Source organism: Microbacterium mangrovi (genome assembly GCF_000802305.1).
GTDB lineage: Bacteria > Actinomycetota > Actinomycetes > Actinomycetales > Microbacteriaceae > Microbacterium > Microbacterium mangrovi.
The window spans coordinates 113,331-171,001 of the sequence record NZ_JTDK01000006.1 but is presented as its reverse complement, the minus strand read 5'-3'; the positions used below and the strand labels follow the sequence as shown (position 1 = coordinate 171,001).

Sequence of the window (57,671 nt, the reverse complement as noted above, 5' to 3'; positions counted from 1 at the left end):
AGCCCTGCGGGGCGTAGCCGACGCCGAAGTGCGCCGCGGCGCCGGCATCGAACCCGCGCTCCCCCAGAAAACGCCTCGCGGCATCCGCCCCCGGCGTCATCAGCTGGGTGCGGAACCACTCCGCCGCCGCCGAGTTGGCGGCGTACAGGCGCGCCCGGCCGCTCGACTCGGGCGCCGGGCCGCCGCCGTCCTCGTAGTGCAGCGCATAGCCGATGCGCGCGGCGAGGCGCTCCACCGCCTCGGTGAACGACAGGTGATCGATCTTGCGCAGGAACGTGTAGACGTCGCCCGACTCGCCGCACCCGAAGCAGTGGTAGAAGCCGACCTGCGGACGGACGTTGAAGCTCGGGCTGCGCTCGTCGTGGAAGGGGCACAGCCCCTTCATCGAGCCGACGCCGGCGGACTTCAGCGCCACGTGCTCGCCGATGATGTCGGCGATGTTCGTGCGCGACTTCACCTCGTCGACGTCGGCCTGGACGATGCGCCCGGCCATCAGCGCAGCTCCGGGTCGGGAAGCTGCACGGCGACCGACGCCGGGAACCACAGCCCGATCGAGGACGCGTCGACGTCGCCGACCAGCCGGTCGTGCCAGGCGATCGCCTGCTGATCGGTGAGGCTGGCGACCTGGTCGACCACGACCCGTCTGCGGGCGGCATCCGTCGTGGCGGCGGCGAAGTCGGCCGCGCTCATGCGGTCGAGCCGCTCCGGACGCTCCCACAGCGCCGTCGCGAGGCGCTTGAGCAGGCGCCGCTGCTCGCGGTACAGCGGTTTGCGGCCGTCGATGGTCATCACCGTCGCCCCGACGATCCCCTTGAGCACGGCCATCTCGACCTCGACGCTGCGCGGCACCACGACGTGCGCACCGTAGCGGGTGAGCACCGGCACGTCGAACGCCTCGCGCGTCGCTGCGGTCGCCGTGCGCGCGAACCGGCCGATGAGGTCGCTCGTGAGGTTCTTCAGGGCCGCGAGGGCTGCCCGGGACCGATCGAAGCCGTCCCGCCAGTCGGCCAGCGCGGTCAGACGGGCCAGGCCCTCGGCGAGCTCGTCGCGGGTGAAGTCGTAGCCGACCCACTCCTGGATCGCACCGACCAGGGCTTCGTGCTCGCCGGCATCGATCAGACGCGCAGGATCGAGGTATCCGTTGACGACGGCGTCCTCGAAATCGTGCACCGAATAGGCGATGTCGTCGGAGAGGTCCATCACCTCGGCCTCGATGCAGCGCACGCGAGGCGGGGCGTCGGCCCGCATCCACGTGAACAGGGGCTCGTCGTCGGGATACACGCCGAACTTCATCCGGCCGCCCGGATCCGGCAGCGCATGCGCGATCGTCCACGGGTACTTGCAGGTGGCGTCGAGGCTCGCGCGGGTCAGGTTGAGTCCGAAGCTGGTGCCCGCGGCATCGAGCACCTTCGGCTCGAGCCGCGACACGATGCGCAGGGTCTGCGCATTGCCCTCGAACCCGCCGATGTCGGCGGCCCACTCGTTGAGGGCCCGCTCGCCGTTGTGCCCGAAGGGCGGATGCCCGAGGTCGTGGTTCAGGCACGCCGTGTCGACCACGTCGGGCGAGAGCTGCAGCGCGGTCGCGAGCTCGCGGCCGACCTGCGCGACCTCGAGGGAGTGCGTGAGCCGGTTGCGTGCGAAGTCGACGGGGTTGGCCGGGCTCAGCACCTGCGTCTTGGCCGCCAGCCGGCGAAGCGCCGCCGAGTGCAGCACGCGCGCCCGGTCGCGGGCGAAGTCGTCGCGCTCGGACCGGTGCCGCTCGACGTGGAAGCGCTCCGCGTCGGCCTCGCCGTAGCCTGCGGCCGGGACGGCCTCAACCACCGCTGGTGTCCAGCTCGGCCTCGGCCAGGGTCGCCGACGCCTCGGCGCCGAGATCGCGGGAGTTCAGCCAGCCGTCGGGAAGCGCCGGACGCTTGGGCGTGCCGGCGCGACCGCGCTGTCCCTCGGCCGCAGCGCCGGGATACGGCGCATCCCAGTCCAGCGTCGCAAGCAGGTCGTCGATCTCGGCGAGCGACGACGCCGTCGCCAGCTGCGCACGCAGCTCGCCGCCGACGGGATACCCCTTGAAGTACCAGGCGACGTGCTTGCGGATGTCGCGGCACCCGCGGTCCTCGTCTTCGAAGAACTCGACGAGCAGTTCGGCGTGCCGTCGGAAGGCGCGCGCCACGAAGCCCAGGGTCGCATCGACCGGTTCGCCGGCCGACGACTCGGGACCGCCGAGGGCCCGGGCGAGGTCGCCGAACAGCCACGGGCGGCCGAGGCATCCGCGCCCCACGACGACGCCGTCGCAGCCGGTCTCGGCCATCATCCGCACGGCGTCGTCGGCCGACCAGATGTCGCCGTTGCCGAGCACCGGGACCGTCGTCACGGCCTCTTTGAGGCGCGCGATCGCCGACCAGTCGGCCTCGCCCGAGTAGAACTGGGCGGCCGTCCGGCCGTGCAGCGCGATCGCGGACACCCCGGCGTCTTCGGCGACGCGCGCGGCGTCGAGGTAGGTGAGGTGCTCGTCGTCGATTCCCTTGCGCATCTTCACGGTGAGCGGGATGTCGCCGGCTGCCCGGACGGCCCCGCTGACGATGTCGCGGAACAGGCCGAGCTTCCACGGCAGAGCCGAGCCGCCGCCCTTGCGCGTCACCTTCGGCACCGGGCACCCGAAGTTCAGGTCGATGTGGTCGGCGCGGTCTTCGGCCACGAGGATGCGCACGGCTTCGGCGGTGGTCTTCGGGTCGACGCCGTAGAGCTGGATGGAGCGCGGGGTCTCGGATTCGTGGTGGGTGATCAGACGCATCGTGGTCGCGTTGCGCTCGACGAGCGCACGCGTGGTGATCATCTCGCTCACATACAGACCGGCGCCGTACTCACGGCACAGGCGCCGGAACGCCGTGTTCGTGATGCCCGCCATCGGGGCGAGGACGACCGGTGCGTCGAGGCTGATCGGACCGATGCGCAACGGGGCTGCGGGTGCGGTCATCAGGGTCACCTGTCCATTCTCCCAGACGCGACGCCGTGGTGCTCGGGCCTGGCTTAGCCTGTGGATATGACGAATGCGACCCTGACGGATGTGCGGCGGATCCCCTTCGAGACGGCGGACGGCGGCAGCGCCACGCTCGCGGACTTCGGGGACCGCGCCGTGCTGGTCGTGAACGTCGCCTCCAAGTGCGGTCTCACCCCGCAGTACGAGCAGCTCGAGGAGCTGCAGAAGGCCTACGGCGACCGCGGCCTGACCGTCGTCGGCTTCCCGTGCAACCAGTTCATGGGCCAGGAGCCCGGCTCCATGGAGGAGATCCTCGACTACTGCGCCGTCACGTGGGGCGTCACCTTCCCGATCATGGCCAAGATCAAGGTCAACGGAAGCCATGCCGCGCCCCTCTACAAGGCGCTGAAGAGGACCGGCAACGCCGAGGGCGCCCAGGGACCGATCCAGTGGAACTTCGAGAAGTTCCTCGTGACGGCATCCGGAACGGTGCACCGCTTCCGCCCGCGCACCGTCCCGAACGACCCCGAGATCATCTCGGCGATCGAGGACGCCCTGCCCGGCTGAGCCCGGTCAGACCGCCGCGGCGGCGGCCGACTCCTCGCGGTGCTCCGCCCACACCTGACGGGCGACCTGCGTGAAGGCCTCCGGCGGCTGCGCGCCGCTGACGCCGTACTTGCCGTCGATCACGAAGAACGGCACGCCGTTGATCCCGTACGCCGACGCCTGCGCCTGATCGGCGCGCACGGCGGGCAGGTACCGGGCCGACTCCAACGCGTCACGCGTGGACGCCGGGTCGAGGCCCGCCTCGGCGGCCAGGTCGACGAGGTCGTCGACGCGACCGACGTGCCGCCCCTCCAGGAAATAGGCGGACATCAGGCGCTCGGCCACCTCGAGCTGCCGGCCCTGCTCCTTCGCGTAGTGGAGCAGCTCGTGCGCCTTGACCGTGTTGGTGTGCTGCAGGATGTCGAACCGGTACTCGAGGCCCGCATCGGCGGCCACACCCGTGACCCGCTCGAGCATCTGGTGCGCCTGCGCGGCGGAGATGCCCTTGTGCTGGGAGAGGTAATCGGCCTCGCCGCCCACGAAGTCCACGGGAGTGTCGGGGGACAGTTCGAACGAGTGGTAGACGATCTCGACCTGCGGGGCGTCCGCATCGTCGGATGCCGCGGCCAGACCCGTCTCGAGATTGCGCTTGCCGATGTAGCACCAGGGGCAGGCGATGTCCGACCAGACGTCGATCGTGATGGGGGCGGGGGTCGTCGCAGTACTCATATCAAGAAGCAACCTCGGCGGAGGGGTCGGGCATTCCATCCTCGTCGCGCACCACCCAGAACCGCTCCCGCAGCCGGTACCGCATCGCGTCCGTCAGGTCGTACTCCCCGCGCGCATCGGAGAGGTCCACCAGCAGGGTGCGATCGATGTCGCGCGGAATCTGGGGCCGGCCGGCATCCAGCGCCTCGCGGGCTTCGGGAGTCGCGCTGCGCAGCCAGGCGCTGAGCACGCGGCGGCACACCTCGTCGACCTGCTCGGTGAGCTTGGCCTCGTCGAGGTAGACGGCCTGACCGGTCGGCGGCAGGCCCGTCGCCGACGAGTACACCACCTCGTGGGACGGCGTCCGCGGCGCCGGCTCGGACACGCGGCGGTTCGGCGTGAACGTCGGCACCGGCGCCGTCGCGGGGGCCGGCCGGTGGGTGCCACCGAACATCGCCGGGCTCGGCGCCCCGGCGACCGCGGTGTCGGCCACGGCGCGCCGCTCCACGAGCGCGTCGATGATGGCGCCGTCGAAGACCTCGACGGAGTCGGCCGCCATGCGCAGGTGCCGGCTCACCCCGTGCGGATTGCCCGCGGCATCCGGAATCGCCAGCACCGTCACCTGGACGCCGTGCGCCTGCGCCTCTTCGACGGCCTCGGTGAGATCGTCGTCGCCGGACACCAGGAAGAAGACGTCGGCGGCGCCGTTGCGGGCGTGCGTGAGCATGTCCAGGCCGATGCGCAGATCGACCCCCTTCTGCTCGCCGTCGTAGCCGGTGCGACCCAGGCGCAGCTTCAGTCGCGGCAGCAGCGCGATCTGCTCCTGCTCGAGGCTGGGAGTGCCGTGGCGCCCGGCGTCGTACCAGTTGATGCGCAGCACCTTGAGGCCCTCCGAGGCCTCGGCGTGCGTGATGAGGGCGGCGGCCAGCTCGGCGTAGTCGACGGTCACGGCGCCGCGCAGCGACGTGCCCGCGACCCGCGTCGCCGACGCCGACAGCAGGTAGCCGGCATCCACGTACAGGGCGGCGCGTTCTCTCATCGCTGGGTCTCCTGGGGCTTGTCCACGGCGCCGCCGAACCGGCGGTCGCGATCCAGATAGATGTCGATCGCGCGCCACAGCTCGGCCCGGTCGAAGTCCGGCCACAGCGTGTCGAGGAACACGTACTCGGCGTACGCCGACTCCCACAGCAGGAAGTTGGAGCTGCGCTGCTCGCCGCTGGAGCGGATGAACAGGTCGACATCGGGCATGTCCGGGATGTAGAGGTGTCGGCGGATCATCTTCTCGTTGATCGCCTGCGGCTTGATGCGTCCGGCCGCCACGTCTTCGGCGACCCGGCGCACCGCGTCGACGATCTCGATGCGGCCGCCGTAGTTGACGCACATCGTGAGGGTGAGGGTGTCGTTGTCCTTCGTGAGCTGCTCGGCGATCTGCAGGTCTTTGATCACCGACCCCCACAGCTTCGGGCGGCGACCCGCCCAGCGGATGCGCACCCCCCACTCGTTCATCTGGTCGCGATGACGGTGCAGCACCTCGCGGTTGAACCCCATGAGAAAGCGCACCTCGTCGGGTGAGCGGCGCCAGTTCTCGGTGGAGAAGGCATAGAGCGACAGATGCTTGACGCCCGCCTGCACGGCGCCCGCGATGACGTCCATCATCGAGGTCTCCCCCGCGCGGTGGCCCTCGATGCGCGGCAGGCCGCGGCGATTCGCCCAGCGTCCGTTGCCGTCCATCACGATCGCCACGTGCTGCGGCACGCTCCCGCGCGGCCACGCCGGCGGCTGCTGCCCCGTCCAGTCCAGCGGACGGTACGGGACCGCGTCGGGGTGCGTGAACGGCTTGGGGCTCACAGGCCTGCCTCTCCGGTGTTCGTCACGAGTGCGAGCGAGCGGATGCCGCGCTCCAGATGCCACTGCGCGTACGCGGCGATGAGTCCGGATGCCGCCGCCGACGCCTGCGCGGAGCCGGCATCCACCGCCTCCCACTCCCCCGCGATGAGCGAACGCAGCAGCGCCCCCGTCTCGGGTGCGATCCGCGCCGCCCCGGCCGGCGCGCAGTCCGCGCAGACGACGCCGCCGAGCTGGGCCACGAACGCGTCGTGGGGCCCTGTGGCCCCGCACCGCGTGCAGTCCTCGAGGCCGGGCGCCCAGCCGGACAGCGACATCGCACGCAGCAGATAGGAGTCGAGGATGCTGCGCGCGGCGTGGTCGCCCCGGCTCAGAGCTCGCAGGCCGCCGACCAGCAGCAGATACTGCTGCGGCGTCGCCTCGGCCTCGTTCAGCCGGTCGGCCGCCTCCACCATGGCGCTCGCAGCGGTGTACCGGTCGTAGTGCACCGCGATCTCGCTGCCGTAGGACCCGAGCGACTCGGCCTGCTGGACGATGTCGAGACTGCGGCCCTGGTAGAGCTGCACATCGGCGACCATGAACGGCTCCAGCCGCGCGCCGAACCGCGACGACGTGCGCCGCACGCCCTTGGCGACCGCGCGCACCTTGCCGTGCTGCCGGCTCAGGAGCGTCAGGATGCGGTCGGCCTCACCCAGCTTGTGGGTTCGGAGGACGACGACCTCATCGCGATAGGTGGGCACACATCGATTATCGCGGGCGGGTACGACAATGGGTGCGTGGACCAGCAGACATTCGTGATCCCGCTGTGGGCGGACCTCACCGCAGTCGGGCTCGGCGGCATCCAGGGGGCCCTTTTCGCCTCCGGATTCCGCGGGCAGCGCCGGCTCGACTTCCTCGGCGTGGTCATCATCGGCGTCATGATCGGCCTCGGCGGCGGGCTCATCCGCGACCTGCTGCTCAACGTCACGCCGCGCTCCCTGCAGAGCAACTGGTATCTGCTCACGGCCGTCGGCGCGGCGCTCATCGGAATGCTGCTGGCCGGGATCTTCCAGCGCCTGAACGCCGCCATCGTCGCGCTGGACGCCGTCGTGATCGGCATGTTCGGAGCCTTCGGCACGACCAAGTCGCTCTCGTTCGGGCTGCCCGTCATCCCGGCGATCTTCGTGGGCGTCTGCGCGGCGGTCGGGGGCAGCGTGCTGCGCGACGTGCTGGTGGGGCTCCCGGTGGCCATCATGCACGTCGGCTCTCTCTACGCGGTCGCTGCCGGCGCCGGCAGCGTGGTGCTCGTCGTCCTGCATGCGTTCGGCGTGCCGATCGCGGCGGCCGCGATCATCGGGATCGTCGTGACCACCGTGATCCGCCTTCTCGCGGTCATCTTCGACCTGTCCCTCCCCGAGCAGCGGATGCTGTATCGCCGCAAGGTCGCGGTGGAGACCACCGCCGTGCCGATCGTGCGGCCGCCCGACGCCGAATAGGGACCGGCTCCCCGACCCACCACGACTCTTGGCCTCGACTACTCATTTCTGGCGTTTCACTACTCAATTCTGAGATTTCGCTACTCAAAACTGCGGCCTCAGGTACTCAATTCGCACGCATGCGGGTGCGCGCGGACTCCCGCTGCTTAGCGTCGAGGGATGCAACGAAGCACGACGGAACCGACTCCCGAACACGGCGCGCCGCAGCGCGCGACCGGCAACCTCTCCACCGGCTTGAAAACCCGACATGTGACGATGCTGAGCATCGCCGGAGTCATCGGCGCGGGCCTGTTCATCGGATCCGGAACGGCCATCCACCTGGCCGGACCGGCCGTACTGATCTCATATCTCACCGCCGGCGCGCTCGTCGTGCTCGTCATGAGAATGCTGGGCGAAATGGCGGCAGCGAACCCGGCGTCAGGCTCGTTCTCGGTCTACGCGACGCGTGCGATCGGCCGATGGGCGGGCTTCAGCATCGGCTGGCTCTACTGGTGGTTCTGGGTGCTTGTGATCCCCGTCGAGGCGACGGCCGCCGCCGCCATCCTGCACTCGTGGATTCCGCAGGTCGATCTCTGGGTCTTCGCACTGGTCATCACCCTCGCGTTGACGATCACCAACCTGTTCAGTGTGAAGAACTACGGCGAGTTCGAGTTCTGGTTCGCGCTTCTGAAGGTGCTCGCGATCATCGCGTTCATCATCGTCGGTGCCCTGGCATTCGTCGGCGTCTTCGGGCCGGAGCACGCGGGCGCGAGGAACCTGGTCGAAAACGGCGGCTTCTTCCCCAACGGCGTCGGGGCGGTCGCCGCCGCGCTGCTGACCACCATGTTCACCTTCATGGGTACCGAGATCGTCACGATCGCCGCTGCCGAATCAGAGAACCCGGCGTCGCAGATCCGGCGTGCGACCCGATCAGTGATCTGGCGGATCAGCATCTTCTACCTCGTCTCGATCTTCTTCGTCATCTGTCTCGTTCCCTGGAACGATCCTTCTCTGATCCAGGACGGCTCATTCCTGGCGGCACTGACCGTTCTGAATGTGCCGGGAGCGAGGCTGATCGTCGACGCGGTCGTGCTCGTATCGGTCGCGTCGTGCCTCAACTCGGCGCTGTACACGGCATCCCGCATGGCGTACTCATTGGCCGAACGCGGCGATGCCCCGAAGCTCCTGTCCCGGACGTCGCGAAGCGGTGTGCCGCGGGCGGCGGTCCTGCTGTCGACGGTCGTCGGCTTCGTCGCGGTGGTGGCGAACTACTTCGCACCCGGGCGGGTCTTTTCGACGCTGCTCGCCAGCTCGGGCGCCGTCGCGCTGCTGGTCTATCTCGTGATCGCCATCTCGCAACTGGTCATGCGCCGGCGGGCGGAGACGCTGGACGAGCACCTGGTCATCCGAATGTGGGCGTATCCGTTCCTCACCTGGGCGGTCATCGTGTTCATCTGCGTCGTGCTCGTCTTGATGGCGATCTGGTCGGACCTGCGCGGGGAACTCGCGGCGACTGCCGTCCTCGCCGCCGTCGTCGTCGCGATCGGGCTCGTCGTTCAGAAGCGGTCTCGCACCGCGGTCCGATCCCGGCGGGAAGCCGGTCGTTGAGCGAGGAGCGCAGCGACGAGACGAAACGCACTGAGCGTGCGGGAACGATGAGACCGCGTACGCGTCGCCGGTCATATCGCTCTGCGTGCGGGGGGGCAATGAGGCGCAGCGGGCGCCGACGACGCTAGGCTCCGGACTGTGAGACCGGTGGGAGGAGCTGGGATGCACGGACGGATGCGGCGCGACGTGCCCGCTGCCCTGCTGGTCGGCACGGCAATGCTGCTGGCCGGCTGCACCGGCGGGCCCGCCACCCACAGCCGGTCTCCGACGCCGCGCACGAGCGCGACCTGCGCGGACGCCGTCGCCCGCGTCGTGGACGCCGCCCGCACGGTGGTGTCCGGGTATGCAGAGGCGACCACGGGCGCGTCGCCGAGTCCCCTGCCCAGCCCGACGGGCGCGGCGGTCGCACCCACGGATGCGCTGAGCAGCGCCGTCAGCACGGCGCGTTCGATCCGCCGGCAGGCCGGGTGCGCGCACTTCGACGACGACCTCGCGACGGGCCTGGCGGGCATCCCGCACGAGGGCACGGTGCGCGATGCGGTCTGGCGGCGGCTGTCGGCGACGCTGTTGGGCACCGTCGGCGACAAGGCGGCCACGACGACGCTCGCCGCAGGCCAGGATCTGCGGGATGCCGTCGCGCGAGCGGCATCCGGATCCACGATCGTCCTCCCGAAGGGCATCACGAATCTCGATGACACCCTCGTGCTCCTCGACGGCATCGCGGTGCGCGGTGCCGGGCGCGACGCGTCCGTGCTCCGCTCGGATGCCGCCGATGCCGCCGTCCTCATCGCCGCGGCCGGCACGGTGCGGTTCAGCGACCTCTCGGTGCGGCTCGTCGGCGCCCGGCCGGCGTCCGGAATCGTCGCCGGCCCGCAGGCGTCGCTCGCCCTCAACCGGGTGCGGGTCAGCGGCGCCAAGGCGGGATCCGGCGGAGCCGGCGGTGCCGGCGTATACGTGTCGGGGAGCGACACCGGACGGGTCCGGACCGACACGACCCTGGAGGTCACGGAGTCCGTCCTGTCCGGCAACGGCTGGGCGGGACTCGCCGTCACCGGCGATGGACGGGTGAGCATCGAGTCCGCGACCGTCGCCGACAACACGCGGGCCGGGATCGTCTTCCTGGATCACGCGAGCGGTTCCGTGGCACACAGCACGATGCGCGGCAACGGACTCGGGGTCGCGATCACCGGGCACGCCTCCCCTGCCCTGGAATCGAACATCGTTTCCGGCGGATCGGTCGGCGTGCAGGCCGATTCATCCGCGGCGCCGACGATCAAGGGCCTGCGTGTCACCGGCACCCGCAAGGCCGCGCTGATCATGAGCGGCTCCGCCCGCGGCTGGGTCGGGGGCGTCTCGTGCCCCGGCACGCCGTTCGGCATCGTCGTCGCAGGGTCGGCGGCACCGACTCTGGAATCGAACACCTGTCCGCTGCAGGCGGGCGCTCGGTGAGCCAAACCCGAGCGCGACTCTTCTTTCAGACGCACGAGAGCATCTGAAGAATTCGCTCTGTACAGCCTGTGATCGGCGTGTCATACTCGGGACCGTCGGGCGATCGGCTAGGCAATTTCGGCCCCGCTCCGGCATCCGGGGAATGTGACGAACGCGCTGGGGCATGCGATGGTACGGGACGCGTCGAGCGATCGGGATCGGTCTGATCCCGGCGCTCCGCCTGCGCCCTCGCACCGCTCGGGCCGGCTGGCCGGCAAGGCCCTGATCGCGGGCCTGGTCAGCGTCGCCCTCATCGTCACGGGGGTCGGTCCGGCGACCGCGGCCGTGCAGCCGGCGGCGCCCGCCGCCCCCGCGCCGGCCGCACCGTCGTTCGCGACGCTCCCGCAGCGCGCCACGGCCACGACGCCCTCGTCGCACCTCCGCGGAGCGCGCGTCGTCACGGTGCACGTGCTCTCTCCCGACCGTGCACGCGCCCTCATCGACCAGGCCGTCACGGCCCGGGATGCCGCGATCCGCGCCGCACAGCAGCAGCAGCTGCGGCAGGCCCGGATCACACAGGTGCAGCACGCGCGCCAGTCCGCCGTCCGCGCGACCGTCACCGCGAAGGAGCGCGCCGCCGCCGCGCAGGCGCAGGCGAACGCGAAGCTGCAGGAAGCCCTCGCCGCGCTCGCCAAGGCCCTGTCCACGTCGCAGTGCACGACCGTCGGGGGAACGCCGGGGCACCCGGCATCGATCTCGTGCCCGATGGACCACGGCGGCGCGTCGGTGTCGGGCAACGGGACCGGAGTCACGACGAATCCCACCCCCGCTCCGAGCGCGAGCCCGACGACCACGCCGGCCCCCGACCCGACACCCACGCACCTGGAGGCAGCCGCCCTCCCGTCCGACCCGGTCGGACCGGATGCCCGGCTGAGCGACGCCGACCTCGCTGCCGCGGTGGCGCAGGCAACCGCCGAGTGGAAGGCCGCGGGCGCGGACGTCCCGGCGATCAGCGCGTCGGTCGGCTCGCTGTCCGGCACCACCCTGGGGCAGACCTCCGGCACGACGATCACGATCGACGACGACGCGGCCGGCTGGGGCTGGTCGCGCATGAGCCTCATCACGACGGTGCGGCACGAGATCGGACACGCGCTCGGCGCCGAGCACAGCAGCGGCCTGATGGCCGAGACGCTCGCGCCGGGCGAGACCCACGCGGTGGATGCCGCGCTGCTGCCCGCACCGGCCGCTCCGGCACCGCCTGCCGCACCGCAGCCGAGCACCGCACCGGCCGCACCGGCGCCGCCGACGGCGCCCGCAACCGGGCCCGGCACGACCGACCACGCGCCGGCCTCGCCGGGCACCGACGACGCCACCGGCTCCCCCGCGAACGGCGCGTCCGCCGGAGCACCCGTCCCGGTGCCGACCGTCGACCCGTCCGTGACTTCCGGAAGCGCCGCGCAGGGGTGGTCGGTCACCGGCTCCACGGCGACGCTCGCCCTGACCACCGCGCAGGCCGCGGCCGGGCGTCTCGCGCTCCGTGGCGGTCGCCTTGTGTTCAGCACGACCGGCGGGCCGTCGATCTCGCTCGACGCGGGCGGCATCACCGCCGTCGTCGTCCGGGGAACCGGACCGGGAAGCTCGTTCACCGTGGACCTGTCCGGCCTCGCCGGACTCGCGGTGGGACTGGAAGACGCCGCCGACGCCCTCGCCATCACCGGCATCGGCGACGCCGTGCTCTCCGGTGTCGACGGGCACCTCGGGCTGGACACCGCGCTGGCGCACCTGACGTTCCTCGCGCCGCGGCTGTCGGCCCTCATCACCGGCACGGGCACCGTCTCGGTGACCGGCGACGCGCGCCTCCCCGGTGCCGATCTGACCATCTCGGCGCGGTCGGTGCGGGTCGGCCCCGGCACGACGGTCGACACCCGCTCGGACGACGGTGACGGCGCGATCACCTTCCTCGCCGGCGACGCGGCCGCGACCGACCGGGATGCCGCGGCATCCGTCGTCGTCGACGGCGCCGCCCTCGCCGGCGGGACGATCACGCTGAGCGCCGAGGCGGCGCGCCGCACGGGGGCGCACGCGTCCTCCGCCGCCGCCGTGACCGTGCACGACGGCGTGCTGAACGCGAGCGGCGACATCGTGCTGCGCAGCACATCGACGTCGCAGGCCTCCGCCTCCGGGCGGTCCGCGAGCGCGCGGAACTCGTCGTCCGCCCTCACGACGGTGACCGGGGCGTCCAGCTTCACGACTCCCGGTGCCGTCCGGCTGGAAGCGCGCAACGACGCGTCCGCCACGGCGATCGCCGTCGGCGACGAGACGGTCGGGATCGCCGATGCCGACCTCCTCCGGCTGACGCACGCGGTGGTCGAGGGCGACCAGCACATCACCGCCGCGCAGCTGGTGCTGCTGGCCACCTCTAGCGGCTCGCTGCGCGTCACGGCCTCCGGCTCCGGCGGGGCCGCGCCCGCAGTCTCCGCCCTCGCGGCGCCCGCCCTGGCCGCCGCCCCCGATGCAGACGCCGTCGCGGTCGGACGCGCATTCCTCGAGACGATCGCCGCCGTCGCATCCGGCGCGCACCTGACCCTCGGCGACACCGCCGCCACGCTCCACGCCGAATCCGAGTTCACCGGCTCCGCGTCGGGCACCGGCGGTGTGTCCGCGCTCGTGGTGAACGACGTGACGCAGAGCGCCGTCGCCGACCGGAGCACCCTCGCCGGTGCGACAGACCTCGCGGTGACCGCCGGCACCCGGCACACCGCCGAGGCGTCCGGCGGCAACGGGTGGGCGCTCGTCTCCTCGACCGTCGGCACGCGCGCCACCGTCGGCAGCGGTGCGCCCCTCGCCCTCTCCGGAAGCCTCGTGCTGCGCGCGGCGCAGGATGCCACGGCCCGCGCGACGGGGGCCGGAGCCGCGCTCGTCGTCGGCTCGCACGACGTGGCCGCGACGCTCGGACGGGGCGCCGTCGTCGCCGGCCGGACCACGATCGACGCGACCGAACGCTCGGTCTCCGCCGCCACCGTCACCGCGGCCGAGACGCTGCGGGTCGCCGCGCCGGTGGGAATCCTCGGGGCGCTCGGCGGGGTCCAGGCGAACGCGATCGCGGCCGCCTTCCCGGCATCAACCCCGGTGCACGGCATCGCCGCCGCCGTGGTCGGCGCGTGGGCCGCCGCATCCGTCCGCGGCGGGTCCGGCGGCGCGAGCCCGCTGCAGTCCGGCGACGTCGTCCGCGTCACTGCGACCGTCAGCGGCGGGAGCTCGGCGTCGGGCTCCGACTCCGCGACCGCCGGCGCCGGCGTCCTTCCCGCCGCGCCGCGGGGAGCGATCGTCACCGTCGCCAACCCGGTGATCGCCGGCTCCGACGTCACGCTGCACGCCGGACGCGGTCCCCCGGCCGACGGCACCGTCGATGACCCGTCCACCGCCCGCGTCGTGCGCGACGCACCCATCACCCTCCTCGACCCCGCCGCGGTCCTCACCGTCTCGCGCCCCCTGCAGACGCCGGCATTCCAGCCGCCTGCGGGTGCGGTGCTCGTCTCCGCGGCACGCGGCGGCACGATCTCCCGCGACGGAGCGACCCTCGTCTTCGCCCCCGGCTCGCTGCCGGCGGACGCCTGGGTCACCATCACCGCCCGCCACGACGTCGTCGACGGCATCCTCTCGGCCTCGGCCGTCTACGACCTGCGCGCCTACGACGCCCGCACCGGAGCGGCGATCACGACGTTCGCGATCGCACCGGTCCTCACCATCGCCGTCGCCCAGCCGGGCACGCGCATCTGGTACGTCGCCCCCGACGGCACTGTCCAGGCGATCACGAGCTCCGCTGCGGACGGGACCGTGTCGGCCGCGCTCCCCCACTTCTCCGACTACGTCGCCGGCTCGCCGCTCGCCGGAATCGTCGGTGCGATTGTCGCCCAGCTGCAGGCGTTCCTCGCCGGCGGTTACACCCACGATCTCGGCGACCTGTCGCTCGGCTCCGCCGTCACGTTCCAGGGCGTCACGCTCACCATCGGATCGCTGACGGCGACGGCGCCGTACAGCGGCAGCGCGACCCTGTCCGGCACCTTCCGACTCGCGTTCGCCGCCGGCGGCACGACCGTGACGGCATCCGCACCGCTGGCCGTCACCTACACGCTCACGAACGCCGCCGCGCTGGATGCCGGGGTGCTCTCGATCACGATCGGCGACGCCACCACCGGATTCGACGTCGCGGTCGCGGGCGGCTCCACGACCATCGCCGGCCTGCACATCGCGACGGCGCGTGTCACCCAGACCGGCCCCGATCTCACGATCACGGCCACGGGGGTCACCGCGGCCTTCGGCACCCTCGCCGGGATCGGCGGCGGCGCCCTGAAGATCGTCTCGTACTCCGACACCGGGGATCTGCTGGTCTCGCTCACCGGAGGGAGCCTCACCCTGGCGGGCGGCGCCGCAACGCTCGGGGACGTGTCGGTGACCTACACCACCGCCGGCGGGCTCTCCCTCGCGGGCAGCGTGCAGCTGGCGCTGGCCGGGACCACGCTCACCGGCACGGCCACCGGCGCCGCCACGGCCTCCGGGACCACCGTCACGGTGAGCGGGCTGGCCGTCACCCTCGCGGCCGGAACGACCGAGACCGTCGCCCTGACCGGAGGCACCGGCATCCTGACGTTCGCCGCCGGAGGCGTGAGCGGCTCGGTCGCCGCGACCGTGGTCGCCACCGGGCTGGTGACCGCCACCCTCGCCGGGCGCCTGGACATCGACACCGCCGCGGGGACGATCGGCATCGCCCTCGCCGGCCGCGGCCTCTCGCTCGACCTCGGCGGCGGCCTCACCGTGTCGGACGCCGTCGTCGGCGTCTACGTGCGCTCGACGTCGTCCGCGACCCGGGTCGCGGTGGATGCCGCCGGCACGGTCGCGCTCGGCGGGTGGACCGGCGTCGCCCTCACCGGCGCGTTCCACGCCCGCGTCAACCAGTTCACCGGCGCCGTCAGCACCACGATCGCCCTCGCCGACGGATCCGGCGACGTCACGGTCGCCTTCGGCGCCGGCGAGGCGGGGTCGCTCACCGGCACGGGACTGACCCTCGCCGTGCTCGGTCAGCGGATGACCGCCGACCTCGCGCTGGTGCGCACCGCCGCGGGCTACACGGTGACAGTCAGCCACCTCGTCCTCGCCTTCGGAGACGGGCAGGGCGCCACGGCCACCTTCACGGACGGCTCCGGGACCCTCACGCTCGACGGCTCCGCCGCGACCGCGAGCCTCAGCGGAACACTGCACGTCGCCGTCCCCGGCCTGGCGTACGACGGCGCACTCACGCTGGACCTGAGCACCGGCACCACGCCTCACGTCTCCATCAGCGGCACCGACGTGAGCCTGACGCTGGCGGGGCAGGCGATCGTCTTCGCCTCCCTGACGGTGTCGCGGACGACCGCCGCCGGAGCGGTCCAGACCACCATCGCCGTGACCGGTGGCACGTTCGCGGTCACCGCCGGCGCGACCGACCTGCTGGCGCTGGACCACGTCGCCGGTGCGCTGACCGTCGCGGCGACCGGCGTCGCCGGCACGCTCACCGCCGGCATCTCCTCGGACCTGACCGCGCTGCAGTTCGCCACCACCGTCGCCGTCGCGATCAACACCGGCAGCGCCGCGGCCGGCACGCTGCCGGGCGGGCCGTTCCTGCGGATCTCGGCCGCCGGGACCACCATCACCGTCGCGGGGCAGGCGCTGCAGGCCGACCTGACGTTCGAACGCGGAGTGGATGCCGCAGGACACACCGTCGTGCGGGCGGCCATCGCGAACGCGCAGCTCGCGCTCGGTCCGGTCGGTGCGCCCGTCGTGTCCCTGACCGGCGGAACCGGCGGGCTCGTGGCCTCCGCCGCGGGCATCGCCGCCGTGTTCGCCGGGGTGATCACCCTCGCCGTTCCGGGCGTCGCGCTGACCGGAGTCCTCGGCGTGCGGATCAACACCACGACCGCGGCCGTCGACGAGACGGTGACGGCGGGGTCCACCCCGGTGGCGATCGTTCTTCCCGCCGCGGCCGGCGCCTCCCTCCAGCTGACCGGCGGCGACGTCACGCTCACCGTGGCCGGGCAGCGGCTGACCGGGACGCTGTCGTTCACGCAGGCATCCGGCATCACCAGCGTGTCGGTCGCCGACGGCACGCTGGTGTTCGGCGACGGGATCGCCACCCTCACGGGCGTGTCGGCCACGCTGACCGCTGCGGCCTCCGGCGTGTGGGGCAGCTTCACCGGGACGCCCGCCCTGCACCTTCCCGGCGTCTCCACCACCGCGACCTCGCTGACCGTCCAGCTCAACACCGACGGCGCCGACCACGGCGGCATCCTCGCCGGAACGGTGCGCGTCGGAGCCACCGGGCTCGACGTCTCGGTGGCGGGCATCCTTCTGCACGGGGACGTCTGGGTCGAGCGCACCGTGGCCGGCGGAGTCGCCTCCTACCGGGTTTCGGTCGCCTCGGGCACGGTCACCTTCGGTCCCGTCCTCACCGTCAGCGCCGTCAGCGGAACCCTGGTGATCCTGCCGACCGGAATCGCCGGACGCCTCAGCGCGACCGTCGCCGTCAGCAGCATCCCGGGCGTGACGATTCCGCCGGTCACCGCGACCGTCGCCGCGAACACGACGCCGAGCCCGGCCCTCGTCGGAGCGGAGACGCTCCCCGCCGGCCCGTACCTGCGCATCGACCTCGCGAGCGCGTCCGCCACGATCGCCGGCGGCGGCACGATCAGCGGCTCGTTCTCGTTCCTGCGCGCGGCCGGCTCCGGCGGCGCCATCGAGACGGTGGTGGCCCTGAGCGGCGTCACCGTCACCGCCGAGGGCGCCGCGCAGCCCGAGCTCTTCGACGGCACGGGCGCATTGATCGTCCGAACCGGTGCCGGCGGCGGCGTCGCCGGGTTCCTCTCCGGATCGGCCTCCCTCGGCGGCGGCGCCGTCTCGGTGGGCGGCTCGGTGCTGCTGCAGGTGAACACGATCTCGGCGGACGTCGACACCACCGTCACGGTGGCGGGCGTGGCGATCCCGTTCGCCATCGCGAAGCCGGGACCGAGCGGCGTGACGTTCGCGCTGTCGGCATCCGACCTGAGCATCACCGTCGGGGACTTCGTCACGATCGAGGGCAACGTCACCTACTCGGACGCCGTCGTCAGCGGGCAGGCGGCGAAGGTGTTCGCCGGGACCGGGCTGACCGTGTTCCTCGGACGCGGACCGGCCTTCCTCGACAGCGGTTCCCTCAACCCCCTCGCGATGGGCGTGCTGCTCACGGACGCCACCATCGGCCTCATCAAGATCGGGACGACGTGGGCTCTCGTCGCGACCGGCACGGTGCGCATCATCGGCGTGCCCGGCGTCACGCTCACCGGCACCACGAGCGTGCGGGTGAACACGACGGGGCGCGTCATCTCGCAGACCATCGACATCCCCGGCAGCACGGATCCCGGCGTCGCGGTGAGCTTCGCCGACACCGCACAGGTCACGTCGTTCACCGTGGCCGGAGCTCAGCTCTCCTTCGGCGGGCAGTCCTTCGGCGGCACGTTCGCCTTCGACCGCAACGCCACCGACGTGACCCTGCACGTGACGAATGGCACCGTCGCCCTGGGCGGCGCCGTGCAACTGTCGGCGATCACCGGAGACCTCGTGGTGCGCGCGAGCGGCATCGCGGGCGTGCTCACCGCCACCGTCACGATCGCGGCCCTGGGGCTGCAGAACGCGACCGCGGGCATCGCCGTGAACACCGCCGCCGCCGCGGTCACCGTCGGCGCGACGGAACTGCCGGCCGGCCCGTTCCTCCGTGTGACGCTCGCCACGGGCCCCGTCACCGTGCTCGGACAGTCCCTGCAGGCGCAGGTCGCCGTCGAGCGGACCACGACCGGCGGCGTCACCACCACGATCGTCGGACTCTCGCACGTGTCGCTGTTCCTGGGGGACGACGGCGGCACGACGGGCGACCTCACCGACGACATCGGCGTCCGGCTCAGCGACGGATCGGGCATCCTCGTGCTGACCGCCGCGGGTCTGGCCGGACGGCTCACCGGCACGGTCGCGGTGCGCCTGGGCGGAACCGCCCAGCTCGACGGCGCCCTGACCGTCGCCGTCAACACGACGGGGGCCGCCGTCAGCGCGCTGGTGCTCGTCGGCACCGACACCGTGTCGGTCGACGTCGCCGCCGGCCCGTTCCTGCGTTTCGAGGGCACCGGCCTGGTGCTCACCGTGCTCGGCCAGACGATCAGCGCCGACGTCGCGATCGAGAAGGTCACCCCGCTGACCGCCGCCGGCACGCCGGACACCTCCCGGACGGTGCTGCGCATCGCCGCGGCGAACGCGTCGCTGAGCCTCGGCGGCGGCCTGTTCGCACTGACCGGGGGCAGTGCGCTGATCCTGCTGTCCTCCGCGAACGGCACGTCGGCGCTCGCCGGCCGGGTGTCCGGCGACGTCACCCTCTCCGTGCCGGGCGTCGCGGCCTCCGCGGGCATCGCGGTCGAGTTCAACACCGGTGTCGGCGCCGTCGACCAGGCGTTCACGGTCGGTGGGCAGACGCTCGCGCTGACGCTTCCTCCGGGCGGAGCCACCGGCTACCTTCGGGCCACCGGCACCGCGGTCACCGTGTCGATCGCCGGTCAGACGCTCACCGCCGACCTCGATCTCGTGTCCGCGGGCAGTACGCTCACCGTCACCGTGCGGGGCCTGCACCTCGTGCTCGGCGGGGGCCTGTTCACGGCCGACCAGCCGACATCCGGCGGCGGCTCCACCGCGACCCTCGCCTTCACCTCCGCCGGCACGTTCGGAGCGGTCACCGCGACGGTCGCGCTCGGGGTCGCCGGACTCGCCTTCGGCGGAACCGTCCAGGTCGCCTTCAACACCACGACGAGCGCGCAGAACGTCGCCGGAATCACCGATCCCCTGCCCGCGGGCCTGCTGCGCGTCATCGCGACCGGACTTCAGCTGACCGTCGCCGGTCAGACGCTCACCGCAGACCTCACCGTCGAACGTCTCTCGACCACGGGCGGCGGCACGGTCGTCCGCATCGGACTCGCGAACGCGACGACGACGCTCGGTCCGCTCACCGCCGACGGCGGCTCCGGGATGCTGGTCGTCACCGGCACCGGCGTCGCCGGCTCGCTCAGCCTGCACGTGTCGGTGGCCGACGCGGCCGCCCCGTTCGCGCTCGACGCCACGCTCGCGCTGCTGGTGAACACGACGGGCTCCGACATCGACCAGACCCTCACGGTCGGCACGGGAACGGTGCGCCTCGTGGCTCCGGCGGGGCCGTACGTGCGGCTCTCCGCCGCCGCGATCACCCTGACCGTGCTCGGGCAGGCGATCCGGGGCGACCTCGTCGTCGAGCGTGCGACCTCGTACGGTCCGGACGGGCTCCCCGGCACGGCCGACGACTCCACCGTCACGCGCATCGCGCTCGCGAACGTCCAGGTTTCGCTGGCAGCCGGCGCGGCACGCGTGGGCATCGCCGACGGGCAGGCGCTCTTCGTCGTCACCGCGGGCGGCGGCCTGGCCGGACGCGTCACCGGCACGGCCTCCGTGACCGGGGTGCCCGGCCTGACGCTCGCCGGCACTCTCGAGCTCGACGTCAACACGACCGCCGGCGAAATCTCCGAAGCGGTGGTCGTCGGAGATCAGACGATCACGGTCGACCTTCCGGCGGGCGGTACCGGCGGATACGTGCGCATCGCCGGGACCGGCGTGCAGCTCACGGTCGCGGGCCAGACCGTCGCCGGCGACGTGCAGATCGTCCAGGATGCCGGGGTGGTGACGGTGACCGTCGCACACGGCATCCTGAGCTTCGGCACGCCGGCCCTCGTCAGCGCGAAGAACATCGCCGGCGTCCTCCGGCTGGGGCCCGCCGGGATCGCCGGGTCGCTGTCCGCCGACCTCGCCGTCTCGATCTCGTCGCTGAGCGTCACCGGGACGGTGGCCGTCGCCGTGAACTCCGGGCCGGCATCCGTCGTCGTCGGCGGCACGGCGATCGATCCCGGGCTGGTCGTCACGGTCACGGGCGCCACCCTGATCGTCGGGGGCCAGTCGCTCGGCGCGGGCGTCGTCGTCGTCTCGCGGACTCCGACCGGCGACGTGACGCTCGTCGTCACCGACCTCACGCTCACGCTCGGCGCCTTCGTGAACGTGACCGCGGCGAACCACTGGCACGGCGCCCTGCTGGTGACCGGCACCGGCGTCGCCGCGACGTTCGCCGGCAGCACCACGGGGGTCTTCACGCTCCCGGGCCTCACCCTCGGCGGTGCCGTCGCCCTCACGGTCAACACGATGCCCACGGCCGTGCGCCGCACCGACCTCGGCATCGACGTCCCCGCCGGGCCCTTCGTCGATGTCGCCGTGACCGGCGGCACGCTCGCCGTCGTCGGCGGACCGGCGTTCTCGGGCAGCTTCCTCGTCTCGCGCAGCGCCGCGGGCGACACGAGCATCGCCTTCAGCGACGTGTCGGTGGCGCTGACCGCGACCGACGGGCAGGGACTCAGCATCCAGCACGGCACCGGTGCGTTCCTCCTCACCGCGGGCGGCATCGCGGGCCTGTTCTCGGGCACGCTGGCCGCGGCCGCGGGCGGGCTGGATGCCTCCGGCACGGTCGCGGTGCGCTACAACGGCACCACCCAGACCTTCGACCGGACCTTCACGGTGGGCGGCGTCGGCGTGCCCCTGAAGTTCGGCGCCGGCGAGGTCCGCGACCCGTCGGGCAAAGCCTGGATCGCGGTGGCCGTGTCGGGCACGCTCAAGCTCGGCGACTTCGTGGAGATCGCCGGCTCCATCGCCTTCGGCGGCGGGGCACTGTCGGTGTCGAACCTGACGATCTTCGTCGGCCAGGGCCCCGGCTTCGCGGGCACCGACGCCGCCGGCAACGCCGTGCGCAACCCGTTCGCCGTCGGACTGTACCTCTCCGGCGTTTCCGGGCAGATCGCCGGATCGTCCGCCACGAACGACCGCGCCGCGGCGCTGTCGGGAACCGCCGAGCTGGTCGGCATCCCCGGCGTCACGCTGAGCGGCACCGTCACGGTGCTCTACAACGAGGCCACGGTCGAGCAGACCCTCGGCACCGGCGACGACGCCGTGACGATCGCGGAGGGGACCGCGACCACGCCGATGATCTCCGTCACCGGGGATCTCACGCTCGCGGTCGCCGGGCAGCAGCTGACCGGGACGTTCGGATTCACCACGCTCGCCGGCGGCGGACTGCGGGTGACCTTCGGATCCGCCGCGCGCGACGGCGGCACGCCCCTCACCCTGAGCCTCGGAGGCGGCGCCGTGGTCGCATCCGTGGCCTCCGGCACCCTCGACCTCACCCCGGCGGGCGTCGCCACCGTGCTCACGGCGACTCTGACGCTCAATGCCGGCACGGGATTCACGCTGACCGGCGCCGGCGGCCAGCCGGCGTCGATCCGACTGCAGCTGAACACCGGCACCGCCGCGAAGACCGTGCAGGGGGTCGTGCTGGCACCGCAGTCCGTGCGGGTGCAGCTCGGCACGCTCGCGGCGCCCGCCGAACTCAGCATCGCAGGGCAGACTCTCGCCGGGGTGTTCGTGTTCTCGCAGGTGCTCGGGGACGTCGCACCGGGCGCCCCCGCCGGAACGCCCCGCCCGAGCACGGCGGTCATCATCGCGAGCGCTCTCACGCTCACCCTCGGGTCGGCGACCGCCGGGGTCGCCCTGACCGACGGCTCCGCGGTGTTCCTGGTGCAGGACACGGGTCTCGCCGGGCGCGTCACCGGCACGATCGCCGTCCACGTCCCCGGCGACGCGGTGCAGTTCAGCGGAACCTTCACCGTGACCGTCAACACCGGAGCTGCGGTCTCGCAGACCTTCGTGGTCGACGGCACCACGATCGACCTCGCGCTCGGCGTCGGCCCCTTCGTGCAGGTCGAAGGGCGGGATGTCGTCCTCGCCGTCGCCGGACAGCGCCTGACCGCGGACGTGCTCCTCAGCCAGGATGCGGCGGGCACGACCGTCGCCCTGACCGATGCCACCCTCGTCCTCGGTGATGGAACCACCACCTTCGCCACCCTGACCGTCGCGACCGGCAGCTTCACGATCGACGGCGCCGGTGTCCACGGGAGCCTGAGCGGCTCGCTGGTCCTGGCGGTTCCGGGCGTGGTGCTCACCGGCGACTTCGCACTGACGCTGGGCGCGGCCTCGTTCTCGCTCACCGGAGCGCACATCGCGGTTGCCATCGGCGGGTTCACCCTCACCGACGGGACGATCACGGTCACCCAGACCGGCGCCGGCGCCGCCCGCATCGTGGACATCGCCGTCGCCGCGGGACTCGACCTCGGCTCCCCCATCGGCGCTCTGACCCTCAGTGGCGCCCTGCAGCTGAACGGCGCGGGGCTGGCCGGCATCCTGAGTGTCGGCACCGCCGACCCCGCCGGCATCCCGCTGGGCGGCGCGGTGCACATCGGCGCCGCCGCCCTGCGGCTGGAGATCAACCGCAGCACGCAGGCCGTGGTGCTCGCGGACCTCACCCGGCTCGAGGCCGGCCCGTACGTGCGGCTCACCGGCACCGGAGTGACGATCGCGATCGGCGACGTGAACCTGACCGCCGACCTGGTCTTCCAGCAGACGACCTCCAGCACCGGCGCGACCCGGACGGTGATCGCCGTCGCCGGCGGGCGCGTCTCCCTCGGCACCGATGCGCCGATCCTCAGCGGAGTGGAAGGCCTCGTCATCCTCACCGCCGGGGGCATGGCGATGCGGCTGGCCGGCACGCTCGACCTCGGTTCGCTCCTGCCGGCCGGAGTGACCGTCACCGGATCGTTCGCGGTGTCCGTCAACCAGTCGGCGACCCGCGTCGCCGAGTCGGTCACGGTGGGCGGCACGACCGTGGCGCTGGATCTGCCCGGCAACCTCGGGGTCAGCGTCAGCGCGACGGGCGCCGTCCTCACCGTCGCCGGGCAGACACTCACCGGCGACTTCTCCTTCCGCCGCGCCGGGACGGTGACGACCATCGTGCTCGCGCACGTCGGCCTGCGCGTCGGCGACGGTGGCAGCGACATCCTCACCCTCTCCGGCGGCACCGGCGTGCTCACCCTCGAGTCCACCGGGATGCACGGCACCGTCTCCGGCACGGTCGCCGTCACCGTGCCGGGTGTGGCGGCATCCGCCGGAATGGACCTCACGATCGACACGCGCCCCGCGACGAAGGCGCTCTCGTTCGCGGTCACCGGGCTCGTGCTGAACGTGGCCGGGCAGCAGCTGCACGGCGACTTCACGTTCGAGCAGTCCGGCACCGGAACCGCACGGGTCGTCAAGGTCGGCGCCCAGCACGTCGGGCTCTTCCTGGGCGATGCGGATGCCGGCGTCGGCGTCACGCTCACGAACGGATCGGGCGTGTTCGTGCTGACGTCCGCGGGCCTGGCCGTCGACATCACCGCGACGCTCAACATGACCGGCATGGGCTCGCTGCCCGTCGATCTCGGCTCCGGGCTCACGGTGCGGCTGCAGGTCAACACCGGAACGGCCGCGGTGAACGCCACCGTCGGAACGACGACGATCACGCTGCCCGCGGGCCGGTTCGTCCGCGTGCAGTTCACGGGCTCCGTCACCGTGCTCGGCCAGTCCCTGTCGGGCACCTTCTCGTTCGAACAGGCGCGCGCGGCGGGCGCCGACGGCATCCCCGGCACCACCGACGACGTGTCCGTCCTGCGGATCGCCGCGACGAACGTCGGACTCTTCGTCGGGGCGGACGGCGGCACGCCCAGCCAGTCCGACGACATCGGACTGCGGCTGTCCGGCGGCACGGCGCTGCTGCTCATCGGGCCCTCCGGCGTCGCCGGCCGCATCGCCGCGACCGCCACGGTCGGCCTCGGGATCGGCAGCCCGGTGACGGCGGCCGTCGCCGTGGAGATCAGCGACCTGCGCCGCACCGTCGGCGGAAAGGTCGTTCCGGTCGCGGTGTCGGAGACGTTCACCCTGGGCGACACCACCTCCACCCTCACGCTGGCAGCGGGGCCGTACTTCACCGTCGCGGTGACCGGACTCGCGCTCACGATCGGCGGCCAGACCCTCACCGCCGACGTCTCGTTCACCCACGCCACCTCGCTCGGCGCCGACGGCGCGTTCGGCGGCGGGGACGACGTCACCACCGACCGGATCCGGTTCGCGAACGTGACGCTTCGCCTGGGCTCCCCCGACCGCGACGTCGTCGTGGTCACCGGCGGCAGCGGGGCGTTCGACATCGTCGGCGCGACGTCGACCGCGCACGGCGGCGTGGCCGGCTCGCTGCAGGGCACCATCCAGGTGCTCATCCCGGGCGTGACCTTCCAGGGCACGCTGACCGTGCAGATCAACACACTCGCCGGCGCCTACACGCCGGCCGGCACCACCACCGCCCTGGCTCCCGGGGTCACGATCGGCGGCACCGACATCGTCCTGGGCATCGCCGGCCAGAAGCTCACCGGCGGATTCTCGTTCACGAAGAAGGCCGACGGCACGGTCGCGATCTCGCTGACGAACGTCTCCCTCGCCCTCGGGGACGGCACCGCGACCTACGTCACCGTCACGGTCGCGAGCGGCGACATCCTCATCGCACGCACCGGTGTGACCGCGGCTCTGACGGCCGGGATCAGCACCGCGGCGGGCTCGCCGCTCGCGGGGGTGTTCGCCCTCTCGGCGACGGCGACGCTGCAGATCAACACGACGAACGCCGCCGTCGTGCTCGGCTCGCCGGGAGTGACGGTGCCGGCGAACAGCCTGCGCGTGCAGGTGGGCACGAGCGCGACCCCTGCGACCGTCACCCTCTTCGGCCAGTCGATCGCCGGGGTGGTGCTGTTCGAGCAGATCAAGACCGCGGCAGGCACCAGGGTCATCCGGCTCGCCTTCAGCAACGTGGACGTCTTCGTCGGCGATGCCGCGGCCGGCACCGGGGTGCGCCTGCAGCACGGTCAGGGCGCGTTCATCGTCACCCCGACCGGCATCGCCGGGCAGGTCTCCGGAGACATCACGCTGACCGGCCTGCCCATCACCCTCGGCGCCGCGGTGTCGCTGCAGGTGAACACGCTGACGGATGCCGCCGGCAACGGCGTCGCCGTGAACGAGACGTTCTCGTTCGGCGACGGTACCCCCGCGCAGACACTCACCCTGCCGAAGGGGCCGTACCTGCGGATCGCGGCGACCGGCATCCAGGTGACGATCGGCGGCTCCACCGGGGTGACCCTGCTCGCGGACTTCGCGCTGGAGAGGCTGGGCACCGGGGCGCAGGCGGTCACCCGCATCGCGCTCGCGAACGTCAGCCTGACGGCGGCGCCGGGCCTGACCGGCTCGAACCCGGGACTGGTGAGCGCGTCCGGCTTCTTCGTCGTCTTCCCGCCGGGAGCCACGACCGCGACCGGGGTGACCACCGCGACCGGGGGCATCGCCGGCCTCATCGTCGGCACGGCCGACACCGGCGCCGGACCGTTCAGCGCGCACGCCTCGGTGGGTCTGGCGATCAACACGACCGGGCAGATCGTGAAGCAGACGATCACCGTCGCCGGCAAGACGATGTCGATCGATCTCACCGCGACCGCGTACACGTTCATCGCCCAGGACTTCAGCTTCGACTTCGGTGACGTGCTCGAGATCCGCGGCGGACAGTTCTCCATCGGGTCCGACGGATCGTTCTCGGGCACCGGGCTGGAGATCTTCATCGGCTCCGGGCCCTCCAAGCTCGACGACGGCAGTCTCAACCCGAAGGCGATCGGCGTGCTCATCACGGGCGCGACCCTGCAGTTCCAGAAGGCCGCGACCGGCACGGGCTGGGCGCTCACCGCGACCGGAACTCTGGCGCTGCTCGGTCTCGACGGGCTCGGGATCACCGGCACCGTCGCCTTCTCCGTCAACACCGCCGACACCGCCATCCTCGGACTGGCCCCGGGCGTCTTCAGCTTCGCCGCCACGGGCGTCACCATCACGGCGGGCGACGCGGTGCGGATCACCGGGTCGCTGCGGCTCAGCCGCCAGCCGAACGGCGCCCTCGACGTCTCGCTGCCGACGGCCGGCATCCTCGTGAAGGTCGGCGGACGAAGCGTCGCCTACCTCACCGGCTCGGCGACGTTCGGCATCGCTCCGGGCACCGGGTTCCAGCTCGGCTCGTTCACCGTGACCGACTTCGCCCTGTTCCCGTCCACCGACCCGGTGCCTCCGGCGTCGCCCGCCCTGCCCGCGCAGCTCACGGGCGTCCTCGCCGGCCCGGTTCCCGGAGCCGTCGTCACCGGTCCTTCGCTCACCTTCATCGACGTGACCTTCACCCCGACCGACGGCACGGTGGATGCCACGAGCGTCACCGACCCCGGTGACGAGATCGTCGTGACCGTGTCGGGCATGGCGAGCCCGCTGCAGATCACCGGTGTGGCCGCCGTCTCCGGCAAGGTCAACACGTGGCGGTACACGCTCGCCGGCGGGGCGAGCCTGCCGGCCGCGGCGGTCGTCACCGTGCGCTTCGTCGACGGCAGCGTGCGGGCGACGACCTCGGGCGGGACGCCCACGGTGTACACGCTCACCGGATCCGCCCGCCAGTTCTACCTGTTCACCCCGCCCGCCGGGGCGACCGGCACCGCGGCCCTGCCCGGTCCGCTCGCCTCCCTCGCCACGACGACCGTCAGCATGGGGCAGCTGAACGCACAGGGCTACATCGACATCACCTACACGTCCGTCCCGGCGGCCACCGGCGGCGTCGCCGCGCCGATCGACAAGTCCTCCATCGAGAACCGCACCACGGCGCCGTTCACCCTCACCGGACCCATCGGTGACCTTGCGATGAACGGCAACTCGCCGATCATCGTCGGGGCGCCGCTGCTCATCGCCGGCGAGGCCGCGGACGCCACCACGGTGACGTACCGGTACTTCCTCAAGGACAAGAACACCGCGAACACCCTGGGCCTGTTCGCCGGGCAGGCATCCGGTGCGCTCACCATCACGCTCCTGGCGGGCCAGGTGCGAAGCGGCACGGGCGGGACGCAGGCGGCCAACTCGGCCCAGACGCTCACCATGACCGTCACTCCGAGCGCGGTCGGCGAAGCCACCAGCGGCGGCCCCGTCTCGCTCGGCCCGCTCACCCTGCAGGGACCGACCGTGGGACTCGGCGGATTCGACTTCGTCGACGGCAAGGTCGTCGTCTCGGTGACCGTCGGAGTGCAGCGGGCGTCGCTCGCCTTCGGCGGCGGCGGGACCCCCACCAACGCCCAGTCGACCTCCGGCGTCACCGTCGACCTCATCGGGCTGTCCGGATCGTTCGAGCTCGCCGTCGACGTGTTCGGACTGCTGAGCGGCAACGTCGATGTGCGCCTGACCGGCAAGTGGGGCATCCAGGTCGCGGCTCTGGACGCACAGGTGCCGGGCGTCGCGCGCTTGCAGGCCACCGGCATCCGGGTCACGTGCGACCCGAAGGCGCCCGCGAACCAGCAGCTGGTGCGCATCAACACGGCGACGATCACCTTCCCGTCGGTGGGCGTCACCGGGTCCCTGCGTCCGTACGACCCGGCGCACGCCTCCAACATCGACGCCAACAACGATCAGACGCTCACCGACCCCGCGATCATCCCGGGCCTCACGATCTACGGCGACGGGTTCAAGCTCGGCACCGCCGAGCTCGCCTACGGCCTCCCGCCGACCGCGGGGCAGGCGGATGCCGGCAACGGGCTCACCACCACAGCACCGGACAAGCAGATCTCGCTGGGCGGCATCCTCGTGCTCGACGACATCCGCATCGGCGTCTCCGGCCTGGAGGTGCGGTTCCCGTCCGGTGCCGCAGCGACCGCGAACTTCACCGGCGCGATCTACTTCGCCACCGGCGGGGCCAAGCTGTTCCCGGGCAAGCCGTTCAGCGCGACGCTCAGCGATCGCAACAGCGCCGACGACAAACGCGCCGACGGCTCGCCCGACGACGAGGCGTTCCGGGCGACCCTCACCTTCACCGACGGACACGTGGATGCCTTCCAGCTCACCGTCGACACCCTCGAGATCACGCTCGGCTCGTACGTGACGCTCACCGCGCGCGACTTCCGCCTCGACACGGGCGCGACCGGCAGCCAGCGCCTCGCCCAGTTCGGCTCGGTCGGAGCGAAGGTCACCATCGGCTCGCTGGCGATCAGCGGCGAGGGGCGCAACTTCGCCATCGACGCCGACGGGTCGTTCGAGACGATGCCCGGCTTCGGCGTGTTCCTCACCGTCGGCTCCGCCACCGGCGACTCGTTCAAGTGGCCCTCGTTCCTGCCCGTGCACATCGACGCGATCGGCATCCAGTGGGCGGACATCCAGCACAAGCCCGGCGACTTCGTGCTCATCCTGTCCGCCAGCGTCACCGGCATCCAGGGTCTGCAGGGCCTGCAGATCACCGGCGCGATCCAGGGCATCCGCATCCAGCCGTCGCTGCTGCTGGAAGGCAAGTTCCCGATCATCGGCATCGACTCGATCGGCGTCACGGTCAAGGGCAAGATGTTCGGCGGCGACGTCAGCGCCGGCCTCGTCGGCGGCATCGAGAAGCTGGACGCGAACTACAACATCATCGGCACGTTCGACACCACCACCCCGGTGGCGCAACGCGTCTTCTACCTGGGTCTGGACGGCACCATCTCGATCGCGGGCCTGGCCGGATTCGGGATCCGGCTGGGGCTCTCCGAACTCGGTCCGCTGCAGGTGTACCTGTCGGTGAACGTGCCCGGCGGCATCCTGCTCGAGCCCACGACCGGACTCAGCATCAACGACTTCGCCGGCGGCGTCGAGTTCTTCAAGACGCTGCCCTCGATCGACGACCCGTTCGCGCTGCGGTCGAACGCGTTCCAGCTGCCCACGGTGCTCACCGCCGACCAATGGATGGCCTCGCTCCAGCAGCAGGTGGCGGCGCAGGCGCTGGCGATCCACAACAACCCCGGCCAGAGCGGATTCGCCGCCGCGTTCACGTCGCCCATGGTGATCACCGGTTCGGCGAAGATCTACTCGATCTACACGTCCCAGGCGGTGTTCAACGGACAGGTGATCGTGAAGATCTCCACCGACGGCAAGATCCTCATCGTCGGCAAGCTGAACTTCGCCGCCGACAGCATCTCCATCTCGGGCCGGCTCTACGCCGACCTGTCGAAGGTGGCGACCGGGAACGTCACCGTGCTCTTCCTCGCGGACTTCCCCGACCAGGTCCGGCTGCTGACGATCTACGGCAAGCTCAAGATGGGCTTCCGCAATTCGTCCGGCCAGGAAGTCACCTTCGCCGTCGCCCCGGGTGCCGACCCCGTCGCGACCGGCACCGCACCGGGCATCGGCCTCGGCTCGCCGTCGGCGAGCGGCGGCACGGTCGACGCGGGCGTCGTCAACGGCACGGCGGGGTCGACGAAGACCATCGACGTCGTCTACACGCCGCCGGCCGGGGCGAGCCTGGACGTCGCCCGCATCCTGAACGGGACCACGCGCTTCACGATGTGGCAGGGCGGCACCCAGCGCACCTTCACCTTCACGAACCCGGTGCCGATCGTCGCGGTCACGACGCCGAGCGGCATGGTCTTCGTGCCGCTGCAGACGGATGCCACCGGCGCGTTCTACCTGCTGAACGGGACGCGCGTCGACGTGCTCCTGCGCAAGGACGCCACCGGCGACCTCCTGGAGGCGGCGGTGCGGCTGACCGGAACCACCCGTTTCCGCTATTCGATCGGCACGGCCGCGCTCACCATGGGCACGTGGCAGGTGCGGTTCGCGGCCGGCGCGGTGAAGAACGCCGACCTCACGACGAACGCCGGCACCACCCCCGGCGCCGGCAGCGCGGCCACGACGCTCACCTTCACCGTGACCGGCGTCGTCCCGACGATCGTCGGACCGACGCCGGGCGCCTCGGTGGACGTCAACGTGATCAACGGTCGCGCGTGGCTGACCGTCACGTACACGAACCCGTCGATGTTCACCATCGACCCGGCCTCGCTCACCGATCTCGGCGCCGAGTTCCAGCTGAGCGGCGCGGGCCTCGGCACCGTCAAGGTGGACGGCTCGCAGGCGCCGATCTGCACCGCCATCGCGACCGGCTTCCAGTGCCGCTACTGGCTGACCGGACGCTTCGCGACCACCGGCGCTGTCCAGCTCGCCTTCCTCCCCGGCAGCTGGTCGTACCTCGTCTCGATCACGGCGCCCCTGACCGTCACCGACGAGCCCACCGCCACCGGCAGCGGCAGCGTCGGCCTGCTGTTCTCGTTCGGCACCGCACAGGGCATCCCGTCCGGCTGGAGCGTGGACCCCGACTCCGTGATCGCGCGCCTGAACGGTCTGACCTTCGGCGGCACGGGCTGGGCGCTGACCCGCGACACCACCCAGCCGATCACGGCGACCGAGGTGGCGGGCGAGTTCCGCGTCCCGGTGAAGGTCACGTCACTCGGCACCGGTGACCTCACCGCGCAGCTGACCGGCAGCAGCCTCGCGTTCCGCGGCACGGTCGCCGCGGGCACCGCACCGACGCAGATCCTGAGGATCACGCCCACCGCCTTCATCGACATCGACTTCGCCTCGTCGGCCGGCGGCGGCTCGACGCTCGACCTCGCTTCCATCCTCGATCTCGCCCCCGAGTTCACCCTCAGCGGGGACGGCCTCGGCAGCATCCTGATCGACGCGACGCGCACACCGGTCCAGGTGACCACGGGCGTCCCGGCCGGGACGACGCGGGTGCGGTACTGGCTGACCGGCACGTACGAGACCGGGTTCCCGGTGACGCTGCACCTCCTGCCGGGCAGCTGGTCGTACCTGCTCCCGGTCACGCCGACGGTCACGACGACGCTTTCCGCCTCCGGCCTGACGTGGCGCGCCGACCTCACCGTCACCCTGCCGGCAGCCACCGGCGGTCTCGCCGGAGCCGCGATCGACCCGGACTCGGCGCTGCGCCTGCTGTCTGGGATCACCTTCGCCGCCGCAGCGACCGGGTGGACGATCGACGTCGACACGACCCGGGCGATCCGTCCGGGGGCGGATGCCTCGACCTTCATCGTGCCGGTGATCGTGCAGCGTCCCGACCTGACCGTCAGCACCTCGACGGTGACCGCCGCCGCGCTGCCGATCGGCTACGCCCCCGCGACGGCGCCCGCGGATTCCACGGTGACCCCGCCCGCGGGCGGGCGCACCTGGATCGACGTGCCGTTCACGGCGCCCGCGGGGCTCCTCATCCTCCCCTCGTCGCTGGGCACGTCGGCGATCACCCTCACCGTCACTCGCGGCGGGGTGACGCAGTCCATCACCGTGACCGGGGTCCAGGTCATCGCCGTCGTCGGCGACACCGTCTGGGTGCGCTTCACCCTCAGCGCGGCCCTGCTGCCGGACGATGACGTGTCCGTGCAGTACACCGGCTCGTGGACGTACACCGACCTGCACGGCACACCGGATGCCGTGCACACCCCGGCCACCGTCACCGCCGGAACCCTCCCGACCGCCGTCGTCACGGTGGATCCCGCCCAGGTGGTCGCCACGAAGACCTACATCGACGTGACCTTCACTCCCCCGGCCGGCAGCCCGGCGCTGCCGTTCGACCCGGTCGCCCTCGGCACCGGCGCGTTCACGCTCACCGGGCCGGGCGCCGGCGGCGTCTCGGTCATCGGGGTCGTCGCGCTCGGCGGCGGCGTGTGGCGCTACCTGCTCTCCGGCACGTTCGGCCCCGGCCGCGTCGACATCGTCTTCGCCCTCGACCAGTACGCCTCGGACCCGGCCAATGCGCCCCCGGCGGGCACGACCCTGACCCAGTCCTTCCAGGTCGTCGGCGCGACCGGCGACGTCATCCAGACCATCCCGGACGACCCGTCCACTCCCGGCACCGACGAGTCGACGGTCCGACCCGTCGCGGGAGCGACCCTCGGCCGCGACCTCATCAACGCCCTCAAGTACCTCGAGATCCGCTTCAACGGCACGGCCGGCTTCGCGATCGATCCGTCCACGATCACCGGCGACGAGATCGAGTTCCGGGATGCTGCCGGCCACCTCATCGCCGTGGCCGCCCCGGTCCGGGTCGGCACGAGCAACGTGTGGCGCTACGCGTTCACGAGCACCCTCACCGCCGGCACCTACACGATCACGTTCCGCGCCGGCAGCTTCGCCGACCTCGGCGGCGTCGTCAACTCCGCCGAGACCGAGACGTTCACGGTCTCCGCGCCCACCGCCGCCCTCATCGACCCGACGCCGGGATCCGTGCTGGACGTCACGAGCCTCCGTGGGCGCGGCTGGGTGGATGTCACCTTCTCCGCGTTCGGCACCGCGCAGAAGCCGGGCGGCACCGCGATCGACACCAAAACCATCCTCGACGGCGACGCCGAGATCACGGTCACCGCGAACGGCACGCAGCTGGCGGTCGCCGGCACCCCGATGCTCGTCTCCGGGTCGACGTACCGCTACTTCTTCTCGGGCTGGACGACCGGCGCCCTCACCGTCGCCTTCGTCGACTCGAGCTGGGCCAACCTCGACGGCACGCTGTTCAGCGGTGCGTCGTACGCCGGCGCGGCCGCCACCGCGTTCGTGCCCACCCCGGCGCAGATTCCGGGCAGCACCTGGTTCGCGGTGCAGCTGACCACTCCCGGCGCCGCCGTGGACCAGAGCACGCTCGGAGCCGACGACCTCGCCCTCACCGGCGCAGGCTCCCAGGGCCTCGCCTTCAGCCGGGTGATGTACGACCCGGCATCCGGAATCGCGCGCTACCTGTACACCGGCGCCCAGTCGCTGACGGCGGGCACCGTGACGGTCTCCTTCGCCGAAGGCGGCTGGCAGGACGTCGCCGGCAACCGCGCGGCCGGCAGCACGCAGTCGTTCACCCTCATCACCCAGGGCACGTCGTTCTTCATCGAGCTGTCCGGCGGCATCATGCTGCAGGCGGGCGACTTCCTCGACAAGCCGCTGCTGCACCTGCACGCCGACGTCACGCTCGAGATCGACACCGCGCGCAAGCTCTTCATCCTGCGCTTCACCGGGCAGATGGACGTGTACGGCCTCGGCACGATCGGCGCGGCATCGGGCGTCTTCGCGCTGATGGTCGGCGACCAGTCCACGAACCCGATGTACCCGGTCCCCCAGTTCTGGGGCGTCGCGGCCATCCAGACGAACTTCCAGGCGCTGGAGAAGTACGGCCTGCACCTGTCCGGGTCCGCGGAGCTGCGCATCAACCTGACCAACCAGCCCAAGACCGAGACGATCGTGCTCCCCGGTGTCGGCCCCGGGGGCACCGACCTGTCCGAGACCGTCACGCTGCAGCCGTTCAGCTTCGGGTTCCAGATCGTCGGCCAGCTGGTGCTCTCCCCCGGCGGCACCGAGCTGCTCCGGGTGCAGGGCGGCCTGCTGCTGAACATCTCGATGGACCCGCCGGCACCCGAGCTCAGCCTGTTCGTCACCGGCTCGCTCTCGTTCGGCTCCGGGGCCGCGCGCCTCGAGTACGGGTCGGTGACCGGCGTCCTGATGATCCGCACGAGCACCGCGAACGGAGCGATCCCGGGGGTCGCCGGCAGCATCCGCATCTCCAAGAGCGTGGGCATCGGCCTGCCGTCGGTGGGGTCGCTGTTCTCCGCGACCGGTTCCGTGACCATCATGTTCAACACGACGCTGGCCGACCAGTCCCTGACGGTGCCGGCCGCGTTCCTGCCGCTGCTGCTGCCGGGCCAGTCGCCCACCTTCGTCGTGCCGAAGTCGCCGCCGGCGATCGACGGGTCGACGGATCCGGGTGCGGCTCCCGCCGTGTACGTCGTCGCGACGATCCAGGCCGATCTGCTCATCGGCGGCGTGTTCACGCTGAGCGGCTTCATCAGCATCACCGCGGCCGTCGACACGACCGGCACCGCGTACCTGCAGCTGACCGGCATGGTCGGCACCACGATCCCGTACCTCGGATCCCTCACCGGCTCCGTCTACCTCGCGGTCTACGTCGGGACGAAGACGGGGGTCGTCGGCAGGGTCCAGCTGACGCTCGGGGTGAACGCGATCCCCGGCCTCAAGCTCGACGGGCAGTTCCTGCTGGAGATCAACACGTTCTCCTCGCAGCAGACGATCCGCACGTACCTGGTCGACACGGCCGTGGTGAACGGGCACACCGAGTTCCGCGGATTCCGGCGGGATGCCGGCGGCGTCCTCGTCATCGGCGACCAGCAGCTCGGAGTGACCGGCGGCTTCCGGCTCGAGATGTACGGCTCCCTGCAGGTGATGAACGTGCTGGACATCACCGCCGACGTCGTCCTGACGGTGAGCACGAGCGAGCTGTCCCTGCTGGTCAACGGCACGGCATCCCTGGAGCCCTTCGGCGGTCTCGACATCGTCGATTCCGGGTTCTCCATCACCGGCGCGGGCGTCGTCGCACGCCTCGCGATCTCGCTGGATGCCGACTTCGGCAGCGCCGTCGGCATCGGGTTCGAGGCCGCCGCGGTCATCCAGCTCAACACCACCGGGGCGGCGCGGATGTTCGGGGGGACCAGCGTCGCTCCGGGCTTCCTGCTGCACATCCAGGGCTCGCTGCAGTTCGCCTCGTTCGCCCGCGGCTCGGGCTATGCCGACATCCGCATCGCGAACAACGCGTTCGAGATGGCGTTCGGTGTGGCCTTCGACCTGGCCGGGCTGAAGTTCACCGCGAGCGGGGTCGCCGGCGTGTACGACGACGGGTTCGTGATGAGCGTGGCCGTATCCGCCTCGGCGGACGCCTTCGTGTTCAGCCTGTCCGCGAGCGGCACGCTGGCCATCAACACGACGCCCGAGGTGCGACTCGGGGTCGACCGCGGCTTCAAGCTGCAGCTGACCGGGTCCGTCACGCTGCTGAAGCTGTTCACCTTCGACGCCGGATTCACGATCGAGGTCGGCCGGACGAGCGCCGACGACACCACCTTCTCGTCCGGCGACTGGTACCTGCACGCCTACGCGGACCTCAGCTTCTTCGGCTTCGACCTGTCCGGCGACGTCTTCCTCAACTCGGCCGGCAACTTCAGCCTCTCCCTCAAGGGCCACCTGCAGCTCGGCGGCGACTTCATGGGCATCCGCGGCGACTTCCACCTCGAGGTGGCCTTCCTCACCCACGAGCAGGACGGCATCCTCTGGTACACGCTGCACATCGGCGGCGGCGCGAGCGTGGAGGTCTACTTCGACTTCAAGCTGTTCGAGATCAGCCTGGGCGTGGGCCTCGACCTCGACGTCACCGCCGACTCGCGCACCGCAGACGCCTCCGGGGCGACGCCGCTGATCTTCTCCATCCGGGTGCGGTTCAAGATCCTGGGCTCGTGGCACTCGGCGAGCGACTCCTTCCGCATCGGCACCGTGTACTTCCCCGTGGTCCCGTACCTCGCCGGCAACGGGCAGTCCGCGGGCGACCCGGCGACCGACTACCGGTACTGGCGCAGCACCGACCACGACCTCGTCCTCAACGTCGGCGATCTCGCGCACCGCACGGCGCGCACGGTCGGCTCGAACCAGGTGAACGAGACGGTGCTGATCCGGCAGATCGGCCCCGCGACCCCCGACGGCGTCACGATCCGCGTCACCGGGTTCGGATACACCCGCGACTACACCCACGTGAAGACCATCAGCGGCTGGTTCGACGACGGGGCGGACAACGTCACGATCGATCCGAGCGTCACCATCCCGGTGTACCTGCACGGCGGCAGCGGCGACGACACGATGCTGCTGCAGGGGTCGGGTCAGGGCAGCACGCTCGACGGGGATGCCGGCGCCGACACGATCACCGTCGCCGGGACGGCGAGCGCCACCGTGAACGGCGGGTCCGGCAACGACGTCCTGCGGCACACCGGGACCGGCGCGGTGACCCTCGACGGCGGGGACGACGACGACACGCTCGTGGGCAACGGCCTCTCCGACGTGTTGTCCGGCGGCAACGGCAGGGACACGCTGTCGGGCGTGGCCCGCAGCTACAGCGGCGGCGCCGACGACGACACGTTCCTGGTGCCGGCGGCCGTGTTCGGCTCGGGCGCGTCGGTGGTGGTGGACGGCGGCGGCGGATCCGACACGCTGATCCTCACCCTGACCGGCGGCTCGGACATCCTCACGATCACCAACCCGTCCACCGACACCCTGGCCTTCCAGCTCGGCGGTGTCACCAAGACCGTCACCGACATCGAGGCGCTCACCGTCGACGCCGGAGCGGGCGGCGACCAGCTGACCCTCGACGACATCACCGGCCACGGATCGGGACTCACCGCCGTCACCCTGCTGCTCGGCACGGGCAGCACGGACCTCGTCCGGATCCTCGGCTCCGACACCGCCGCCGACACCTTCGCCGTCACCACCGCCGGCGGCAGCACGGTCGTCACCCGTTCGTCGGGCAACGCCTACGCGGTCACCATCACCGGCGGCGTGCGCGGTCAGGGCGACGCGCTCGCGATCGACGCCCGCGGCGGCGACGACAACCTCTCCGCGGCGGCCGAGACCGCCGATCAGCTGGCGTTGACTCTCATCGGCGGTGCCGGCGACGACGTGCTCGTCGGATCGCCGTTCGACGACGTCCTCGACTCCGGCCTCGGCAACGACCGCGTGACCGGCGGGGACGGATACGACGTCTTCACCGACGCCGGCGGCAGCGACACCCTGATCGAGTCGTTCAGCGGGCTCGACTTCGGCCTGTACGGCAACCTGTTCGTGGTCGGCCACGTCGCCGGTCTGGACTTCAGCTCGGACTCGATCGCCGAGGACATCACCGGCATCTTCGAGTTCGCCGTCCTCACCGCCACGGGATCCGCCGCCACGACCATGCTCGTCGGGGACGCGGACGGCACCGTCAAGACCGGCGGAGTCGCGCACACGGTCACCGCCTGGACGGGAACGGCCGATCTGGATGCCGGCGCCGGCGATGACCTCGTGCGCATCGACCTCACGCGTTCGACCGGCATGACGGTCCACGTCGCGGGCTCCGCCGGCACCGACCGGCTGCAGGTGTGGGGCACGCCGCAGCCCGACGATCTCATCGTCGACACCGTGGCCGCTCCCCCGGCAGGCACCGGACCCAACCGCATCCGCCGCGTCTCGTTCAGCGCGGCCGGCGCGATGTCGACGCTCGGCACGATCACCCACGACGGCGTCGAGTCGGTGGAGATCCGCACGCTCGGCGGCGGCGACCGCATCGCCGTCCGGGCGCTCGCCGTCCCGCTCGTCCTGGCCACCGGCGAGAACAGCGACATCGTCGCGGTCGGTTCGAACGCCGCCGGCGCAGGCACCACGAACACCGTCTGGACCAACACGGGCGGCACCGTGAACCAGATCGCCGCGGGCCTGACCGTCAACGGCGGCAGCGGCCCCGGTGTCGCGACCGGCGACGACCTGCTCGCCGTGGACGACACCGGCGACACCGCACCGAACACCGGTGACCTGTGGTCGACCCTGCTGAAGGGCCTCGGCCTCAGCTCGGACGGCATCGCCTACACCGCCTTCGAGCGGCTGACGATCGACCTGGGCTCCGGATCGGACGTCTTCACGGTGCACACGACGCACGCCGGTTCGACCGCCCTCACGACGCGCGGGGGCGACGACACCGTGATCGTCCGCTCGGTCTCGGGCGTCACCTCGGTCGACACCGGCAGCGGCGACGACACGGTGCGCATCAGCTCCACCCTCACCGGCATCGGCGGCTCGCTCACCGGCATCGCCGCGCCGCTGTCGCTCACCGGCGGGACGGGGACCGACACGCTGTTCCTCGACGACGCCGCCACGATCCTCGGACGCGTCGGAGTCCTCACCGGCACCGACATCACCGGGCTCGGGATGACGGGCGGGGCCCCGACGCCCTCCCTCGTGCAGGTGGTCACCGTGTCGGGGGCGGTCGACGGACGCTTCACCCTCACCGTCGCCGGGCTCGGCACGACCGCCCCGCTGCCCTTCGACGCCACGGCCGCGCAGGTGCAGACGGCCCTCGAGGCCCTGGTCGGCGTCGGCAACGTCGTGGTGTCCAAGGCGGGGACGCGCTGGACCATCGCCTGGACGGGCACGCTGGCCGGCGCTGCGGGCCGCTTCCGCACTCTCTCGATCGGTGCGGTCGCCGGGCACCCCCTGGTGGCATCCGGCGCCGGATCGGTGACGACCGGGGTGGTCGCGGAGACGACCGGCCGTGTCTCCTACGGGGCGTTCGAGTCCCTGGATCTGACCCTCGGACAGGGCGCGGACGTCCTGAAGGTCGACGGCACCCACGCCGGCACCACGACCGTGCACGCCGGCCCGGGCGACGACCGCGTGTTCGTCGAAGCCACGACCGGGGCTCTGACGGTCGAGGGCAACGGCGGGAACGATTGGCTGACGGTCAACGCGATTCCGGATGCCGTCGGCTCCAACCCGCTGCGGGGAGCGGTGCGGCTGGACGGCGGCCTCGGGTCCGACACATTCGTGGTGAACCTGTTCGGCACGGGCAGCGACCGCATCGACACCGTCGACACGAACGGCGACGGCGGCACGAACGTGCTCGTCGTGAACGGATCCGCCTTCAACGACACGTTCCTGCTGCGGCGCAACGCGACCCGCGCGCTGATCGCCCTCCTCACCGCCGGGTCCGGAGCCGAGAAGGTGACGTACGGCCAGGAGATGACCGGCGGCGTGGTGCTCAACGGCGGCCTCGGCGACGACGCCTTCGCGTTCGACGACACCGCGTCGGTGCTCACCGTCAACGGCGGCGCCGGAAACGACGTGTTCCGGTTCGGGCAGCTGTACAACGGCTACACCGGTGACCCGGAGTTCCCCGCCACAGACTTCTTCTCGTCCACGCGCGGCCGGCTCACCCGGGGCGTCTCGTTCACGGCATCCGTGCACGGCGGCACCGGCGACGACACGTTCGAGGTGTTCCGCAACGTCGCCACCCTGAATCTGTACGGCGAGGCAGGCGACGACACGTTCATCATCCGCTCGTTCGCCGCGGAGTCCGAGCAGACCTCGCTGGATGCCGGCGCCGGGCGCGACTTCATCCAGTACGCGACCAACGCGCCGGTCAACATCGACGGCGGGCCCGGCGACGACCTCGTGGCCGTCATCGGCACGGAGTTCGACGACACGTTCGTCATCACCGCCACCGGTGTCTACGGCGCCGGACGCGTCATCCGGTACGTCAACGTCGAGCGGGTGTCGATCTACGGCATGGCCGGCGACGACCGCTTCATCGTGCTGTCCACCAACGCCGCGGTCTCGACGTCCATCTACGGCGGGCTCGGCTCCGACCGTGCCGAGGTCGGCGCCCTCGCCCCCGCCGTGCAGGCGAACGACCTGCTCGGGTACACGGGTCTCGTGCGCCACCAGGTGGAGAGCACCGTGCAGAACAGCGCCTGGAAGCTGCTGCCGGTGAACGGCATCGCCACGGAGATCCTGGACGACGACAAGCCGGTCGTCGCCGTCGCCCCGGTCGGCGGATCGCTGACGCTCACCGAGGGCGGAGCGGACGGGCGCGTCCTCGTGCGCCTGACGCAGGCCTCCGCCGTCGCCGTGCAGGTGACGCTGACCACGCCGCCGGTCGATCCGACCTCCACCAGCCGCGCGCGGTCGCTTCTGCTGTCGCTCGACGGGGTCACCTGGCAGACATCCGTCACGATCGCCATCGCGGCCGGTGACACGTCCGAGCACCGGGTGTGGGTGCGGGCCGAGAACGACCTCTCCGCCGAGGGCGAGCAGCTCGCGCCGATCGACGCGATCGTCACCGGCGGGGCGTACGCCGGCGCCCTCGTCGCGACCACGTTCGTGCGCATCATCGACGACGAGACACCGCAGGTGCCGGTCGTCGTACCCGACGGCGGCGTGGTCGTCGCCGAACCCGCGGATGCCGGCCGCGGAGGCACCACGGCGACCTACCAGGTGCGCCTCGGCGCCGCCCCGGTCGGCACGGCCACCGTCCGCGTGACGGCGCCGGCAGGGCTCCAGGTCTCCGTCGACGGCACCACGTGGGCGGCATCCCTGACCCTCACGTTCACGACGGCGGCCGCGAAGACGGTCTTCGTGCGGGCCCTCGACGACGGCATCGTCTCGGGCCAGCGCGTGGCCGGGATCACCGCCGTCGTCACGTCCACGGACCGGCGGTCCGGCACCGTCGCCGCGTGCCCCGGCTGCCTGGCGAACGAGTTCGCGTTCACCGGAATGACCGCCGCGCCCGGCTCCCTGAAGGGCTTCCTGCTGCGGCTGACCGGCGGCGCCGGCGCCGGCCAGGTCGTCCGCGTCTGGGACAACACCGCCACGACGCTGGAGATCGAGGGCGCGTGGGACACCGCCCCGGCCGCCGGAGACGCCTTTACGCTGAGCGGGTACACGCCGCCGGTCACCGCCACCGAGCCGGCCGGCACCGTGTCCGCCGTCTCCGCCGACCGCCGCACGATCACGCTGACCGGTGTCACCCTGCCGGCCGGCGCCGGCGACCTGAGCGGCGCCACGCTGCGCATCGTCGGAGCGCGCGGCGGCACGGCGTACCGCACGATCGCCGGGAGCACGGCCACCACCATCACCGTGACCGATCCGTGGGGCGACGCGCTCACCGTCGGCACCGCCGTGTTCATCACCGACCTCGCCGGCACCACCGTCGCCACCGTCGGCGTCCTCGTGCACGACGGCGACACCGCCGAGGTGATCATCACGCCGACGGGCGGTGACCTCCGGCTCGTCGAGGGCGCGACCGGTGGCCAGTTCGGCGCGACGGCCTCGTACACCGTGCGCCTGTCCAAGGCGCCCGCCGCGGGCGAGACGGTGACCGTGAACGCCACCGCGATCGCGTCGTCCACGCTCGACTCGGCGGGGGTCTCCTGCGGGCTGCCGAGCGGATGCCGCGTCCCGCACCTGCAGTTCCTCGTCGGCGGCTCATGGGTCGACCACCTCGCACTGACGTTCACCGCGGCGAACTGGGACACCGCGCAGACCGTCACGGTCCGCGCGATCGACGACGCGGTCGTCGACGGCGACGACGTGCAGGAGTTCGCGGACGCGCCGCGCACGGTGTCGCTCATCCAGGGGCCGCTGTTCGTCTCCGGCGGCGACGACCCGAACCCGCCCGTCCAGCTCGAACTCGACGGCTATCTGCCGGTCATGCTCCCCGGCGAGACGTCCGCCTCCCCGCTGCCGGTGACGGCGAGCTCGGGCGACGCGATCGAACCCGCGCAGGTGGACACGCTCGTCATCCACAACGAGGACAGCCCCGCCGACGCCACCGGAACGCTGACCGGCACCGCGATCACCGGGCTCGGCATGGGAGTCGACCGCACGCTGGGCGGCCGACCGGTGGCGGGCGGCATCCAGTACGCCGACTTCGAAGACCTCACCGTCCTCCTCGGCTACGGCGACGACACGTTCACGATCCTCACCACCCACGCCGGCACGACCACGATCGACGCCGGTCCGGGCGACGACCACGTGATCGTGCGCACCATCGCCGGCCACACCCGCGTGATCGGCGGCCCGGGCTCGGGGAGTGCGCCGCTGCACGGCAACACCGACGACGACACGTTCGACGTCGGATCCGCGACCGGCCTCCTCGACCTCCTCGCCGCGCTGCTGGTGCTCGACGGCGGGGTCGGCACCGACGTCGCCAACCTCGTGGACGCCGGCGACCTCACTGACAACCTCGGCCGGCTCACCGGCGACACGGTCACCGGTCTCGGCATGACTCCGCGCAGCGGCACCGACGGACTCGGCCGTCCGCTCGACCGCCTGTACAGCGTCACCCCGCGCGGCGCGACCTTCACGATCATGCTGTCCCAGGTGCAGGGCGGTCATGAGACCGGCATCGGCGCCATCACGTTCGCCGCCGGGACTTCGGCCGCCGCGGTGCAGGCGGCGCTGCAGAGCCTGCTCTTCCCGACGACGGCCGGGGCGGATGCCGGCGTCTCGATGTCCTGCGGCGCGGCGGGTGCGACGCGGTGCTCGGCGAGCGTGTACGTCTGGCTCGTCGGCGGGGTCTACCTCATCGGATTCCGCGGCGAGGTGAACGCGGACCCGACCACCCCCATCACGATCCGGCTCACCGCGCTCGGCGCCACCGCCGCCGCGGCGGCGACCGACGGCGACAGCCGCGCCGGCATCCGATACACGGGGCTGGAGACGCTCAACCTCGCGCTCGGCTCCGGCAGCGACGTGCTCAACATCCGCGGCACGCGGCCGGTCACCAACGTCTCGCTCGGGGCGGGCGACGACCGCGTGTACATCTCGTCGCGGGCCGACGTGCCGCTGACCGGTCGCCCGCAGTTCCTCGCCGGCGACCTCGACGGCATCCTCGGGACCCTCAATCTCGACCTCGGCACCGGCCGGCACACGCTGCTGATCAGCGACGAGGATGCCGCCCACGGCGACGGCAACGTGGTCCTCACCAGTGCCGCCCCGCCGGCGGGCAGCACCCTCGACCCGCACGGCGAGGTGTTCCTCACCGGTCTCGCCCCCGCGGGGATCTCGTGGCAGGCGGCATCCACCGGAACCTTCGCAGACGGCATCCGCATCTGGACGAGCAGCTTCGCGGACACGATCACCGTCGCCGGCATCAGCCACCGTCCGGGAGTGCGCACGACGACCTGGCTCAACACCGGCCTCGGCGACGACCGGGTCACGGTCGCGCTCGACAAGACCGCGAACGCCGGCGGCTTCCTGGTGCTGAACACCCAGGGTCCGAACGCGAACGTCCTGGATCTCGGCGCCGACCTCGGCGACGGCGACGAACCGGTCCGGCCCGACGTCGTGTACACCCTCACCGTCAACGGCCAGGTCGTCGACCCGTCGCGCTACGTCGTCTCCACCCGCCTGGACATCGCGGGCCTGTTCGATTCGCTGAACCCGGGCGATCAGGTCGCACTGACGCTGCGTCTCACCGGCTGGTGGACCCAGAGCACCGGCACGTTCGATCTGGGCGGCACCGCCGATCTCGTCTCGTTCCGGGTGTGGGTGAACGGCCGGCTGCTGGATGCCTCCGAGATCCAGCGCACCGGCGGCATCCTCACCTTCGACGCCTCGCCGCAGCGCGACGGCAGCGCCCCGTTCGTCGTGGTCGAGGTCACCCGCAGTGCGACGCGCTCGTACACGATGCCCGCCACCGACGCGATCCGGCCGTCCGGCGTCACCGACGACGACACCGTGGACGGCTCGGCCTCGTCGCTGGGACTCCTGATCTTCGGCGGGATCGGCAACGACACGCTGACCGGCGGGTCGGGAGCCGACCTCATCTTCGGCGACCGCGGCATCGTCACCTGGACGGATTCGCAGGGGCGGGTCGTCGCGGAGTCCGGCCACGGCGGCCCCGGCGACACCACGGACGGGGTGGACCGCCCGTTCGACCTCGCCGCGACCACCGACCACACCGTCGGCGGCGTCGACACGATCCGCGGCCTCGGCGGCGAGGACATCCTCCTCGGCGGGCGCTGCGGCGACCGGATCGACGGCGGAGCGGGCCGCGACCTCATCTTCGGCGACAGCGTCGCGCTCGTCCGCACCGGCTCGACCGCGAACCCGCGGTTCCGCGTGCTGAACGGCACCAAGATCTACAGTACGGATGCCGCCACCGCCGGGGCCGCGCAGGTCACCTCGGCGTGGCAGAACGACCCGGCCGGACGCGCGGTGTGGAGCGACCTGCTCATCACACTGCTCGACCACACCGCGACGACGTCCCCCAGTGTCTACGGGTCGGACTTCATCGCCGGCGGTGCGGGCGACGACATGATCTTCGGGGAGCTCGGCAACGACGTCATCCAGGGCGACGGCTCGATCGACATCCCCGTGGCGGCACGGCGCGATCCGGTCACGGGCCTGCTCACCGTCACGCCCTCGATCGGCGCGGCCGACGACGGCGACGACTACATCGAAGGCGGCGGCGGCAGCGACGTCATCTTCGGCGGTCTCGGCCGCGACGACATCATCGGCGGCAGCTCGGATCTGTTCTCTCTGACGACGGCGTCGCAGCGGCCGGACGGGGCCGACCTCATCTTCGGCGGCGCCGGCGACCGCATCGGCCGCAACGACGACACGACCGGACACACGGGCGACTCCGACACGATCGTCGGCGACAACGGCGACATCCTCCGGATCGTCCAGGTCGGCACCGGCGGCGCCACCGGCTACCGCACCTTCACCTACGACAACTACGGCGAGGCGCTGCGCCTCCTCCCCCGCGCCGTCGTGCTGCTGGACTACACGCCGGGCGGTCCCGACTTCCGCGCCTCCGCGGCGACCGGCGACATCGGCGGCGCCGACGAGATCCACGGCGAGGCCGGCGACGACACCGTCTACGCCGGTCGCGGCGACGACATCGTGTTCGGCGACGCCGGCGACGACGACCTCATCGGCGGCTGGGGCAACGACTGGATCTCCGGCGGCACCGGCATCGACGGCATCCTCGGCGACGACGGCCGCATCTTCACCAGCCGCAACGGATCCACCGAGCCCCTCAACGGCGTCACCACCCCCAACGCGCAGGCCGTCATCGCCACTCCGGGCAATGCTCAGACCGCGACGGTCTACCCGACCGGCCGGCTGTTCAAGAGCGTCGACCTGAGCCCGTTCCAGACGAACGGCAACGTCCTGGACCCCCAGTTCGTCGCGCACTTCGCGAACGACGTGCTCTTCGGCGGGTGGGATGCCGACTTCATCCACGGCGGCGCAGGCGACGACGCCATCTCGGGCGCCGAAGCGATGCCCGGCACCACCGCGGCGAACATGGGCTGGGGCGTCGGCCACGTGCGCAGCGACTTCGCGCACCCGTTCAACGACGGCACGCTCCTCGGTTTCGACCAGACCAGCGGCGAGTTCGCCCTGTACGACGAGTACCACCCGATGCGCAAGATCTTCGTGTCCGGTGGCGAGTGGTTCCTGAACTTCGACAGCACCGAGGGACGCCTCGACACCGTCGCCACCACCGTGCGCACCGACGGCGACGACGTGCTCTTCGGCGACGACGGCAACGACTGGATCGTCGGCGGAACCGGCCGCGACACCGCGTGGGGCGGCTGGGGCAACGACCTCCTGAACATGGACGACGTCCTCACCACGCACGGCGGCGAGAACGACCAGCCCGACACCAGCCCCGCCTACGAGGACCGCGCCTACGGCGGCGCCGGCCTCGACGTCCTCATCGCGAACACCGGCGGTGACCGGCTCATCGACTGGGCCGGCGAGTTCAACAGCTACCTGGTGCCGTTCGCCCCGTTCGGCATGGGCACCGTGAGCCGGCAGCTGTCCCCGCACCTGCAGGACTTCCTGTACGCGCTGTCGCAGGCCCAGGGCGCGGACTTCACCATCGCGCAGGAGGCGGGCGCGATCTCGCAGCCGCGCAACGGGGAGCCGTTCGGCGAACTCGGCCTCGTCATGCAGCAGGACGCCGCCTGGGGCGACCAGACCGGCGGACCCCGCGACCCGCAGCCGGGCAACGTCCCCGGCGGCAAGCGCGACGTGCTGCGCTCGGCCACCTTCACGAGCGGCACCACCGAGGCGTTCCTGCCCGACTCCGGGTCGTTCACCGTGCAGAACGGCGCCCTCGCCGTCACGGCGACCGCCCCCGGCGGGGATGCCGTCGCCGTCTATTACCTCGACGAGTACCTGCCTGTCTACTACGAGATCAGCGCCCAGATCTCCCTCACCAAGCCCACCGGCGGATGGAAGGCGAACGCCTACGTCATCTTCGACTACTTCTCCCCCACCGACTTCAAGTTCGCCGGCGTCGACCAGTCCACCAACAAGCTCGTCATGGGCCAGCGCACGGCCGCCGGCTGGCAGGTGCTCGTGCAGTCGGCCGTGCCGGGCGGCGTGAAGTCCGACACCTGGTACACGATGCTTGTCGCGGTCAACGGGACCACCGTCACGGTGTCTCTCGGCGGCACCGCGGTGTTCACCTACACATTCGCCGCGCGCATCCTCGACGGTGTCGCCGTCCCGCTGAACAAGGGCCTCATCGGCGTCGGCTCCAACCAGGCGCGCGGCCAGTTCGACAGCATCACGGTGCAGGTGCTCCCGCCGACCATCACCGTGGACCGCACCGAGGACTTCGCCCAGGGCACCGGCATCGTCAGCTCTCCGGTGAGCGGCACCTTCACCCCGACCGCCGGCACCGTCGCCGCCACCGCGACTGCCGGCCGCCCCGCGATCGCACTCGCCGACCTCGGCGCCCCGGTCTCGGCGAACGCGTTCCTGGAGATCACCCAGACCGTCATCCTCACCGCGGGCGCCCGCGCCGGCCTCGTGTACGACTACTACAGCCCGACCGACTACAAGTTCGTCCTGCTCGACCAGGCGGCCGGGACCGTCCTGTTCGGGCACGTCGCCGGCGGATCCGCCGTGATCGATCAGGCCGTCGCCCGCGCCCTGTCCGTCGGCAGCCACACGCTGCTGGTCACCATCAAGGGCGCCTCGGTGTCGGTGGTCGTCGACGGTGCCTTCGTGGCATCCCGCGCGTACAACGCCGCGCTCGCCGACGGCAGATTCGGACTCCTCGTGGATGCCGGCACGGCCCGGTTCGACACGCTGCGCATCCGCACCGACGGGATCACCCTGCCCGCCTCCGCCGGCACCACCCCGCCCGCCGGGTCGAGCGCGCCGTCGTCATCGGCGGCAGCTCCCTCGAGCACGACCGCCCTCGTCGCGAAGCCGACATGACGCGAGCCCCCGATCCGTCACCGGATCGGGGGCTCGCAGTCCTCCGCGTCAGACCGCGGCCAGCTCCGGCTCGCGCTCGAGCGTGCGGATCGAACGGTTCACTGCCGACACGATCGCCTTCAGCGACGCCGTCGAGATGTCGCCGTCGATGCCCACGCCCCACAGGCGCTGCCCGTCGATCTGCAGCTCGACGTACGCGGCCGCCTGCGCGTCGCCGCCGGTGGAGAGCGTGTGCTCGACGTAGTCGTAGAGCGAGATGTCGAAGCCGCGCGCGCGCACCACCTCGAGGAAGGCCGCGATCGGACCGTTGCCGTTGCCGGTCGTCTCCACGCGCTCCTCGCCGTCGCGCAGGGTGACGTCCAGGCGCACGTCGCCGGACATGTCGCTCTGCGTGCGGGTGGCCAGGAGCTCGAAGCGGCCCCAGCGCTCGTCGGCGACGTCCGTGGGCAGGTACTCGTCGTTGAAGATGGCCCAGATCTGGTCGCTGGTGACCTCGCCGCCCTCGGCATCCGTCTTGGCCTGCACCACGCCGGAGAATTCGATCTGCAGCTTGCGGGGCAGATCCAGCGAGTGGTCCGTCTTCAGCAGGTAGGCGACCCCGCCCTTGCCGGACTGCGAGTTGACCCGGATGACCGCCTCGTACGAACGACCCAGATCCTTCGGGTCGACGGGCAGGTACGGAACCGCCCATTCGATGTCGTCGACGGTGACGCCCTGCGCCTCGGCGCGTGCGGACATCGCCTCGAAGCCCTTCTTGATGGCGTCCTGGTGCGAGCCGCTGAAGGCGGTGAAGACCAGGTCGCCGCCCCACGGGCTGCGCTCGGGCACCGGCAGCTGGTTGCAGTACTCGACGGTGCGCTTGATCTGGTCGATGTCGCTGAAGTCGATCTGCGGGTCGATGCCCTGCGTGAACAGGTTCACGCCCAGCGTGACGAGGTCGACGTTGCCGGTGCGCTCGCCGTTGCCGAACAGGCATCCTTCGATGCGGTCGGCACCGGCCATGTAGCCGAGCTCGGCGGCGGCCACCGCGGTGCCGCGGTCGTTGTGCGGGTGCAGCGACAGGATGACGTTCTCGCGGTGGCTCAGGCGCCGGTTCATCCACTCGATCGAGTCGGCGTAGACGTTGGGCGTGGCCATCTCGACGGTCGCGGGCAGGTTGATGATCACCTTGCGCTCGGGTGTGGGCTCGAGGATGTCCAGCACCGCGTTGCAGACCTCGACGGCGTACTCCAGCTCGGTGCCGGTGTAGCTCTCCGGCGAGTACTCGTAGTACACCTGGGTCTCGGGCACGCGCTTCTCGAACTCGCGGCACAGCCGTGCGCCCTCGAGCGCGATCTCCTTGACGCCCTCGCGGTCGGAGCGGAAGACGACCTCGCGCTGCAGGATGCTCGTCGAGTTGTAGAAGTGGACGATGGCCTGCCTGGCGCCGGCGATCGCCTCGTAGGTGCGCGCGATCAGGTGCTCGCGCGCCTGGGTCAGCACCTGGATGGTGACGTCGTCCGGGATGAGGTTCTCTTCGATGAGCTGGCGCACGAAGTCGAAGTCGGTCTGGCTGGCCGACGGGAAGCCGACCTCGATCTCCTTGTAGCCCATACGCACCAGCAGGTCGAACATGACCCGCTTGCGCTCGGGGCTCATCGGGTCGATGAGGGCCTGGTTGCCGTCGCGCAGGTCGACCGCGCACCAGCGGGGCGCCTCGGTGATGCGCTGCGAGGGCCACGTGCGGTCGGGCAGGTCGACCTGGATCTGCTCGTGGAACGGACGATACTTGTGGGTCGGCATGCCGGAGGGCTGCTGCGTGTTCTGCATGATGTCGCTTTTCTCGGAGGGTGACGGCGCCGGGTTCGGCTGCTGCGTCAAGGTGAGTCGGGCCAACACCGAGCTCCGCGACGAGGAAGGCCCTAGAACGAGGCCTCGTCGCGGCAGCTAAGGAGAAGCTGGCCGAAGCGCATGTCTCGATGGTAACAGGACGACCGCGCATCCCGCCATCTCGGTGCCGGCCGGATGGTCAGAACCCGAGTCGCCCCAGCTGCTTCGGGTCGCGCTGCCATTCCTTCGCCACCCGCACGTGCAACGACAGGAAGATGCGGGTTCCCACCAGCGGTTCGATGCCGGCCCGGGCGGTCGCGCCGACCTCCCGGAGCCGCGAGCCCTTGCGCCCGATGATGATGGCCTTCTGGCTGTCGCGCTCCACCACGATGTCGGCGTAGACGTCGGTGAGGTCCGAGTCCTCCCGCGGGGAGATGTCCTGCACGACCACGGCGATGGAGTGCGGCAGCTCGTCGCGGACGCCCTCGAGCGCGGCCTCGCGGATGATCTCCGCGATCCGGTCGTCCAGGCTCTCGTCGGTGACGACCCCGTCGGGATAGAGCGCCGGGCCCTCGGGCATGAGGCTCAGCAGCTCCGCGGTGAGCACGTCGAGCTGGTCGTTGGTGAGCGCCGACAGCGGGATGACGGCATCCCAGTCGTCGCGAAGCTGATCGACCTCGATGAGGCGCTCGGTGATCTGGTCGCGCCCGGCGATGTCGGTCTTGGTGACCAGCGCCACCTTCTTGGCGCGCGGGTAGCCGTCCAGCGACTCGGCGATGCGGCGGTCGCCGGGTCCGACCTTCTCGGTCGCGGGTGCGCAGAAAGCGATGACGTCCACGTCGCCGAGCACCTGCTCCACGAGGTCGTTGAGCCGCTGGCCGAGGAGCGTACGGGGACGGTGGAGGCCGGGCGTGTCGACGATGATGAGCTGGCCATCGGGCCGGTTCAGGATGCCGCGGATGGCGCGGCGGGTGGTCTGCGGCTTGTCGCTCGTGATCGCGACCTTCTCGCCCACGAGCGCATTGGTCAGGGTCGATTTGCCGACGTTCGGGCGTCCCACGAAGGTCACGAACCCGCACCGGGTGGTCTCAGTCATCGGTCTCGTTCCTCTCGGGCGCCTTCTCTATGAATACCGTGGCGATGCCGCGGCCGCGACCCCGCGAGGCTCCTCCGGTCAGCAGGAGTCCCTCGTACTCGACGGATGCCCCGGGCTGCGGCACACGGCCGAGCACCTTGCCGAGGAGCCCGCCGATCGAGTCCACGTCCTCGTCGTCCAGCTCCAGGTCGAAGAGCTCGCCGACGTCCTCCACCGGCATCCGCGCGCTCACCCGGTACTTGCCGGGCTCGAGTTCGGTCGCCTCGGTGGTGCGCGGGTCGTACTCGTCGGCGATCTCGCCGACGAGCTCCTCGATGATGTCCTCGAGGGTGACCAGGCCCGCGACTCCGCCGTACTCGTCCACGACGATGCACACATGCACGGCGTCGCGCTTCATCTGCTGCAGCAGCGTCTCGGCGCGCATCGACTCGGGGACGAAGACCGGCGGTCGCGCGATGCGGTTCGCCGGGGCGTCCCGCCAGCCGGCGCGCTCGTCGAAGCCGAACTGCACCAGATCCTTCAGGTACAGCACCCCGACGATGTCGTCGGCTTCGTCGTCGGCGACCGGAATGCGCGAGACCCCGCGGTCGAGGAACAGCGCGAGTGCATCGCGGATGGACGCGGTGGCGTCCAGCGTGATCATGTCGGTGCGCGGCACCATGACCTCGCGCACGTACGTGTCGGTGAACTCGAACACCGAGTGGATGAGGTCGCGGTCGTCCTCTTCGATGAGGTCGTGGGATGCCGCCTCGTCGACCATGCTCAGCAGCTGCTCCTCGCTCGAGAACGAGGCGCGCCGAACGACGCCGGGCGTGACCCGGTTGCCGAGGGCGACGAGGGCTCCCGCGAGCGGGCCCAGCACCACGCGCGCGCCGTGCACGAGGGAGGCGCCGCCGCGCAGCAGTCCTTCGGCGTGCTGGCGGCCCACGGCGCGCGGACTGGCGCCGACCAGGACGAACGAGACGCCGGTCATGAGCACGGCCGCCGCGAGCATCGCCCACCAGACGCTGTTGAAGATGATCGTGAAGGCGACGGTGACGAGCACCGCCGCCGCGGTCTCGGACAGCACGCGGATGAAGACGACGGCATTCGCGTGGGCGTCCGGATCGGCGGCGATGCGCCGCAGCGCAGGTGCACTGCGGCCTTCGTCGGCGAGATCCTCGAGGTCACCCCGCGAGGTGACCGACAGAGCGGCGTCGAACGCGGTCATGAGGCCCCCGAGGGCCACCAGCACCACCGCGGCGAGCAGAAGCAGCAGCGCGGTGGTCATGCGTGCCGGTGACGCTCCGCGGTGTGGAATCCGAGCAGGAGGTCGCGCTGGATCGCGAACATCTCGCGCTCCTCCTCCGGTTCGGCGTGGTCGAACCCGAGCAGGTGCAGCAGGCCGTGCGTGGTCAGCAGCAGCAGCTCGTCCATCGTGGAGTGCTTCGCGGTCTCGGCCTGGGACTCGGCCACCTGCGGGCACAGCACGATGTCGCCGAGGAGACCCGCCGGTGTGGGCTGGTCCTCGGTGCCCGGACGCAGTTCGTCCATCGGGAAGCTGAGCACGTCGGTCGGACCGGGCTCGTCCATCCACTGCACGTGCAGGGACTCCATCGCGCCCTCGTCGACCAGCAGGATCGCGAGATCAGCTTCGGAGCTCACCCGCAGCTGCCCGAGGTTGTACTCGGCCAGCCGCAGCAGCACGGTCTCGTCGACCGCCATCCCGGATTCGTTCGTGATCTCGATGGTCATCAGCGTCCTCGCTTCGGCAGGAAGTCTCGCGGCCCGGCACTGTGCGGCCGGCCGCGACGGTCGGCCCGATTGGCCATCTCAGCGGCCTCGTCGCGCTCGCGGCGCGCAGCGAGACGCTTCTCGTCGAATTCGGTGTACGCGTCGACGATGCGGCCGACGAGCGTATGCCGCACGACGTCGTCGCTGGTCAGCGTCGCGAAGTGGATGTCGTCGATGTCCTTGAGCACCCGCGTCACGAGGCGCAGGCCCGACGTGCCCTGCGGCAGGTCGACCTGGGTGATGTCGCCGGTCACCACCATGTGCGTGCCGAACCCGAGCCGGGTGAGGAACATCTTCATCTGCTCGGGCGTGGCGTTCTGCGCCTCGTCCAGCACGACGAAGGAGTTGTTGAGGGTGCGGCCGCGCATGTACGCCAGGGGGGCGACCTCGATCGTGCCCGAGGCGATGAGCTTCGGCACGATCTCGGGGTCCATCATCTCGTTGAGGGCGTCGTAGAGGGGCCGCAGGTACGGGTCGATCTTGTCGGTCAGCGTGCCGGGCAGGAACCCGAGCCGCTCCCCCGCCTCGACCGCCGGCCGCGTGAGGATGATGCGGTCGACCTCCTTGCGCTGCAGCGCCTGGACGGCCTTGGCCATCGCCAGGTAGGTCTTGCCGGTGCCGGCCGGTCCGATGCCGAAGACGATCGTGTTCTCGTCGATCGCGTCGACGTACGCCTTCTGCCCGGCGGTCTTGGGACGGATCACCTTGCCGCGCGAGGAGAGGATCGCCTCGCCCATGACCTCGCTCGGCCGCGGGCCGTTCTCGGTGCGCATCATGCGTCCGGCGGTCGCCACGTCGGCGGGTTCCAGGCCGTGCCCGGCGCGGGCGAGCTGCAGCAGCTCGTCGACGAGGTGGCGGGCGGATGCCACGGCCCCCGGAGCGCCGGTCAGGGTGATCTCGTTGCCCCGGACGTGCACGTCGACGTCCCGGTGCTGGCGTTCCAGCATGCGCAGGAGGCGGTCCTGCGGGCCGAGCAGCTGAACCATCGCGACGCCGTCGGCGTAGACGGTCTCGGAGACGGTCGCGTGCGCGTGGCTCGGCGTGTCGGCCGGATTCTGTGCGGTGTCGTCAGTCACCCATGCTCGATTCTGCGAGGTCGCCCGCGAGCACGTGCGCGTGGACGTGGAACACGGTCTGACCGGCCTCGGCGCCCGTGTTGAAGATGAGGCGGAAGTCGCCGTTCGCATGCTCCGCGGCGAGGTCCTTGGCCACCGCGACCACTTCGGACAGCAGCGCCGGGTCGCCCGCGGCGAGCTCGGTGACGTCGCGGTACTGCGCGGTCTTCGGGATCACGAGCAGGTGCACCGCCGCCTGGGGCGCGATGTCGCGGATCGCGAACACGGTGTCGGTCTGCGCGATGATCTCGGACGGGATCTCCCCGTTCAGGATGCGCGTGAAGATCGAGGGTTCGCTCATGCTCTCAGCTTATCCGTGGGCGCGGGAGACCGGACGGGGACTCACCAGCGGCCGAGCGCCGCGTCGAGGATCGCGAGCGCGGCGGGACCGGCGGTGGAGGTGCGCAGGACCGTGTCGCCGAGCGCGACGACGGATGCCCCGGCATCCCGCAGCGTCTGCAGCTCCTCCGGGGCGATGCCGCCCTCGGGTCCGACCACCAGCACGATGTCGCGCGCGTCGGCGGGGTCGAACCGGATGCCGGTGAGGCGCTGGTCGCCGGCCGGCTCGAGCACCAGCATCCGGCACCCCGCGGCCCTCTCCGCGAGTGCAGCCGTCGTGACGACCCCGGTGACAACCGGCATCCACGCGCGGTGGGCCTGCTTTCCGGCTTCCCGGACGATCGTCTGCCAGCGGGCGATGCCCTTGACCGCCTTGGCGGCGTCCCAGCGCGACACGCTGCGCGCGGCCTGCCACGGCACGACCTCGTCGACGCCCAGCTCCGTCGCCGCCTGGATCGCCAGCTCGTCGCGATCGCCCTTGGCGAGGGCCTGGGCGAGCACGATCCGCGGTGCCGGCGCGGGCTCGACGGTGCGCGTGCGCACGACCAGCTCGACCAGCTTCGGAGCCACGGAGGTGCACTCGCCCTCCAGCCACAGGCCGCGGCCGTTGCCCACCGTGACGGGCTCGCCGACGCGCACTCGGCGCACGGCGGCGGCGTGGTGCGCCTCGGCTCCGGTCAGGGTGACCGTCGCCCCCACGGCGGAGTCGTCGAGCTCGTCGAGCTGGAAGTGGAGCGCCATCGGCTCACTCGCCGCGGAAGCGGTCGCGCAGCTTCGCGAACAGCCCCTGGCGGAACTGCGCGAGCTGCGGCCCCGGGCCCTTGTTGCGCTTGGCGAAGTCCTCGATGAGCTGCCGGGACTTGTGGTCGAGCTTCGTGGGCGTCACCACGTGGACGCCCACCCGCAGGTCGCCGCGCGTGGACCCGCGCAGCGGGGTGATGCCGCGGCCCTTGATGGTGAGCACGTCGCCGGACTGCACGCCGGGTCGCACCTCGAGGTCGACCTTGCCGTCGAGGCCGTCGATGTGCGCGGAGGTGCCGAGGATCGCGTCGGGCATCGACACCTCGAGCGTCGCGAGGAGGTCGTCTCCGTCGCGGCTGAAGATCTCGTGCGTCGCGACGGACACCTCGATGTACAGGTCTCCGTTGGGGCCGCCGGCCGGCCCCACCTCGCCGGAGCCGGGCATCTGCAGACGCAGCCCGGTCTCCACGCCCGCGGGGATGTCGACGCCGACGGTGCGACGGGACCGCACCCGGCCCTGCCCGTGGCATTCGGCGCACGGGTACGGGATGGTCGTGCCGTAGCCCTGGCAGGTGCCGCACGGAGCCGACGTGACGACGTTTCCGAGGAGGCTGCGCACGGTGCGCTGCACGTGCCCGGTGCCCTGGCAGATGTCGCACGTGACCGGTGAGGTGCCGGGCTGGCAGCACGAGCCCTCGCAGGTCGAGCACAGCACCGCGGTGTCGACCTCGAGGTCGCGATGCACGCCGAAGACCACGTCGGCCAGCTGCAAGGTGACCCGGACGAGGGCGTCCTGGCCGCGCTCGCGTCGCGAACGCGGCCGTGCGGTGCGGGTGCCGGCCCCGCCGAAGAACGTCTCGAAGATGTCGCCGAAACCGCCGAAGCCTGCGGCTCCGCCGCCGAACGGGTTGTCTCCGCCCATGTCGTAGCGCTGGCGCTGCTCCGGGTCGCTGAGCACGTCGTAGGCGTGGGTCACCTGCTTGAAGCGCTCGGCGGCATCCTCTCCCGGGTTCACGTCGGGATGCAGCTCGCGGGCCAGGCGCCGATACGCCTTCTTGATCTCTTCGGGAGACGCCTCACGCGAGACGCCGAGTACCTGGTAGTGGTCCTGATCAGCCACAATCGCCTTCCTGCCGCACTGTGCGCGGGTCTGTCAACGGGTGTTCAGCGCGACCGCTCGTCGTCTTCGAGCAGTCGGCTCACGTAATGGGCGACGGTGCGCACCGCCGCGAGGTTGGTCGCGTAGTCCATCCGGGTCGGGCCGAGCACGCCGACGCGGGCGTGGGTGGACGGGTCGTAGTCGCCGGTGAGGACGGATGCCTCGGCGAGGCCGAACTGCTCGTTCTCGCGTCCGATGGACACCGACAGCCCGTCGTCGTCCGCAACCATCTCGCTCATCAGCCGCAGCAGGGTGACCTGCTCTTCGATGGCCTCCAGCAGCGGGTAGATGCTGCTGCGGAAGTCCTGCTCGCGGCGAGCCAGATTGGCGGTGCCGGCCATGACCAGCCGGTCCTGCCGGAACTCCTCGAGCTCCTCGGCGACGACCCGCAGCACGGGGGCGGCGAGGGCGTCCGCGCGGCTGGTCTCGAAGTCGAGCGCGATCGACTCGGCCGCGACCGCCTGCGCTCCCTGCCGCACGCTGCGCCCGGTGACGAGGCCCGCGATGCGGTCCCGCAGTCGTCCGAGCTCGTCGGGCGTGAACCCGGCGCGCAGCTGGGTGATGCGCTGCGACACGCGGCCGGTGTCGGTGACGAGGATCACGAGCATCCGCCCGGCTTCGAGCGCGACGAGCTCGACGTGCGACACGTTCGCCTGCGCGAACGACGGGTACTGCACGATCGCGACCTGCCCGGTGAGGGTCGTCAGTGCGCGCACGGTGCGCGCCAGCACATCGTCGAGATCGGTGGCGCCCTCGAGGAAGGTCGAGATCGCCGTGCGCTGCGCCGAGCTGAGCGGCCGCAGCTGCGACAGGTGGTCGACGAAGACGCGGTAGCCCTTGTCGGTCGGCACGCGCCCTGACGAGGTGTGCGGCGCGGCGATGAGCTCCTCGTCTTCGAGCTGGGCCATGTCGTTGCGGATCGTCGCTGCGGACACGCCGAAGGCGTGCCGATCGACGATCGTCTTGCTGCCGACCGGCTCGCGGGTCTCGACATAGTCCTGCACGATCGCCTGCAGCACCTGCAGTCCGCGTTCGGAGACCATGACACCCCTTCCTTGGCACTCGACTGTCGTGAGTGCCAATTCTAGCCGAGCCACCTCGATCGGCGCCCGCGCGCGACACGCGTCCGTCGACGCGAACGCGCTCCGGCCCGACTCAGTCGGTCAGCGCCCGGACGACGGCATCGGCGAGCAGGCGCCCGCGCAGGGTGAGCACGATGCGGCCGTGCAGAGCGGCGGCCGGCTCCACCAGGCCGTCGGCGATGAGGGATGCCACCGCGTGGCGGCCCGGCAGGTGCAGATCGGCGATCTCGATTCCCTCGCGGATCCGGGAGCCGAGGAGCACCTGCTCCAGTTCGCGGGCCGCGGCGTCGGGCCGTTCGCGTCCTGCGGCGGGCGACAGGCCCCCGGCGAGGCGCTGGGCATACGCGGCCGGATGCTTCACGTTCCACCAGCGCACGCCGCCGACGTGGCTGTGCGCGCCGGGTCCGAAGCCCCACCAGTCCGTCCCCCGCCAGTACGCCAGGTTGTGGCGGGAGCGGTGTGCGGCATCCGTCGCCCAGTTCGACACCTCGTACCATTCGAAGCCGGCCGCGCCGAGGAGTCCGTCGGCGAGCTCGTACATGTCGGCCTGCCGGTCGTCGTCGGGCGCGGGGACCTCGCCCCGCCGGATCTGGCGGGCGAGCTTGGTGCCGTCCTCGATGATCAGGGCGTACGCCGAGATGTGGTCGGGCTTCAGGGCGATCGCGGTCTCCAGCGAGGTGCGCCAGTCCTCGAGGGACTCCCCCGGCGCGCCGTAGATGAGATCGACGCTGACGTCCAGCCCGGCCGCGCGGGCCGCGGCGACCGCCGTGGCCACATTCGCCGGCTCGTGCGTTCGGTCGAGGGCGTGCAGCACGTGGGGAACCGCCGACTGCATGCCGACGGAGAGTCGCGTGACCCCGGCATCCCGAAGTGCGAACGCCACGGCCTCGGACACCGTGTCCGGGTTCGCCTCGACCGTGACCTCGGCACCGGGTGCGAGCCCGAACGCGTCGCGGACGCCGGCGAGCATGCGGGCGAGGTCTCCGGGGGGCAGCAGCGTCGGCGTCCCGCCGCCGAAGAACACGGTCGCGGCGGGCCGCAGCGCGCCCCGGGCGGCGAGCACGTCGCGAGCCAGGGCGATCTCTCCGAGGAGGGTGTCGGCGTACTGGTCCTGTCGCGCTCCGCGCAGTTCGGATGCCGTGTAGGTGTTGAAGTCGCAGTACCCGCAGCGCACGCGGCAGAACGGAACGTGCAGGTAGACCCCGAAGTCGGTGCCGGGATCGACCCGCACGTCGTCGGGCAGGGCGCCGTCGTCCGGGGCGGGCTCACCCTCCGGGAGTGCGGAGCCCATCAGGCGGGGGTGGCGTACAGCGGCGAGATCGCGCGCAGGTACCGTTGCGACAGCGCCTTGCGGCGCCGCTTCACCAGGAAGGGGAACAGCTTGTAGAAGAACGACGCGGGCCGGTCGAAGGCGCGCACCGTGAACCAGACCTCGTCGTTCTCGTACCACTCGACCATGAACGACTCTTCGCCGGACACGACGGATCGGCGCACCGTGCCCA

General features: G+C 71.6%; 23 protein-coding genes (2 of these 23 cut by a window edge). 5 read left to right on the top strand and 18 right to left on the bottom strand.

Translation table 11 applies throughout. The annotated features are described in order from the left end of the window. The 3 genes in view from dnaG to dusB are tightly spaced (each overlapping or abutting the next) and all read right to left on the bottom strand, a layout consistent with a single transcriptional unit that may run on beyond the window. Positions 1-493: the 5' end (the start) of a DNA primase gene (dnaG, locus tag LK09_RS04660; RefSeq protein ID WP_039396620.1), read on the bottom strand. It extends 1,376 nt beyond the left edge of the window; 493 of the gene's 1,869 nt are visible here — the first part of the coding sequence; the start codon lies at positions 491-493; the stop codon falls past the left edge of the window. Further along, positions 493-1,821 carry a deoxyguanosinetriphosphate triphosphohydrolase gene (locus tag LK09_RS04655; RefSeq protein ID WP_039396617.1) on the bottom strand — a complete coding sequence of 443 codons (1,329 nt, stop codon included), beginning with the start codon at positions 1,819-1,821 and terminating at the stop codon, positions 493-495. Before LK09_RS04655 ends, dnaG begins: the two co-directional genes overlap by 1 nt. Beyond that, positions 1,814-2,971, bottom strand: coding sequence for a tRNA dihydrouridine synthase DusB (dusB, locus tag LK09_RS04650; RefSeq protein ID WP_197060966.1), 1,158 nt, complete (start codon positions 2,969-2,971; stop codon positions 1,814-1,816). Before dusB ends, LK09_RS04655 begins: the two co-directional genes overlap by 8 nt. Before the next feature lie 66 nt (positions 2,972-3,037). On the opposite strand from dusB, the gene LK09_RS04645 reads away from it, so the two are divergent. Then, on the top strand, positions 3,038-3,541 hold the full coding sequence (locus LK09_RS04645) for a glutathione peroxidase (protein ID WP_039396613.1): 504 nt from the start codon (positions 3,038-3,040) through the stop codon (positions 3,539-3,541). Between the two features lie 6 nt (positions 3,542-3,547). Here LK09_RS04645 and LK09_RS04640 read toward each other — a convergent pair whose 3' ends face one another. Genes LK09_RS04640 through recO form a run of 4 tightly spaced genes read right to left on the bottom strand, consistent with a single transcriptional unit; the run spans position 3,548 to position 6,813 of the window. Continuing rightward, positions 3,548-4,249, bottom strand: a complete 702-nt coding sequence (locus tag LK09_RS04640; RefSeq protein WP_039396611.1) for a DsbA family oxidoreductase — start codon at positions 4,247-4,249, stop codon at positions 3,548-3,550. A 1-nt stretch (position 4,250) separates the two neighbouring features. Beyond that, positions 4,251-5,267, bottom strand: a complete 1,017-nt coding sequence (locus LK09_RS04635) for an NYN domain-containing protein (RefSeq protein WP_082008060.1) — start codon at positions 5,265-5,267, stop codon at positions 4,251-4,253. Then, entirely contained in the window at positions 5,264-6,076 is an 813-nt protein-coding gene (locus tag LK09_RS04630; RefSeq protein ID WP_039396608.1) for an isoprenyl transferase, read from the bottom strand. Before LK09_RS04630 ends, LK09_RS04635 begins: the two co-directional genes overlap by 4 nt. After that, a complete protein-coding gene (gene recO / locus LK09_RS04625) occupies positions 6,073-6,813 on the bottom strand; it encodes a DNA repair protein RecO (RefSeq protein WP_039396605.1) in 741 nt (246 codons plus the stop codon). Before recO ends, LK09_RS04630 begins: the two co-directional genes overlap by 4 nt. Positions 6,814-6,849: 36 nt before the next feature. Between recO and LK09_RS04620 the strand changes: the two genes are divergently transcribed. From LK09_RS04620 to LK09_RS04605, 4 genes are all read left to right on the top strand, one after another. Beyond that, positions 6,850-7,548, top strand: a complete 699-nt coding sequence (locus LK09_RS04620) for a trimeric intracellular cation channel family protein (protein ID WP_039396602.1) — start codon at positions 6,850-6,852, stop codon at positions 7,546-7,548. A gap of 159 nt (positions 7,549-7,707) precedes the next feature. After that, positions 7,708-9,135 carry a GABA permease gene (gabP, locus tag LK09_RS04615; RefSeq protein ID WP_052226415.1) on the top strand — a complete coding sequence of 476 codons (1,428 nt, stop codon included), beginning with the start codon at positions 7,708-7,710 and terminating at the stop codon, positions 9,133-9,135. 162 nt (positions 9,136-9,297) lie between these two features. Then, a complete protein-coding gene (locus LK09_RS04610) occupies positions 9,298-10,584 on the top strand; it encodes a right-handed parallel beta-helix repeat-containing protein (protein ID WP_039396599.1) in 1,287 nt (428 codons plus the stop codon). Between the two features lie 168 nt (positions 10,585-10,752). Next, positions 10,753-47,055, top strand: a complete 36,303-nt coding sequence (locus LK09_RS04605) for a calcium-binding protein (protein WP_039396596.1) — start codon at positions 10,753-10,755, stop codon at positions 47,053-47,055. 48 nt (positions 47,056-47,103) lie between these two features. Here the strand turns inward: LK09_RS04605 and leuA are convergent, their stop codons facing one another. From leuA to LK09_RS04550, 11 genes are all read right to left on the bottom strand, one after another. After that, on the bottom strand, positions 47,104-48,864 hold the full coding sequence (gene leuA / locus LK09_RS04600; protein WP_039396592.1) for a 2-isopropylmalate synthase: 1,761 nt from the start codon (positions 48,862-48,864) through the stop codon (positions 47,104-47,106). A 199-nt stretch (positions 48,865-49,063) separates the two neighbouring features. Then, positions 49,064-49,960 (bottom strand): GTPase Era, encoded by an 897-nt coding sequence (gene era, locus LK09_RS04595; protein ID WP_039396589.1) that lies wholly within the window; start codon positions 49,958-49,960, stop codon positions 49,064-49,066. Continuing rightward, positions 49,953-51,230, bottom strand: coding sequence for a hemolysin family protein (locus tag LK09_RS04590; protein WP_039396586.1), 1,278 nt, complete (start codon positions 51,228-51,230; stop codon positions 49,953-49,955). Before LK09_RS04590 ends, era begins: the two co-directional genes overlap by 8 nt. Then, positions 51,227-51,694 (bottom strand): rRNA maturation RNase YbeY, encoded by a 468-nt coding sequence (ybeY, locus tag LK09_RS04585; protein WP_039396583.1) that lies wholly within the window; start codon positions 51,692-51,694, stop codon positions 51,227-51,229. The genes LK09_RS04590 and ybeY overlap by 4 nt, the downstream gene beginning before the upstream one ends. Next, positions 51,694-52,719, bottom strand: coding sequence for a PhoH family protein (locus LK09_RS04580; RefSeq protein WP_156138694.1), 1,026 nt, complete (start codon positions 52,717-52,719; stop codon positions 51,694-51,696). Before LK09_RS04580 ends, ybeY begins: the two co-directional genes overlap by 1 nt. 82 nt (positions 52,720-52,801) lie before the next feature. Further along, positions 52,802-53,149 (bottom strand): HIT domain-containing protein, encoded by a 348-nt coding sequence (locus LK09_RS04575; RefSeq protein WP_039396577.1) that lies wholly within the window; start codon positions 53,147-53,149, stop codon positions 52,802-52,804. A 41-nt stretch (positions 53,150-53,190) separates the two neighbouring features. Next, positions 53,191-53,928, bottom strand: a complete 738-nt coding sequence (locus LK09_RS04570; protein WP_039396575.1) for a 16S rRNA (uracil(1498)-N(3))-methyltransferase — start codon at positions 53,926-53,928, stop codon at positions 53,191-53,193. A gap of 4 nt (positions 53,929-53,932) precedes the next feature. Continuing rightward, positions 53,933-55,048: a molecular chaperone DnaJ gene (gene dnaJ, locus LK09_RS04565; RefSeq protein ID WP_039396572.1), complete on the bottom strand. Its 1,116-nt coding sequence runs from the start codon at positions 55,046-55,048 to the stop codon at positions 53,933-53,935. 44 nt (positions 55,049-55,092) lie between these two features. Continuing rightward, positions 55,093-56,130 carry a heat-inducible transcriptional repressor HrcA gene (gene hrcA / locus LK09_RS04560; RefSeq protein WP_039396569.1) on the bottom strand — a complete coding sequence of 346 codons (1,038 nt, stop codon included), beginning with the start codon at positions 56,128-56,130 and terminating at the stop codon, positions 55,093-55,095. Between the two features lie 112 nt (positions 56,131-56,242). After that, positions 56,243-57,460: a radical SAM family heme chaperone HemW gene (gene hemW / locus LK09_RS04555; protein WP_039396566.1), complete on the bottom strand. Its 1,218-nt coding sequence runs from the start codon at positions 57,458-57,460 to the stop codon at positions 56,243-56,245. Beyond that, positions 57,460-57,671, bottom strand: partial view of a DUF1990 family protein gene (locus LK09_RS04550; RefSeq protein ID WP_039396563.1) — the 3' end only. 439 nt of this gene lie beyond the right edge of the window; the window shows 212 of its 651 coding nt (coding positions 440-651); its start codon lies beyond the right edge, outside the window; it ends in the stop codon at positions 57,460-57,462. The genes hemW and LK09_RS04550 overlap by 1 nt, the downstream gene beginning before the upstream one ends.

Bases quoted from the DNA above. Each gene is read 5' to 3' on its own strand.
- leuA (WP_039396592.1), bottom strand. From the start codon at position 48,864: ATGCAGAACACGCAGCAGCCCTCCGGCATGCCGACCCACAAGTATCGT.
- LK09_RS04605 (WP_039396596.1), top strand. From the start codon at position 10,753: ATGGTACGGGACGCGTCGAGCGATCGGGATCGGTCTGATCCCGGCGCT.
- hemW (WP_039396566.1), bottom strand. From the start codon at position 57,460: ATGGGCTCCGCACTCCCGGAGGGTGAGCCCGCCCCGGACGACGGCGCC.
- LK09_RS04580 (WP_156138694.1), bottom strand. From the start codon at position 52,719: ATGGTTCAGCTGCTCGGCCCGCAGGACCGCCTCCTGCGCATGCTGGAA.
- era (WP_039396589.1), bottom strand. From the start codon at position 49,960: ATGACTGAGACCACCCGGTGCGGGTTCGTGACCTTCGTGGGACGCCCG.
- LK09_RS04635 (WP_082008060.1), bottom strand. From the start codon at position 5,267: ATGAGAGAACGCGCCGCCCTGTACGTGGATGCCGGCTACCTGCTGTCG.
- ybeY (WP_039396583.1), bottom strand. From the start codon at position 51,694: ATGACCATCGAGATCACGAACGAATCCGGGATGGCGGTCGACGAGACC.
- LK09_RS04645 (WP_039396613.1), top strand. From the start codon at position 3,038: ATGACGAATGCGACCCTGACGGATGTGCGGCGGATCCCCTTCGAGACG.
- hrcA (WP_039396569.1), bottom strand. From the start codon at position 56,130: ATGGTCTCCGAACGCGGACTGCAGGTGCTGCAGGCGATCGTGCAGGAC.
- LK09_RS04590 (WP_039396586.1), bottom strand. From the start codon at position 51,230: ATGACCACCGCGCTGCTGCTTCTGCTCGCCGCGGTGGTGCTGGTGGCC.
- LK09_RS04640 (WP_039396611.1), bottom strand. From the start codon at position 4,249: ATGAGTACTGCGACGACCCCCGCCCCCATCACGATCGACGTCTGGTCG.
- dusB (WP_197060966.1), bottom strand. From the start codon at position 2,971: ATGACCGCACCCGCAGCCCCGTTGCGCATCGGTCCGATCAGCCTCGAC.
- gabP (WP_052226415.1), top strand. From the start codon at position 7,708: ATGCAACGAAGCACGACGGAACCGACTCCCGAACACGGCGCGCCGCAG.
- LK09_RS04610 (WP_039396599.1), top strand. From the start codon at position 9,298: ATGCACGGACGGATGCGGCGCGACGTGCCCGCTGCCCTGCTGGTCGGC.
- LK09_RS04575 (WP_039396577.1), bottom strand. From the start codon at position 53,149: ATGAGCGAACCCTCGATCTTCACGCGCATCCTGAACGGGGAGATCCCG.
- LK09_RS04570 (WP_039396575.1), bottom strand. From the start codon at position 53,928: ATGGCGCTCCACTTCCAGCTCGACGAGCTCGACGACTCCGCCGTGGGG.